This window comes from Ewingella sp. C233 (genome assembly GCF_055407225.1).
This window is the reverse complement of the sequence record NZ_JBUZRI010000003.1, coordinates 1-57,450: the sequence shown is the minus strand read 5'-3', so window position 1 is coordinate 57,450 and position 57,450 is coordinate 1. Positions and strand designations below refer to the sequence as shown.

Here is a 57,450-nt window from a genome sequence, read left to right as displayed (position 1 = left end):
GCGGTCAGGAATAATCTTTAGTTATTGATGACGCGCAAAATAGAACGGGACGCTTAAAGCGTCCCGTTATTGTTTATGGCTCGAAAATTAGCGGTTCAGAGTTCCGTCAGCAGAATTTTGGAACGGCGCTGATAGTTATACATTTCCTGTTTCTGAACCGGCAGAACATCAACTTCGGCCGGTTTGAACCCGCGCTCCTGGAACCAGTGAATGCTGCGTGTGGTGAGCACGAACAGGCGATCCAGCCCCATCTGCTTGGCCTGACTGGCAACACGTTTTAGCAACATTTCACCGCGAGATGAACTGCGATAATCCGGATGAACCGCCACGCAGGCCATTTCGCCAATGCGTTCTTCGGGGAACGGATAGAGTGCGGCGCAGGCGATGGTCAGGTTGTCGCGTTCAATAATCGTAAATTTGTCGATCTCCATCTCCAGCTGTTCGCGTGAACGGCGAACCAGAATGCCCTGCTGCTCGAGAGGGCGGATCAGTTCGAGTATGCCACCAATGTCATTGATGGTGGCGCGGCGCACCTGCTCGGCGCTCTCCATCACGATCTGTGTACCGATACCGTCACGGGAAAACAGTTCCTGAACCAGTGCACCATCTTCCTGATAGCTGATGAGGTGGCTGCGGCGCACGCCGCTGCGGCAGGCTTTGACGGCGCCACGCAGGAAACGCACAGTACCTGACTGATAGTCACCGCTGGCTTCCATGGTCTCGATACGCACCTGAGCATCATTGGGGAACAGCTCTGAGATGATCTTATCGTCTTCATCAATCACGCCCTGTGACGAGCAGAAGCCGATCATTTTCTCCGCTTTCAGTTTAATCGCCAGCTGCGTGGCGACCTCTTCGGAGGTGAGATTGAAGCTCTCGCCGGTGACGGATACCGCAACCGGGCCCAACAATACAATGGCATTGCTGTCGAGCTGGCGGTGGATGGCTTCTTCATCAATGCGGCGGATACGGCCGGTGTGGCAGTAATCAATACCATCATCAACGCCCAGAGGCTGAGCAATGATGAAGTTGCCGCTGACCACATTAATGTGCGCGCCCTGAAGTGGCGTATTATTCAGGCTCATCGACAAGCGAGCGGTGATATCGAGCTGCAACAGACCGGCGGCTTGCTTCACCAGTTCCAGGGTTCGGGCATCGGTGACGCGGGTATTTTTATGGTAGAGGGGCTCATAATTATGCTCCGCAAGATTTTCATCGATTTGCGGACGGGCGCCATAAACCACGACCAGGCGGATCCCCAGACTATGCAGCAGGCCGATATCGTTGACGATGTTGGTAAAGTTCTCATGTTCAATGGCTTCACCACCCAGCATGACAACAAACGTTTTGCCACGGTGCGCATTGATGTAGGGAACGGAGTGGCGAAACCCCTGGACCAGTTCAGTACTTCGTTCCTTCACGGCAAAACCTCATTTGAATTTTTATTCGTAATTTCTGTATTTTTATTCTTTTATGTCGGTGTGGCAAGTAAGAAATCTCTGTTTTTGTTCTTACTCCTTCAACGCCTCATCTACAGCACTGAAAAATCTGCCGCCGGTTTATGAATGACATGAAGGGATCGATTGGTTAGAATTTTCTGATTGAGCCTGAAAAAGGCCATTTTCCTCTTTTTATACTCTGTTTTGAGCTTTTTTTTGAGCCTTTATATTTTATCTCTGAGACTGCATGACTGACGAAAATCACAATTTTGGCCGAAGACGGCTTTTACAAAGCGTGGCCGCGACATGGATGTTAAGCGTCAGCCGGGTCGGTTTCGCCGCCAGTTCACAGGTCGTGGCGGTGCGCGTGTGGCCCGCCACTTCCTATACCCGCCTTACGCTGGAATCCAGCACTCCGTTGAAATACAAACAGTTCCTTCTCACTAATCCCCATCGCGTCGTGATTGATATCGAAGGCGTGCATCTCAACAGCGTGCTCAAGGGACTGGATAAGCAGATCCAGCAAAGTGATCCTTTTATTAAGCAGGCGAGAGTGGGGCAGTTTGACCCGAAAACCGTGCGTCTGGTGATGGAGCTCAAACAGCCGATTAATCCGCATGTATTCACTCTCAAACCAGTCGCAGGCATTCACAACCGGTTGGTGGTCGATCTCTATCCGGCGGAAGGCGCAGCGAGTACGGATGATGATCCGTTGCTGGCACTGCTGGAAGATTACAATAAAGGCGATGTGGCCCGCACGTTGCCACCGGAAACGGCCAAAGACGGCAAGGCTGGGCGCGAAAGACCGCTGGTGATCATGCTTGATCCGGGGCATGGCGGGGAAGATCCGGGCGCGATTGGTAAATATAAGACACGTGAAAAAGACATCGTGCTGCAAATTGCCCGCAAATTACAAAAGCTCATTCAGCGCGAGCCGAATATGAAAGTGCATATGACGCGCAACGAAGATGTGTTTATTCCGTTGAAAGTGCGGGTGGCCAAAGCGCGGAAATTACATGCGGATCTGTTTGTTTCTATTCATGCAGATGCTTTTACCAGCCGCGCTGCACGGGGATCTTCAGTGTTTGCTCTCTCAACCAAAGGCGCGACCAGCTCCGCAGCCCGGTTTTTAGCACAAACTCAGAATGAATCTGACCAGATTGGCGGGGTCGGCAAAAGTGGAGACCGTTATCTCGACCACACGATGTTTGATCTGGTACAGACCGCGACCATCAACGACAGTCTCAAATTTGGTAAAGAAGTGCTGTCACGCATGGGCAAGATAAATCATCTGCATAAAAACAAAGTGGATCAGGCCGGGTTTGCCGTGCTGAAAGCACCTGATATTCCGTCCATTCTGGTCGAGACGGCGTTTATCAGTAATGTAGAAGAGGAGCGCAAACTGAAAACCAGTCACTTTCAGCAGAAAGTAGCCGAGTCGATACTGGCAGGCATTAAGGCTTATTTCGCTCAGGGCGGAATGTCAGCAAGAGGGTAATGAGTAGATGGGGCTGGTTTCCAAAACGGGGGCTGGCCTTTAGAAACTCAATTTTGCAGACACTGGAAACAAAAAAACACCCGTTAAGGTGTCTGATGTGCTTTTACTGCTTGTTTGTAGTTGGTTGCGGGGGCCGGATTTGAACCGACGACCTTCGGGTTATGAGCCCGACGAGCTACCAGGCTGCTCCACCCCGCGTCCGTCACTACAATATACTGCTTACTTTTTACTACCCATCCATACTGCTGTTGGTTGCGGAGGCCGGATTTGAACCGACGACCTTCGGGTTATGAGCCCGACGAGCTACCAGGCTGCTCCACCCCGCGTCCGTCACTACAGTACTGCTTTCATCGGTAAGTCTTTCATTCCAATCGTACTTTTAATTCAGTATCGAATTGGTTGCGGGGGCCGGATTTGAACCGACGACCTTCGGGTTATGAGCCCGACGAGCTACCAGGCTGCTCCACCCCGCGTCCGATGAGGGCGAACTATACGCTGCATGAGAATTCGTGCAACCCTTTTTTCGAAATTAATGTGATAAACCACCCGGTTACTTGCTTTTCATACAGTATGCTGTTTTTTTCAACGAGTTTGACGGAATCCATTATTTTCGTTGATGCCAATTCCCTTCTTATAGCCCGTTTGTTATCGTTTTGGCGGTAGTCTCCCCCGAAAGCAAGAGAGCGCGGTAATAATGAAAGGACGTTGGAGTAAATATCTGCTGAGTGGTCTGGTCATCGCAGTATTGGCAGGTTGTTCGTCACGACCTACCGATCGCGGTCAGCAGTATAAAGATGGTCGACTGGACAATGCGCTTGAGTACGTTAATGAGCCGAATGCCACAGGCAAACCGGTTAACGCCAAAGATTACGCTAATCAGGTTTCGCAGGTGCAATACAAATCCTCCGCCCTGTATGGTAAAAATAATTCCACTTATGACGCGGTACAGCAGTGGCTCCGTTCTGGCGCGGACACTCGTACACTGAGTCAGTACGGTATTAGCGCCTACCAGATGGAAGGGGCGGACAATTTTGGTAACGTGCAGCTTACTGGCTACTACACGCCAGTGTTGCAAGCCCGTTATACCCGACAGGGCGAATTCCAATATCCTTTATACCGGATGCCACCAAAACGTGGCCGCCTGCCGGATCGCGCCTCTATCTACTCTGGCGCATTGAGTGATAATTATGTGGTGGCGTGGACCAATTCCCTGATGGATAACTTCATGATGGAAGTGCAGGGCAGTGGCTATGTCGATTACGGCGATGGCCGCCCGCTCACGTTCTTCGGTTATTCCGGTAAAAACGGCCACGCTTACCGCAGTATCGGCAAGGTGCTTATCGACCGCGGTGAAGTCGCGCGTGAGAACATGTCGATGCAGGCGATCCGCCAATGGGCAGATTCACATAGCCCGGCGGAAGTGCGTGAACTGTTAGAGCAGAACCCGTCTTTCGTGTTCTTCAAGCCAGAGCCTTTCGCCCCTGTGCGAGGCGCGAGCGGTATTCCGCTGATTGCTAAGGCTTCAGTAGCGTCTGACCGTTCACTGATCCCGGCAGGCACGACCTTGCTGGCCGAAGTGCCTGAGCTGGATAATAGAGGTAAGTTCACCGGTAAATATCATATGCGTCTGATGGTAGCGCTGGACGTTGGTGGTGCAATTAAAGGACAGCATTTTGATATGTACCAGGGGATTGGCCCTGACGCCGGGCACTCTGCCGGTTTCTACAATCATTATGGACGTGTGTGGGTGTTAAAGTCTGCGCAAAACGGTAAGCCACTGTTCACTGCCTACAATGCGGCAAGCGGGACATCTTCAGGCACGACTTCTGCTCTGGCTCCCGCCGCGACCAGCAACAGCGGATCTTTTCTGTTGAAATAATATAATTGCGGTAAAATGCTTCACTCAAGGCAGCCTGCGGGCTGCTTTGTTATTTCGACTATGCACGATTACATTGAATTTATTAGCAAGTACAGAGGTTAACCCGTCATGACAGCAGTTTACTCCGATGCCTATCAACAGCGTTTTGGCGGTACCGCACGCCTTTATGGTCAGCAGGCGCTGGCGCTGTTCTCGCAGGCGCACGTCTGCGTTATCGGCATCGGCGGCGTAGGTTCCTGGGCGGCGGAAGCATTGGCGCGCACCGGAATTGGCGCTATTACGCTGATTGATATGGATGATGTCTGTGTCACGAACACCAACCGGCAAATTCATGCTTTGCGGGAAAGTGTCGGACAGGCGAAAACCGAAGTCATGGCGCAGCGTATTCTGGCGATTAATCCGGAGTGTAATGTCACCTGCATTGACGATTTTATTACCCCGGACAATGTGGCTGAAATGCTCAATCACAATTTCAGCTATGTGATTGATGCCATCGACAGCGTACGGCCAAAAGCCGCGTTGCTGGCGTATTGCCGTCGTTACAAGATCCCGGTGGTGACCACGGGTGGTGCTGGCGGGCAGATTGACCCGACGCAAATTGCGGTCGTGGATCTGGCGAAGACTATTCAGGATCCGCTGGCAGCAAAATTGCGTGAGCGCTTGAAAAGCGATTTCGGCGTGGTGAAAAACAGTAAAGGTAAGCTGGGAATTGACTGTGTATTTTCCAGTGAACCACTGATGTATCCACAGGCTGATGGTTCGGTTTGCGCCTCGCGCGCCACAGCGGAAGGTCCAAAACGTATGGATTGTGCTACGGGCTTTGGCGCGGCCACGATGGTTACTGCCACCTTTGGCTTCGTAGCTGTCTCACATGTACTGAAGAAGATGATGGCGAAAGCACAGCGGCAGCAAACCGCTGCCTGATTTCAGATGAGTTATAGCTCCCGGCGTGCCAGTTGCTTGATGCCGGCTGCCAAGGCGGCCAGCCCGCTGGCGCGGCTGGTGCTGAGTTGTTCGCGCAAACCCAGCGTATCAAACAGCGCCAGAGGGTCTTCTGACAGTATCGCCTGCGGCGTTTTACCTTCCACTTTCGTGAGTAAAACCGCCAGTAACCCTTTGACGATGCGGCCTTCGCTGTCGCCATAAAAATGCATCCCGCCATTTTCCTGCCGTTGCGCCCCCAGCCATACCCGGTTCTCACAGCCTGACAGCTCGGTTTCCGGCGTTTTCAAACTGTTGTCCAGAGCAGGAACTTTTTTAGCCAGCAGGATCAACTGACGGTAGCGATCTTCCCACTGACGAAGGCTAGAAAAGTTATCAATCAGTGATTGTTCGGTGATTTCATGTCCAAAAGGATGAGGCGCTAACATAAGATTTCTCTGTGTGACGGAGCGTTAATCGGCCAGAAGTTCTAAGGCGAATTTCACCGCTTTTACCAGACGATAGACATCATCTGCTGTGTTATACGGCGCGAAAGAGACACGCAATGTACCACTGACGCCCATTGCCTCCATCAGCGGTTGAGCACAATGCTGCCCGGCGCGTAACGCGATGCCTTGTCCGGCAAGTAACGTTACAATATCGCTGTGATGCGCGCCTGCGATATCAAAAGCCAGTATGGAAGCATTCTGACACCGGAAACTGCGAAAACCCGGCAACTGGGCCAGTTGCTGTTCGGCCAGCGCTGCCAGATGTTGGGCGTATCTTTCACCTGCGGCTCTATCCGTTGCTTCAAGCCATTCAAGGGCAGCATCCAGCCCAATGACTCCGGCGATGTTTGGCGTGCCTGCTTCAAAACGATAAGGCACTTCCTGCGGGGTAAAGTCTTTCATGGAAGCCTGCGTCAGCATTTTTCCACCACCCTGCCAGGCGGGCATCGCCTCAAGCAGCGCCATTTTGCCATAAAGCACGCCAATGCCCGTCGGGCCATAGAGTTTATGCGCGGAAAAAGCATAGAAATCGATATCCAGCGCCTGCACATCTGCGGGGCAATGGACGACGCCCTGTGCGCCATCCACCAAGACGGGTGTGCCATTGGCATGGGCCAGCGCAATGGCGCGCGGCAGGTCCGGCATACCGCCGGTCACATTCGACATCTGAGTGAGAGCCAGCAGCCGCGTTCTCTCATTAAGCAGCGAGGGTAACAGGCTCAGATCGGGTGAAAACTGTGCATCCAGCGGCAGGGTGATCACTTTTGACTGACAACGCTCCGCTACCATCAGCCACGGGATCAGATTGGCATGGTGCTCAGCCTGACTGACGATGATTTCATCACCCGGTTGCAGCTGTGTTGACAGATAGCTTTGCGCAACCAGATTTATGGATTCGGTCGTTCCACGGGTCCAGACGATATTTTCTGCCCGCGGAGCGTTGATCAGTTTAGCCACGCGCGCGCGCGCCTTCTCATATCTTTCGGTTAAAGATTGCGCTGCCTGATACTGACTGCGGTGAACGGTGGCACCCTCCTGTGAGTAAAACTCAAGAGTTGCATCAATCACTTTCTTGGGCTTCAGCGCCGTCGCTGCGCTATCAAGATAGCTTTGCTCCTGCGTAAGTGCAGGAAATTGCAGTCGAAAACTGGCGAAGTCAAAATCAGTCATATGCGTTCAGCTCGGTTGGAAAAGCAGGCAAACATGAAATTTTCCCTTATCGGCAGGCAAGATATATTCATTTTAGGAATGGTTACCGTGGAAATATATCAGAAGCTTGTTATGCTGAATTACGAAGACCAGAAGAATTAGCCAGATCCATTATCTGGCAATCAAAGCATTTTAATCTACAAGGAGTCTATGATGAAGAAGATCGCCGCCGTAGTTTCAGCTGTACTGCTGACCTGTACTCTTGCTGCGTGTTCAAGCAACTATGTCATGCACACTAATGATGGACGCACGATCGTTGCTGAAGGTAAGCCAAGCACAGACAGTGATACCGGTATGATCAGTTATACCGATGCGTATGGCAATAAACAGCAGATCAATAAATCTGAAGTTAAAGAGATGGCTAAAGGTAACTAATCCTTAAGCCGCGACTTCCCTTGCGGGAAGCGCTCTTTACTAGCATTAACAAAACCGGCCATCTTGCGATGCTGCCGGTTTTGTCACAGTATGAGAACCTGTTTTGCCCAAAAATTTGTTACAGTCCAGTAAACAATGTGACAGGCAAAAAAAAGCACCGCAAAATGCGGTGCTAAAAAATCACTTTGGACAGACAGGGTAATGTACAGGAAGTGAAAAGTTTGTAGCATTCAAGCTACGTGTCCGGATTGCCGGACAATGCAAACACAACATCACAACCACAAGCCAAAAGCATTTCAGCATCCTCATACCAAACTACTTTTCGTTCCGGCCCAGGAAGTGGCGCCACTATAGGTTTTTGCCTGTACATCCTCAACGGACAATTTATAATGTCTCGGATTAAAAAAACTAATAGTAAAACCCACGGCTAAGCACTTTGCTCGCCGGCGAATAATAAGTATCCATTCCATGTCAAAACGTTTACCCCCTCTTAATTCCCTGCGCGTTTTTGACGCCGCAGCGCGCCACCTTAGTTTTACTAAAGCGGCTGAGGAACTTTTTGTCACACAGGCGGCAGTAAGCCACCAGATTAAGTCACTTGAGGACTTTTTAGGCCTCAAGTTGTTTCGCCGGCGTAACCGTTCTCTGTTACTGACCGAAGAAGGTCAGAGTTATTATTTGGATATCAAAGAGATATTCTCTTCGCTCAATGAAGCCACGCGTAAGCTGCAGGCGCGAAGTGCCAAAGGTGCGCTGACCGTCAGTTTGCCGCCAAGCTTTGCCATTCAGTGGCTGGTGCCGAGACTTTCTGGCTTTAACTCAGCTTATCCGGGGATCGACGTGCGTATCCAGGCGGTGGACCGGGAAGAAGATAAACTGGCTGACGATGTAGATGTGGCGATTTTCCATGGTCGCGGTAACTGGCCCGGCCTGCGTGCCGAACGTTTATATGCCGAATATTTGTTGCCGGTCTGTTCACCTTCATTGCTGATGGGTGATAAGCCGCTGAAAGTGCCTGAGGATTTAGCCAACCATACTTTGTTGCACGATGCGTCCCGCCGTGACTGGCTGGCTTATACCAAGCAGCTGGGTTTACAGCATATCAATGTGCAGCAGGGACCGATTTTCAGCCACAGTGCGATGGTGGTTCAGGCTGCCGTTCACGGACAGGGTGTGGCGTTGGCGAACAATGTTATGGCACAAACTGAGATTGAAGCGGGGCGGCTGGTCTGTCCGTTCAACGAAGTCTTGATCAGTAAAAATGCTTTTTATCTGGTTTGTCATGACAGTCAGGCAGAACTGGGTAAAATAGCCGCCTTTCGTCAGTGGATCCTTGCCCGCGCAGCCAGCGAGCAGGAGAAGCTGCGCTTTCGTTACGATCAGGCCTGAGCCTGATAAACGTTTCGTCGATTATATTGCTGGCCTGCCCTCTACGGGTGGTCCATCAATCAACAACGATAATAGGTAATACCCCATGACCAGTCGTTCAATGTTGATCTTCGCCGCCATCAGCGGCTTTATCTATGTTGCCTTTGGCGCTTTCGGTGCCCACGTACTGAAAAATTCCCTGGGTCAGGCTGAATTGGCCTGGATCCAAACCGGTTTAACCTACCAGAGCGTGCATACACTGGCGATCCTGGTGCTGGGCGTGGCGATGCAACGTCAGCGCAATGTATGGTTTTACTGGAGCAGCGCCTGTTTGGCGCTTGGCACGGTGTTATTTAGCGGCAGCCTTTACTGTCTGGCGCTGTCGCACCTCAGACTGTTTGTATTTATTACGCCGGTGGGTGGGATCTTCTTCCTGATCGGCTGGATATTGATGTTGACCGGCGCTTTGCGTCTGAACAAAAAGGCAGAACGCCATGAATAAAGTTGCTCTCTATTGCCGCTCGGGTTTTGAAAAAGAGTGTGCTGCAGAAATTACGGCCAAAGCCGCGAAGATGGAAATCTTCGGTTTTGCCCGCGTCAAAGAAGACAGCGGTTATGTGCTGTTTGAGTGTTACCAGCCTGAAGACGCTGATCGTCTGGCGAAAGAGATCCCTTTCCGTGAGCTGATTTTTGCCCGTCAGCTGATTGTCGTCGGTGAGTTGCTGAAAGATTTACCTCCGGAAGACCGCGTATCGCCGATTGTGGGCATGCTGCACGGTGTGATAACCAACGGCGGCGAACTGCGCGTCGAAATGCCGGACACTAACGAAAGCAAAGAGCTGACCAAGTTCTGCCGTAAGCTGACTGTTCCGCTGCGTTCTGCCATGCGTGAGCAACGGATCCTCGGCAAGCGTGAAAATCCGCTGCGCCCCGTGGTGCATGTGTTCTTTATCGCGTCCGGTTGCTGCTATGTGGGCTATTCGTACAGCAATAACAACTCGAAATTCTATATGGGCATTCCGCGTCTCAAGTTCCCGTCAGAGGCACCAAGCCGTTCGACGCTGAAGCTGGAAGAGGCGTTCCACGTGTTTATTCCTGCCGATGAGTGGGAAGAGCGTCTGGCGAGTGGCATGTATGCGGTGGATCTGGGCGCATGTCCGGGGGGCTGGACCTATCAGCTGGTACAACGCAGCATGATGGTGACTGCGATTGATAACGGCCCTATGGCTCCGAGCCTGATGAACACAGGACAGGTTATTCACCTGCGCGAAGACGGTTTCCGCTACAAATCGACCAGTACTAAAAACTACTGGCTGGTCTGTGACATCGTAGAGAAGCCAGCGAAAGTGGCGGCGTTAATGTGCGATTGGCTGGTCAACGGCTGGTGCCGCGAAGCGATTTTTAACCTGAAATTGCCAATGAAAAAGCGTTATGAGGAAGTGACGAATATTCTTGAGCGCATCAGAGAGCGTCTGGAAGAAAATAATATTCACGCTGAGATTTTTGCCAAGCAGCTTTATCACGACCGTGAAGAAGTTACCGTTCACGTGCGTCGCTTCTGGGCCACTGTCGGCGGGCGTCGCGACGAGCGTTAATCGCGTCGTGATCTGACTTTTCTTCAGGTAAAAGTAAAAACGCCGGTGCTGTCAAAGCCCGGCGTTTTTTATTGCCCCATAACTATTAAGGCAGCCGCAATTGTTGCAGGTTTCCGCTGAGGGGAAGATCGGTTTGCAGCGTTGAAACCCGCTTGCAGGCATAAGCCAGATCCCGGTGCTCAGCTAATTTAGCCTGCCACTTTTCGAGTACAGCTTCCAGATTTTCATACAGTGCATCCAGCGTTCCAGCCTCAGTCAGAAGTGTCACTGCCGTTTTCGGGCCAATGCCCGGCACTCCCGGGATTTTACTGCTGCTGATCCCCGCCAGCCCCCAGTAATCCGTTAGTTGTTGCGGCAACACGCCAAAGGTATCGCGTACAAAAGGCATATCCAGCCAGCGTTTTTGGAAGTAATCACGAATTTGTACGTTGGGTGCCAGTAACTGACAGTAGCCTTTATCGGTCGATACGATCGTTACCTGATGTCCGCTACCTGCGACTTTGGCGGTCAGCGTCGCCGCCAGATCGTCGGCTTCACTGCCTGGCGAGTGCCAGCAAGCGACACCAAGCGCGACAAAACCCTCTTTCAGGCTCGCCATTTCAGCAAATAGATTGTCGGGCATCGGTGAGCGCCCGGCTTTGTAGTCGGGCAGGCATTGATGACGCCAACTGTTGTCGCGGTCATCTTCGTCAAATACCGCGACGGCATGGGTTGGCTGAACGTGTTGGATCAACTGTCCGACGGCATTCTGGCATGACAGCAAGCAGGGTGAGCCTTGAACAGCATGAATGCGGCGGATGAGATTCAGAGCGTCAATAATGAGCAGATGTATAGGCATGGTGAGGTCGCTTCCATCAATAAACAGGGCGACATTTGCGTCGCCCTGTATCAAGCCTTTCAGAGATCACGTAGCCTGATTATCAGGCACATATTTCATAACAAGGAATGTAGGCGCTGCCCGGCAATTTCATGCGGTGCTGGGCGACAAATCCCTGCAACAGGCTGTCCATTTTCTTCATTAACGCCGGGTCGCCGTGCAGCTTAAATCGCCCGTGTTTTTCGATTTCCTGGATACCAAACTCTTTCACGTTACCGGCCACAATACCTGAGAAGGCGCGGCGCAGGGCAGCAGCTAACTCTTCCGGCGGTTGGTCAGGGTAAAGGTTCAGTGCGGCCATATTGTCGTGGTTTGGCTCAAACGGCATCTGCAGATCTGGAGCGATGCGGATAGACCAGTTGAAGCTGTACGCATCTCCGCTGTTGCGGCGGTTCTCTTTCACCAGCGGCATTGCGCGTTTCATCTGACGGGCGACTTCGGTCGGGTCATCAATGATGATGGTGTAATGCTTGCGGGCTTCTTCGCCAAGGGTGTCTTTAATGAAGGCGTCGAGAACGGTGAAGTAATCAGCGCTCTCTTTCGGGCCGGTCAGGATCAGTGGCAGAACCTGATCGCTGTTCTCCGGATTCATCAAAATCCCCAGCAGGTAGAGCAACTCTTCTGCGGTACCCACGCCACCCGGGAAGATAATGATCCCGTGAGCGATGCGGACAAAGGCTTCAAGGCGTTTTTCAATATCCGGCATGATGATCAGTTCATTCACCAGCGGATTTGGCGGTTCGGCCGCGATGATGGAAGGTTCAGTCATGCCAATGAAACGGCCGAGTTTGTAGCGCTGCTGCGCATGGCCCACCGCGGCACCTTTCATCGGGGCTTCCATCGCTCCTGGGCCACAACCGGTACAGATGTTCAGTTCACGCAGGCCCAGCTGACTGCCAACGTTACGGGCATACTGATATTCCACTTCATTAATGGAATGGCCACCCCAACACACGACCATATTCGGATCTTCATCCAGATGCAGTGCGCGGGCGTTACGCAGAATGGAGAAGACCATATTGGTCAGGTGCGCCGAGTTTTCACTATTGAAATTCTCAAAGCGGCTGTTACTGGAGATTTGCGCATTAACAAACAAAATGTCACGCAGCACGGCAAACAAATTAGCCTGCAAAGAGCGGATAATACGGCCATCGACGAAGGCATCTTCCGGCGGATTAACCAGTTCAAGTTTCACACCACGTTCACGTCGTAACACATTGATGTCAAAGCTTTCGTAGCGGTCGAGCAGCTCTTTGCTGCTGTCTGTCTGGCTACCACTGTTGAGCACGGCTAATGAGCAGTTACGAAACAGGCGGTATAAGTCACTGCTCGCGGTGCGCTTGAGCATGTCAACTTCCAACTGCGACAACAGATCCATTGAGCCAAGCGGGCTGATATGTGTAATCAAAGTTGCTCCTTTACACCCATTGGGCGACGTTTATTCCTGCCGGCGAAAGGCTGCACATGATTTTTGGGATCGCGCTTTTTGCGGTGTGCCGGATCCTGTTGGCAGAAATAATTGATTGATTTTGAAGGTATCTCTGCCGAGGCTGATGCCCGGCAGTGTCGCTTCTGAATTAACAGTAACCCTGTCCTGTCGCTTTTACCAACCGTTGCTGACTGTTAGCTCAGTTCTTGAGCAACGTCTCGCATTATTGCCTGACAAGTCTTGCCGTTGCAGGTGTAAACGGGACGTTGGATCGCCATGGATTGATATCCAGACCACCGCGGCGGGTATAGCGGGCGTAGACGGCCAGCGCCTGAGGCGCGCAGAATGTCAGGATGTCATTAAAGATACGCTCGACGCATTGTTCGTGGAATTCATTATGGTTACGGAAAGAGACCAGATAACGCAGCAGTGCTTCGCGATCTATTTTCGGACCACGGTACTGGATTTGCACCGAGCCCCAGTCTGGCTGGTGCGTGATCAAGCAGTTGGATTTCAGCAGGTGACTCACTAGCGACTCTTCTACTGTTTCATCTCCATCACCTGCGGCATCAGCCAGATAGTCAGTACTGAATTCATAGTTTTCGATTTCGATGTCTTGATCGTCGATGCATTCGCCGTCAAAACGGCCAATTGCGCTGCCTTCTACGTCCTTTAAGCGGCTCAGGCTGACGGTCACATCCCCTTTGGCACAGTGGCTGAGGTCACGCGTCAGCGTGGACAGAACGCTTTCCCAGTTGTCGAATTTGGTTTGATTGAAGCTGTTGAGGTAGAGCTTGAAGCTTTTTGATTCGATCAGATTGATGCTGTCTGCAGTCAGGCTGATTTCACCCACGGCTACCTGGGGCAGACCTTTGGCATTGAGCCAGGAGAGTTCATAGAGCGTCCAGATATCTGCGCCATGAAAGGGCAGCGCGTCTGGATAAAGGCCCAATGGTTCGCGGTTCATACTGCGCGGAACGGCCTGTAATAAGGAGGCGTCATACTGATCGCGGTACGGCGTCGGTTTGCCCAATGTCAGTTGAGAGAGGGCCGGGTTATCCTGATATGAGGACATGCTGTCACCTTGGTCTAAGTTCTGGGTACAATAGCGTTTGAGAAGTCATTATCGCCTTAGTTTAACTTAGCCTGGTCTGAAGATGAGAGATTTTATGGAGTCGGATGTTTCCGTCGCGTTGCGCGAATTTACCCAACGGTATGTGGATCTGTGGCAGCGGGAGACCGGTTTTCCGCCTTCGAGTGAGGAGTTGCTGGGCGTTGAGTCTCCCTGCGTGGTGAAAAGCAGCGAAACGGCTGTCTACTGGCTGACCCAGACTTTCAGCCCGACGCAGTCGCTGGAGAATGTCGAGTGCGCACTGGAACTTCAGCTTCGTCCTGAGGCCCACGATTTCTACACCACCCAGTTTGCGGGGGATATGTGCGCCAAATGGGAAGATAACGCGCTGACATTACTGCAAGTCTGGAGCCCGGAAGATTTCACCCGCCTGCAGGAGAATTTGATTGGCCATCTGGTCACTCAAAAACGTCTTAAGCTAACGCCCACGATTTTTCTGGCGACGACCGATTCAGAAATGAATATGATTTCGCTGTGTAATGTGACAGGGGAAGTCATATTGGAACAATTTGGCAGTAAGAAGCGAACTCTTCTCTCGTCATCGCTGCCAGAATTCCTTAGAATGCTCTCCCCGGATTTTCTCCGCTGATTTATCGTTCCCTCACCGTTCTGCTTTAGCTCACATTCGTGTGAGAGATCTCTCACACGGCCTGTAGGAGATCTCGTTTAATCTTTGTCGTCATTACCCTGGTAAAGTTAATTATCTTTTTTAAAACAACTTGTTATGTTGAATGCCACGTTTGTGAGGCTTACAGGATGAGAGTTTGGCTTACAGCCTGTCTTGTCCCGCGGGCCGAAATCGACGATTCTAAGTGGGTCGAAGGATGACATGAAACGGAACATTAGGATGATGGCTGTTTCATAAAGTAGGGGAAAGGCTCAGGAAGAGTCAGGACGGCATCGGAGCATGCCAGGATGTTTCAGGACGAAACAAGGGACACCTCCAGGACGGAGATTGAGAGCTCGTAAAGGATAACGGGTGGGTCAGGAAGACTAAAGGAAATATGTCAGGAAGACATTAGGACGAAACGTCAGGATGAAAGTAGGACGATGCAATGGATGGCAGGTTAGGATAACCGCGGGAAAAGTTTTCAGGGATTGAGCAGGGAGCACTTAGGTAGCTGGATTGCTATAAAACGAACGGGGGGCACTGTGCAAACAGTGCCCCCAACTTTTTGTCTGCATTTTATGATCAGGCGTCATGTACGGTCAGCCTGAGTATCAACGGCTCCTCAGGCAAGTTCCTCCTTCCGCCATTTTCTGCTTTTAACCAATCGCACCCAATGCATCTTCTTTGCCCTGCTTTTTAGGCAGCAGGAAGAGGGTCGCGTAGATATCCAGCAGGTAAATCGCCGCCAGAAGGGTTAATGCCGCGGTAAACGACACCTGCGAGACCAGCATTCCGATCACCAGCGGGCCAAAGCCACCCACACCGCGCCCGATATTGAACAGAATATTTTGCGCCGTGGCCCTGACGTTGACCGGATAGGTGTCCGAAATCAAACCACCGTAGCCTCCAATCATTCCATTGACGAACATTCCCATCACTGCGCCAGCAAACAGCATGGCGGTCGGGTCTTTCAACTGGGCATAACAGACCACCATCAGCACTGCGCCGACCTGATAAATCAGGAAAATCCTCCAACGCGGGAAGCGGTCAGCCAGTACACCAAACAGCCAGATACCGAACGTCATACCAATGACAGTTACGGCAGTCCACAGTCCTGACTTGGTCAGCGAGAAACCAAAGTTCTTCGACAGATAACTTGGCATCCAGATCATCAGCCCGTAATAACCAAAGTTTTGTACCGAGCAGAGGATCAGGATCCCGATACTCGCTTTGGTGGTCGGCGCGTCTTTAAACAGCAGTTTTATCCGGCTGAACAGGGATTCATTCGGGCTTTGGCTGGCGTGTTTAACAAATTCTTCGGGTTCGCCCATGGTGCGGCGAATAAGAAAGGAAGCCAGCGCCGGTAGCAGACCGACCAGGAACATTCCGCGCCAGCCAATAACGCCCAACAATAACGGAGTGAGAAACGCTGCGAGTAATACACCAAGCTGCCATCCCATGCCGACATAAGCCGAGGCTCGGTTACGCTTTTCGGCGGGCCATGCTTCAGCAATCAGCGCCATGCCGATCCCAAACTCTCCGCCCAGACCGACTCCCGCCAGCGTGCGGTAGGCCAGCAAATCCCAATAGCCCTGAGCCACAGCGCACAGACCGGTGAACAGTGAAAACATCAGAATCGTGAAGGTCAGGACGCGGATCCTGCCAAAGCGATCGCTGATAGGGCCGAAGATCACACCACCCAGCACGGCACCAATCAGCGTCCAGGTTACCAGGGATCCGCTTTGGGACGAGGTCAGGCCAAGTTCGATGGCGATGGCCGGCAGCATAAAGCCGAGGATCAATAAGTCGAAGCCGTCCATTGCGTAGCCGGTGACGGAAGCGATCATGGCTTTCACCGGTGTCGCATGAGCTTTTTTAGAGTGTTGGGCAGGCATTTTTCGCGTCAAGTTATGTAAAGTGGAATTATTTTGCCCGCTCAGGCGGTTGAGTACCAGTATGAAAAACTGATGGCTGGAATTTAGCGTTATAAGAGGCAAGGCGGGTCAGGAGAAAGTTGGGGCCGGGCAGCTTCAATGCTATGCTTTGCGCCTTTATGCCTGCCGCGCAACAGCCGCGTATGACGAATGCAGAGAGATATTGATGAGTACTGAAAATCAGGTTCGCCAGATATTACAGGATATCGAACAGGTCATGCGTGATCTGAAACTGTGGCACGCTATGCCACCGGAGGCTGAGGCTTTTGACAGCGTGGAACCTTTCTCTGTCGATACCATGTCCGCAGAGCAATGGCTGCAATGGGTGTTAATTCCGCGTATGTACGCACTGCTGGCCGCCGATTCTGCACTGCCGACCCGTTTTGCGATCACTCCCTATTTTGAAGTGGCAATGCCTGATTCGGCCCGTTTACTGGCCGCACTGCAGCGTCTCGATGATTTGCTGAATATAGAAGACTGACATGCTGGAAATTTTGTATCAGGACGAACATCTTATTGCGGTGAATAAACCTCCCGGAATGTTGGTCCATCGTAGTTGGCTGGACAGTCGCGAAACGGTTTTTGTTATGCAAACTTTGCGTGACCAGATTGGCCAGCATGTCTTTACGGTACATCGGCTGGATAAACCGACCTCCGGCGTTTTACTGCTGGCGTTGTCGAGCGATGTGGCGCGTCTGATGTCGCAGCAGCTTGAAAATCATCAAATGACCAAGGTGTATCACGCCGTGGTACGCGGATATGTGCCTGAAGACGGCACGGTCGATTACGCGCTGACGGAAGAACAAGACAAAATTGCTGATAAATTCGCGAGCGTTGATAAAGCGCCGCAGCCTGCGGTGAGCCATTATCGTGTGCTGGCGAAGGTTGAAATGCCCGTTGCCGTCGGCCCCTACGACACCGCCCGCTACAGTCTGGTGGAGCTCAAACCTGAGACAGGACGTAAGCATCAGCTTCGCCGCCATATGTCTCATCTCCGCCATCCGATTTTGGGAGACAGCCGCCACGGCGATCTCAAACAAAATCGCGGTATGGTCGAGCATTTTTCCTGCCCTGGCCTGATGCTGCACGCTAGCCATATGCAGCTGCTACATCCGGTGACCGGCGAAATGCTGAGCCTTACGGCAAAGTGGGACGGGCGCTGGCAACATCTGGTACAACAGCTTGGCTGGCTGGGGTGTATTCCTGAGCTAGAAAGGGTTGAGTCTGGCGAAGAGAACGGTCAGCATCAGGATAACTAGTATTTTTCGATAATTTTCAGGACAACAAGGAGTAGAACCATGGCTGAGATTGGTATTTTTGTCGGCACCGTTTACGGTAATGCGCTGCTGGTGGCAGAAGAGGCTGAAACTGTCCTGAAAAAACAGGGGCATCAGGTCAAACTGTTTGAAGAAGGCACGCTGGAAGCCTGGCAATATTATCGCCATCACTTTGCTCTGGTTATCACTTCTACTACCGGTCAGGGGGATTTACCTGACAGCATCGCGCCACTGTTTGTTGCTATCCGCGATACCTTAGGGTATCAGCCGGAACTGCGTTATGGCGTCATTGCGCTGGGTGACAGCAGCTATGATCACTTTTGTGGTGGCGGTCATAAGATGGATGATTTATTGCAGGAGCAGGGCGCATCGCGCATCGGCGATTTGCTGGAAATTGATGCGATGGAAACTGCTGAGCCGGAAACGTTGGCCGTGCCGTGGGTTGAAAAATGGGCACAATTGCTAAAATAGTCGCAGATGAAATAACGGCCGTCATAATCTGACGTGATACGTGGCGAAATAAAAAAAGGTCAGGCTAATCCCCTGACCTTTTTATTTTCGGCTTTCGCAAAAATACGGTGAACTATTAACGACCGCTGGTTAATTTTTCCAGATCGGATTCGATCTCGGTAATTTTATTCGCCACAACGGATTCCAGATGACGAAGGTCATCAAGGATTTTGCGTTTCAGATCCACTTCAACCTGATCGCGCTGACAGATTTGATCCAGCTCATCAATCACATAACGCAGGTTAGGGCTAATTTCGTGAATTTCTTTATAACCCTGACCGGCATTATCGGCCACGATAGTTTTGCGCTGGCGCGGATATTTGAATTTCACGCTTTTAGCAAAAAACTCGCCTTTGTCTTTGCGGAAGTAAATTTTCAGGATGTCGTTATTGGCCTCCTGACGCAGGCTATAACGATCGATATCGTCGGGATTATTAATACCCAAGCTTTTCAGGTTGTCATACATAGCGGCACCTTTTAGTTTTTACGGAGTGTTATCATGATGAACCGAACGGCGGTCAGATTCGTTGATTAATGACACAGTTTACCGCTCTACAGTTATAAAAATGGCGGATTAATTAACCCGCCAGATTCATTTTAGTCGATGGAGCGTAATAACTCATTAAGACCGGTTTTGCCCAGTGTTTTGGCATCCACTTTCTTAACGATCACAGCGCAGTACAGGCTGTATTTGCCATCTTTGGAAGGCAGGTTGCCGGAAACCACCACAGAACCCGCAGGTACGCGGCCGTAATGCACTTCACCAGTTTCGCGGTCATAAATTTTGGTGCTCTGGCCTATGTAAACACCCATGGAGATCACTGAGCCTTCTTCTACAATCACGCCTTCAACGATTTCAGAACGCGCGCCGATAAAGCAGTTATCTTCGATAATGGTTGGGTTTGCCTGCAACGGCTCCAGCACGCCACCGATGCCAACACCGCCGGACAGATGGACGTTTTTACCGATTTGCGCACATGAACCCACGGTGGCCCAGGTATCCACCATGGTGCCTTCATCAACGTAGGCGCCGATGTTGACATAAGAAGGCATCAGCACGGTATTACGCGCAATGAATGCGCCTTTACGTACGGCGGCAGGAGGCACCACGCGGAAACCTTCGCGCTGGAAACGGGCTTCGTCATAGTCAGCGAATTTCATCGGTACTTTGTCGTAGAAGCGGTTTTCAGCGCCATCCATGAGCTGGTTGTCGTTGATTCTGAAAGAGAGCAGTACCGCCTTCTTGAGCCACTGATGCGTTACCCACTCGCCATTGATCTTTTCGGCAACGCGCAGCTCGCCGCTGTCGATCTTATTAATGACCTGGTTAACTGCGTCGCGCGTTACGCTGTCAGCGTTTGCCGGAGTGATCTCTGCACGGCGCTCGAAGGCCTGCTCAATAACGGTTTGAAGTTGCTGCATCCTGTTCTCTTTCCTGATAGTGATGTTTAAAAAGTCAGTGTTCTTTGTATCACATTTTTTCGTTAGGGTTGAGCGCCTCTGTTAAGCGGCGCCGTATTTCATGGCGTGTCTTTTTATCCAGCGCACGGCGTTCGCCATTAGCCAGAATGAATAAATCCTCTACGCGCTCGCCTATGGTGGAGATGCGTGCACCATGCAGCGACAGTCCCAAATCAGAAAACACTTCCCCCACGCGTGCCAGTAAACCGGGTTGATCGAGCGCGACCAGTTCCATATAGCTGCGCCGGTCGGTGTGCGTCGGTAGGAAGCTGACTTCGGTCGGCACGCTGAAATGGCGCAGTTTTGGCGATGGTCTGCGGGCGCGTGGCGGCTGGTAGGGTTGGGTCATCGACTGTTCCAGCGCGAAGCGAATCGCCTCGTGGCGATCCTGCGCCAGTGGGCTGCCGTCCGGTTCCAGCACGATGAAGGTATCCATCGCCATGCCATCACGGTTGGTAAAAATTTGCGCGTCATGAATGCTCAGATTGCGGCGATCCAGTTCGCCGGCGACCGTGGCAAACAGGTAAGGGCGGTCCGGGCTCCAGATAAAGATCTCCGTACCGCCGCGCGTTGCCTGACGGCTGACCAGTACCAGCGGTTTGGTTGAATCATGTTCAAGCAGATGGCGGGCATGCCAGGCGAGCTGATTAGGCGAATGGCGCAGGAAGTAGTCCGCCCGGCAACGGCTCCAGATGCGGTGCAGCGACTCTTCATCAATATTGTCCATGCGCAGCAGGGCCAGCGCCTGAAGACGATGATGGCGGACGCGTTCGCGCAGGTCAGGCGTATTCTGCATTCCGCGACGCAGCTGTTTTTCCGTGGCGAAATAGAGCTCGCGTATCAGGCTCTGCTTCCAACTGTTCCATAACGTTTCATTGGTGGCGCAGATATCGGCCACGGTCAGGCTTACGAGATAACGCAGGCGGTTTTCGCTCTGCACTTCAGCGGCAAACTGCTGAATTTCATTCGGGTCCTGAATATCACGACGCTGGGCAGTCACTGACATCAGCAGGTGACAGCGCACCAGCCAGGCAACCAACTGCGTTTCGCGGGAGTTCAGGCCATGCAGTTCAGCAAACTCCAACACGTCCTGCGCGCCCAGAATCGAGTGGTCCCCACCGCGTCCCTTGGCGATATCGTGGAACAGGGCGGCCATCAGCAGCAGTTCCGGTTGCGGCAGGCGTGGGTAAAGTTCGACGCACAGGGGATGGCGCGGGCGCGTGGCTTCGTCGGCAAAGCTTTCCAGCTTTTGCAGGACGCGGATTGTGTGTTCATCAACGGTATAGGCGTGGAACAAATCAAACTGCATCTGCCCGACAATCAGCCCCCACTGCGGCATATAAGCCCATAACACGCTGTGGCGGTGCATCGGCACCAGCGCACGGGAGACGGCGCCCGGATGACGTAAAATCGCCATGAATATATCGCGCGCTTCAGGGATCATGCACAGCGGCGTTTTCAGATGTCGGCGTGCATGACGCAGCAGACGAACCGTCGTGGAGTAGATACCTTTAATTTCGCGGTGACGCACCATCAGGTAAAACATGCTGATAATGGTTTCCGGGCGACGGCTGAAAAGTGTTTCGTCGCGCAGATCGATCAGGTCACCACGTAACTGGAAATGTTCGTCCAGAGGACGCGGCTTTTCATTCGGGCCGATTGCCAGAATAGCTTCATCAAATAGTTGCAACAGCATCTGATTGAGCTCGCCAACCCGGCGCGTCATGCGGTAGAAGTCTTTCATCATGCGTTCTACCGGCTCGTTGCCTTCGCCCTGATATTGCAGGAGCTGGGCGACATTGAGCTGCCGGTCAAACAGCAGACGGTTGTCATAACGCGACAGAACCAGATGCAGGGCGAAGCGGATGCGCCACAGAAAACTCTGGCACTCAATCAGTTCATTGCGCTCAGCTTTGGTCAGGAAACCAAAGGCCACCATTTCGTCCAGCGACGTGGCGCCGAAATGGCGGCGGGCCACCCATAAAATGGTGTGGATATCGCGCAGGCCACCGGGGCTGCTTTTGATGTCGGGTTCGAGGTTGTAGCTGGTGCCGTGATAACGTTGATGGCGTTCGTTCTGTTCATCAATCTTGGCGCGAAAGAAGGTCGGAGAAGGCCAGAAGCCATCGCTGAAGACATGCTTTTGCATATTAAGGAACAGGGCGACGTCGCCGCAAATTAACCGCGATTCAATCAGGTTGGTGGCCACCGTCAGATCGGCCAGGCCTTCTAGCAAGCACTCTTCGAGGGTGCGGACGCTGTGACCGACTTCCAACTTTAAATCCCACAGCAGGGTGATCAGTTCACCGATGCGCTGAGCCTGTTCGTCATTGAGGTGCTGCTGGCTGAGCACCAGCACGTCGATATCGGAAAGCGGGTGTAATTCACCGCGTCCGTAGCCGCCAACGGCCACCATGGCGGTTTCCGCAATATCGTCAAATCCGTAAAAGGTCCACAACCGCTGTAACAGCCGGTCAATAAACAGCGAGCGGGCATCGACCAGCTCTTCGGCACGTTGCCCGGCATTAAAGGCATCGGCCAGCCAGAGCTGAAATTGTTCCATATGCTGTTTGAGACTCTGACGGTTGAGATCGTCGTCAGGGTAGGTCGTCGGGGAAGCGGGCTGCGGCGTTAACGCCTGAGGAAGCTCCGGCGTTAACGGAGATTGCGGGCTCTTTTCAGAGGGGAAATGTTCAATCATATGTGCGAAGCCCATTCCTAGAGTAAGAGACAAAAAAGCCGGCTTTCGCCGGCTTGATCACCAGATTCACCCCTGTGGAAGAGCGGGTTACTGCTGGTCGTGCGTAATAATATTCGGGATGGTGTCATCCTTACGCAGCGTCATAATTTCACAACCGTTATCGGTTACCACAATAGTATGCTCGTACTGAGCCGACAAGCTGCGATCTTTAGTTTTTACCGTCCAGCCATCTTTCATGGTGCGGATGCGGTAATCGCCCGCGTTCACCATAGGCTCAATAGTGAACGCCATACCGGCTTGCAGCACAACGCCGCCGTCATCGGCATCGTAGTGCAGAACTTGCGGCTCTTCGTGGAAGACTTCGCCAATACCATGACCGCAATATTCGCGCACCACGGAGAAGTTTTCCGCTTCGACAAATTTCTGGATCTCTTTGCCCAACGTGCGCAGACGGATACCCGGTTTCACCATCTTCAGCGCCAGGTAAAGGCTTTCCTGTGTGATGCGACACAGGCGCTCGCCCAGAATGGTCGGTTTACCTGCGATGAACATTTTGGACGTATCACCGTGGAAGCCATCTTTAATGACGGTCACATCGATATTCACGATGTCCCCGTCTTTAAGGATCTTGTCGTCGCTTGGAATGCCGTGACACACGACTTCATTAACGGAGATACAGACTGATTTTGGAAAACCGTGATAATCCAGACACGCCGAAATCGCCTGCTGTTTATTGTTGATGTGATCAGCGCAGATACGGTCCAGTTCACCGGTGCTTACGCCAGGTTTGACATGAGGCTCAATGATTTCCAGCACTTCAGCCGCCAGACGGCCAGCCACGCGCATTTTTTCGATGTCTTGAGGTGTTTTTATTGAAATTGCCATGAATAATCCTGCGGGTATCCTGTTTTGACGCCTTTCTTTCTGCTGCAACGTCGTCAATAATTAGCTTAGACTTATGGTATCAGCCCTGATAATACCTGCCAAATTTTCATTTCCCATGCAGCAAACTTCCTAACAAAAGTTGCTCTGCAGCCGTGAATTATGGTATAAAGCGCGCCGGCAATCCGCTATGACCGTGAGGAAATATTGTGATTAAAGCCGAACACTCATATGTGTACTTATTGTTTATCGTAAGTAATAACACACACGTATCGACACATACACCGGGGTGCTCTGGGATTCGTTCTGCAGGGTCGGTGTTATGGGATACGTGGAGGCATAACCCCAACATCTACTATTAGAGGTTTTATCATGGCAACTGTTTCCATGCGCGACATGCTCAAGGCCGGTGTACACTTCGGTCACCAGACCCGTTACTGGAACCCGAAAATGAAGCCATTCATCTTCGGTTCACGCAACAAGGTTCACATCATCAACCTTGAGAAGACTGTTCCAATGTTCAACGAAGCTCTGGCTGAGTTGCAGAAGATCTCCTCCCGTAAAGGAAAGATCCTGTTCGTTGGTACTAAACGCGCTGCAAGCGAAGCGGTAAAAGAAGCTGCACATAACTGCGACCAGTTCTTCGTGAACCATCGCTGGTTGGGCGGCATGCTGACTAACTGGAAAACCGTTCGTCAGTCCATCAAACGTTTGAAAGATCTGGAAATCCAGTCTCAAGACGGCACTTTCGAAAAGCTGACCAAGAAAGAAGCGCTGATGCGCACTCGTGAGCTTGCGAAGCTGGAAAATAGCCTGGGTGGTATCAAGGATATGGGTGGTCTTCCTGATGCTCTGTTCGTAGTCGACGCTGATCACGAACACATTGCAATCAAAGAAGCTAACAACCTGGGTATCCCGGTATTCTCCATTGTTGATACCAACTCCGATCCGGATGGCGTTGACTTTGTTATCCCTGGTAACGATGACGCAATCCGTGCAGTAAATCTGTACCTGAGCGCTGTTGCTGCCACTGTCCGTGAAGGCCGTTCGCAAGATCTGGCTGTTCAGGCAGAAGAAAGCTTCGTAGAAGCTGAATAATAAGGCAAGCTCAGCAGAGCCCTTATTAACCAGGTATTGAAATATGTTGGTTAGGGGGCCTTTATTGGCCCCCTTTGCTTATCTTAAATGCGAGAAATATCTCACCGCAAAAAGCCTTTTTGCACTGAGATAATCGAGGAAAATACAATGGCTGATATTACCGCTGCCCTGGTAAAAGAACTGCGCGAACGTACTGGCGCTGGCATGATGGATTGTAAGAAATCGCTGGTAGAAGCTGATGGCGACATCGAGCTGGCGATTGAGAATATGCGTAAATCTGGAGCGATCAAAGCGGCTAAAAAAGCAGGCAACGTAGCTGCTGACGGCGTGATCAAAACTAAGATTGAAGGCAACTACGGCTTAATTCTGGAAGTTAACTGCCAGACCGATTTCGTTGCTAAAGATGCTGGTTTCCAGGCATTTGCTGACAAAGTGTTGGACGCTGCTTTTGCAGGCAAAATCACTGACGTTGAAGTTCTGAAAACACAGTTCGAAGAAGAGCGTGTTGCACTGGTTGCTAAAATCGGTGAGAACATCAATATCCGTCGCATCTCTTCCCTGGAAGGTGATGTGTTGGGTAGCTACCTGCACGGCGCGCGTATCGGTGTTCTGATTGCTGCTAAAGGCGCTGACGAAGAGCTGGTTAAGCAGATTGCTATGCACGTTGCTGCAAGCAAGCCTGAATTCGTTAAGCCTGAAGATGTGTCTGCTGAAGTGGTAGAAAAAGAGTACCAGGTTCAGTTGGACATCGCGATGCAGTCTGGCAAGCCGAAAGAAATCGCAGAGAAAATGGTTGAAGGCCGCATGAAGAAATTCACCGGCGAAGTTTCTCTGACAGGTCAGCCTTTCGTTATCGACCCAAGCAAGACCGTTGGCCAGGTTCTGAAAGAGCACGGCGCTGACGTTATCAACTTCATCCGCTTCGAAGTGGGCGAAGGCATCGCGAAAGTTGAAACTGACTTTGCTGCTGAAGTTGCAGCGATGACTAAACAGTCATAATCCGCATCTGATGCATTATAAAATGGAACCGCTGCATGTTGGCGGTTCCGTTTTATCCAGTCCCAAATTCCAATTACATTGTGCGCTGTCTTTTTCGCTATCTGTTTATGACAACACGCTATGATGTAAAGATTGATTCCCATTACGACACACTGCTTCTAGGACATACACCATGGCTACCAATGCGAAACCCGTTTATCAGCGTATCCTGCTAAAACTCAGTGGCGAAGCCCTGCAGGGCAGTGAAGGTTTTGGTATCGACGCGAGCGTTTTGGATCGCATGGCTCAGGAAGTTAAAGAGCTGGTCGAACTGGGCATTCAGGTCGGCGTTGTCATTGGCGGCGGGAACTTGTTCCGCGGTGCGGGTCTGGCGCAAGCCGGGATGAACCGTGTTGTGGGCGACCACATGGGTATGCTGGCCACGGTAATGAACGGTCTGGCAATGCGGGATGCATTACACCGTGCCTATGTGAACGCTCGCCTGATGTCTGCAATTCCGCTTAACGGCGTGTGCGATAATTACAGCTGGGCTGAAGCCATTAGCTTGCTGCGCCACAACCGGGTCGTAATTTTCTCTGCCGGTACCGGTAATCCCTTCTTTACTACCGATTCAGCAGCGTGTCTGCGCGGTATTGAGATTGAAGCCGATGTAGTGCTGAAGGCCACAAAAGTGGATGGCGTCTATTCTGCCGATCCGGTGAAAAATCCGGAAGCGACACTGTACGAAGAACTGACTTATCAGGAAGTCTTGGAGCAGGAATTGAAAGTGATGGATCTGGCCGCCTTTACACTGGCACGCGACCATAACTTGCCGATCCGCGTCTTCAATATGAATAAACCTGGCGCATTGCGCCGTGTGGTGATGGGCGAAAATGAAGGCACGTTGATCACTAACGGCAACGGCACTGTCTGATAATTCGCTTAACCTGTAAGTTCAGACAGCAGTTTCGCCAGCCTCGGCTGGCATGAGTATTCACGGACTATACTGATGTTATGGTCTGCCAGGTAACCAGCTTTAAAGGGTTCTTAACGTGATTAACGACATTAAAAAAGATGCTGAAACCCGTATGGGAAAATGCGTCGAAGCATTCAAAAACCATATCAGCAAAATCCGCACCGGGCGTGCATCGCCGGGTATTCTTGACGGTATCATGGTCGATTACTACGGTTCTGCAACACCACTGCGTCAGTTAGCTCAGGTAACGGTAGAAGACTCCCGTACCCTGGCTATCTCAGTGTTCGATCGTACTATCAGCGCAGCCGTTGAAAAAGCGATCATGAAATCTGATTTGGGCCTTAATCCAATGTCTGCTGGCACTGTGATTCGTGTGCCACTTCCAGCGTTAACGGAAGAGCGCCGTAAAGATCTGATTAAATTGGTTCGTGCTGAAGCTGAGCAAGGCCGCGTTTCTGTGCGTAACGTACGCCGCGATGCTAACGATAAAACCAAAGTGTTGCTGAAAGATAAAGAAATTAGCGAAGATGAAGATCGTAACTCTCAAGACGCTATTCAGAAGATGACCGATGTCTTCATCAAAGATATCGACGTCGCATTAATTGAGAAAGAAAAAGAGTTAATGGATTTCTAAATCCTGTTTCGATCCCTTCCAAGCGCCGCAATTGCGGCGCTTTATTTTTTAGTAAGGTCCCACTTCTGACATCTGTTGTTAAATCTCATAGACAAGCCGTTAAAGAGGTTTCAGACTGATGCACTTTCCGAATTTACACTCGTTTTACCGGGCATTTTCATGAAACAACTGACTATCCTTGGCTCGACAGGGTCTGTCGGCACCAGCACCCTTGCGGTTGTTCGCGCTAACCCTGATGCATTCAACGTCACTGCACTGGTTGCGGGCAGTAATGTTGAAGTTCTGGCGCAGCAATGTATCGAATTCCACCCACGTTTTGCCTCTATGGCGAATGAAGATTGCGCCAAAGCATTACGTATCATTCTGACAGAGCGTGGAGTCAATACTGAGGTCTTGTCTGGCGTTCAGGCCGCTTGCGATCTTGCTGCACTCGAAGGTGTTGATCAGGTGATGTCGGCCATTGTTGGCGCAGCGGGTTTATTGCCAACGCTGGCGGCAGTCCGTAGCGGAAAACAGATCCTGCTCGCTAACAAAGAGTCCCTGATCACCTGTGGCCGCATCTTTATGGATGCCGTCCGTCAGAGTGGCAGTCAGCTTTTGCCCATCGATAGCGAACACAACGCCATCTTCCAGAGTCTACCTGAGCGAATTCAGCAGCAATTAGGCTATGCCTCACTGGAAGAAAATGGAGTCTCACGTATTATTCTTACTGGTTCTGGTGGCCCATTCCGTGAATTGCCACTGGTCGATTTCGCCCGTGTGACGCCCGATCAGGCCTGCGCACATCCTAACTGGTCAATGGGACGTAAGATTTCTGTCGATTCCGCCACAATGATGAATAAAGGTCTCGAGTATATTGAAGCCCGATGGTTATTTAATGCTTCCGCGGAACAGATGGAAGTGATCGTTCATCCGCAGTCGGTTATTCACTCTATGGTGCGTTACCGGGATGGCAGCGTGCTGGCACAGTTGGGCTCACCGGATATGCGTACCCCAATCGCTCATGCCATGGCTTATCCACAGCGTGTTGAGGCGGGTGTTGAGGCTCTGGACTTCTGCCGTATTGGTGCGTTGACGTTCACTGAGCCGGACCACGGTCGTTATCCATGCCTGCATCTGGCCATTGAAGCCAGCCGGACCGGGCAAGCTGCAACTACTGCACTGAATGCGGCAAATGAAGTGTCAGTGGCCGCGTTCCTTAGCGGGCATATTGGCTTTACGGATATTGCCTGCGTCAACCGCGAGGTGATGGAGCAGTCGGTAGCGAAAGAGCCGAGCTCCGTGGAAGAAGTGCTTGAAATTGATCGTATTGCGAGGGGCGTGGCGCGAGAAAAGCTACAGGCCTTTGCGGTGTGATGCATTGCAGTTATCTTTGCGGCAATTTGTTCGCATCACATTGAAATGATATAGTCTGCGCCACCTGACGACGTCTTCAGGACTTATCCCTGAATGTGTTTATCTGAAGTCGCGATAAATGGTCAGGATGAGCCGTGCCTGATCCGGAGACACGGCTTTTTTGCGCGTTTAATTGCGCCAGTCGGTCAGTGAATGTCGTTGTGTTCTGACAAAGGAAATGAGTACGCGTTATGTCCCTCGAAAATCAACAGATGTCTGACTCGTTTTGCGCCAAGCCGCGTCATGTTGCCATTATTATGGACGGCAACGGCCGATGGGCGAAACTTCAGGGGAAAATGAGGGTCTTTGGTCATAAAGCGGGAGTGAAATCCGTGCGCAAAGCCGTCAGTTTTGCTGCCAATCATCAGCTTGATGCTCTCACGCTTTATGCCTTTAGTAGTGAAAACTGGAACCGTCCGGCCCAGGAAGTTTCGGCATTAATGGAGCTGTTCGTGCGTGCACTGGACAGCGAAGTGAAAAGCCTGCACAAACATAACGTCAGGTTACGGATAATAGGTGATGTCAGTCGTTTCAGTTCACGTCTGCAGGAAAGGATCCGTCGTTCAGAAACACTTACAGAAAATAACGATGGCCTTACGCTTAACATCGCTGCTAATTATGGCGGACGATGGGATATTATTCAGGGTGTTAAAAAACTGGCCTGTCAGGTCGAAGCCGGTACTTTACAGCCTGAACAAATAACAGAAGAGGCATTAAATGCCGCTGTCTGTATGAGCGAACTGGCACCCGTCGATTTGGTGATCAGAACCGGTGGGGAACATCGCATCAGTAACTTTCTGTTGTGGCAAATTGCCTATGCTGAACTTTACTTTACCGATGTCCTCTGGCCTGATTTTGATGAAAACATCTTTGAAGGTGCGCTAAATGCTTTTGCACAACGCGAGCGTCGCTTCGGGGGGACTACACCTATTGGCGCCAATGCGTCCTAGGGAGAACTTTTGCTGAAGTATCGCATTATCACAGCTTTAATCTTAATCCCGATTGTTATTGCGGCGCTGTTCTTATTACCGCCGTTGGGGTTTGCCATTGTAACTTTGGCTGTTTGTATGCTGGCTGCATGGGAATGGGGGCAGTTGTCTGGCTTCTCATCGCGTTCACAACGCGTGTGGCTGGCCATTCTTTGCGGATTTTTACTCATCGCAATGATGTTGAGTCTGCCGGCTTATCGTCAGTCGGTTCGCCTGCCCCAGGTTGAGAGCGCACTTTGGGCTTCGCTGGTGTGGTGGATCGCCGCATTTTTGCTGGTGGTGACCTATCCTGTATCGGCTGCACTGTGGCGAAATTCACGCGTATTACGCTTAGTTTTCGGTTTGTTGACCATCGTCCCATTCTTTTGGGGTATGGTGGCGCTACGCCAGTACGGATATGCTGAAAATCACCACATCGGTGCGTGGTGGTTGTTGTATGTCATGCTCTTAGTGTGGGGAGCTGACTCCGGCGCTTACTTGTTTGGTAAGCTTTTCGGTAAACATAAGCTGGCGCCAAAAGTATCCCCGGGTAAAACTTGGGAAGGATTAATTGGCGGTCTTCTGACTTCAGCCCTGATATCATGGCTTTTTGGCCGTTATGTACCACTGAATGTTGTGCCCGCCACACTGCTTATTTGTTCGGTGATTGCAGCACTTGCTTCGGTACTGGGTGACCTGACCGAAAGTATGTTTAAGCGCGAAGCGGGCATAAAAGATAGCGGGAGCTTGATCCCCGGTCACGGCGGGATACTGGATCGTATTGATAGCCTGACTGCTGCAGTCCCTGTATTCGCGTGTTTAATGTTGTTGGTGTTTTAACCGTCTGAGACGGGACGTCTTCTAAGGAATAGTTGCGAATATGATGAACATGCTCTGGAATCTGGCCGCCTTTATCGTTGCATTGGGGGTACTCATCACCGTGCACGAATTTGGTCATTTCTGGGTTGCTCGTCGTTGCGGTGTTCGTGTTGAGCGCTTTGCCGTGGGGTTTGGACGTGCAATATGGAAACGTACGGACCGCAAGGGTACGGAGTATGTTCTCGCCATCATCCCACTCGGCGGGTATGTCAAAATGCTCGACGAACGTGTTGAGACCGTTCCTGCAGAACTTCGCCATCTGACCTTTAACAGCAAGTCTGTCTGGCAGCGGGCTGCGATCATTAGCGCGGGCCCAATCGCAAACTTCATTTTTGCTGTATTCGCCTACTGGCTGGTCTTCATTATCGGCGTTCCTTCAGTGCGTCCTGTGGTGGGCGAAATTACACCGCAATCTATTGCTGCACAATCCAAAATTTCCCCAGGAATGGAACTTAAGTCAATCGACGGTATCGAAACGCCTGATTGGGATTCGGTTCGTTTGTCTTTAATGGGCGAGATTGGAAACAATCAAACGACGTTAGGTGTCTCACAGTTTGGGTCATCTGAGGTGATTGAAAAAACGCTGGATTTACATCAGTGGCAGTTTGACCCTGAAAAGCAGGACCCGGTGGTCGCATTGGGTATTATTCCTCGCGGTCCACAGATAGAATCAGTGCTTGCGGAAGTACAAAAGGATTCCGCCGCCCAGAAAGCAGGTTTGCAAGCTGGGGACAGGATCGTTAAAGTCGATGGTCAAGTTTTGGCAAATTGGCGTGCGTTTGCCATGCAAGTCCGCGACAACCCGGGTAAGTCCATCGCGCTGGATATTGAGCGCGCGGGTTCCCCCGTCAGCCTTACGCTGATACCGGACACCAGGTCGGTAGGCAAGGGAGTAGAGCAGGGCTTTGCGGGGGTAGTACCAAAAGTAATACCGCTGCCTGACGAGTACAGAATTATCCGTCAGTATGGGCCGTTTGTTGCGTTGTATGAGGCCGGGGATAAAACCTGGCAACTGATGAAACTGACGGTCAACATGCTGGGCAAATTAATAACGGGTGATGTAAAGCTGAACAATCTGAGTGGCCCAATCTCTATCGCACAGGGCGCAGGAATGTCAGCAGAATATGGTTTAGTCTATTACCTGATGTTTTTGGCACTTATCAGTGTCAATCTGGGGATCGTGAACCTTTTTCCATTACCCGTGTTAGATGGTGGACACCTGGTATTTCTGGCTATAGAAAAACTAAAGGGTGGGCCAGTTTCCGAGCGAGTTCAAAACTTCAGTTACCGTATTGGCGCAGTACTGCTGGTGATGGTAATGGGGCTTGCACTTTTCAATGATTTCTCCCGTCTTTAAGGCTGGGGATTAGGTTAGGAAGAACGCATAACAACGATGGCGATCAAAAAGTTGCTCATAGCGTCGCTGCTGTTTGGCAGCGCCACCGTATACGGTGCAGACGGTTTCGTAGTGAAAGATATTCATTTCGAAGGCCTGCAGCGAGTTGCCGTCGGTGCGGCGTTACTCAATATGCCGGTTCGCGTAGGTGATACCATCACTGACGACGACATCAGTAATACCATTCGTGCATTGTTTGCCACTGGCAACTTTGAGGACGTTCGCGTTCTGCGTGATGGTAATACCCTGATTGTTCAGGTCAAAGAGCGCCCTACAATCGCCAGCATCACTTTCTCCGGCAATAAGTCGGTAAAAGATGACATGCTAAAAGAAAACCTGGAAGCCTCTGGCGTCCGGGTTGGCGAAGCGCTGGACCGGACCACACTCACCAGCATTGAAAAAGGTCTTGAAGATTTCTATTACAGCGTCGGTAAATACAGCGCCTCGGTGAAAGCCGTTGTCACGCCTTTACCGCGTAACCGCGTCGACCTGAAGCTAGTATTCACCGAAGGTGTCTCGGCTAAAATTCAGCAGATCAACATCGTGGGTAACCACGCCTTCAGTACCGACGAATTAATTTCACGCTTCCAGTTACGTGATGAAGTGCCTTGGTGGAACGTGGTTGGCGATCGTAAATATCAGAAACAGAAACTGGCGGGTGATCTTGAAACCCTGCGCAGCTTCTATCTGGATCGCGGTTATGCACGTTTCAACATTGATTCGACTCAGGTCAGCCTGACGCCGGATAAGAAAGGCATTTATATCACCCTCAACATTACCGAAGGCGATCAGTACAAGCTTTCCGGTGTTGAAGTGAATGGCAGCATGGCCGGGCACTCAGCAGAAGTTGAAAGCCTGACTAAAATTGATAAAGGTGAGCTTTATAACGGCGCGAAAGTGACCAAGATGGAAAACGACATCAAGCAAATGCTGGGTCGTTACGGTTACGCTTATCCGCGCGTTCAAACTCAGCCTGAAATTAATGATGCCGATAAAACCGTTAAGCTGCATGTCAGCGTAGATGCCGGTAACCGGTACTATGTTCGTCATGTACGTTTTGAAGGTAACGACACCAGTAAAGACAGCGTTCTGCGTCGCGAAATGCGTCAGATGGAAGGTGCCTGGTTAGGCAATGATCTGGTCGACAAAGGCAAAGAACGTCTTAACCGTCTGGGCTATTTCGATACCGTTGACGTTGATACACAACGTGTTCCTGGAACGCCAGATCAGGTAGACGTGGTCTACAAAGTGAAAGAACGTAACACTGGTACTTTCAACTTTGGTGTGGGCTACGGTACTGAGAGTGGCATCAGTTTCCAGGCGGGTGTCCAGCAGGACAACTGGTTGGGTACGGGTAACTCGGTAGGTATCAGCGGTACTAAAAACGATTATCAGACCTATGCTGAATTCACGATCACAGACCCGTACTTCACCGTTGATGGTGTGAGTCTGGGCGGTCGCGTGTTCTACAATGACTTTAAAGCGGATAACGCCGATCTGTCAGACTATACCAACAAGAGCTATGGTGTAGGTGGAACACTGGGCTTCCCGATCAACGAGACAAACTCGTTGCGTCTGGGTCTGGATTACGTGCATAACGACCTGTCCAATATGGAACCTCAGGTCAGTATGTTCAGATACTTGAACTCAGTCGGGATTAATCCTCCTGTTACTGTGGGCACAGATACGACTTCTGACGCTGACTTTAGTGCGAATGACTTCTTCGCTAACCTGGGTTGGGGCTATAACAATCTCGACCGTGGTTACTTCCCAACGTCGGGGACTAAAGCCAGCCTGAACGGTAAAGTGACGGTTCCGGGTTCTGATAACGAGTATTACAAGATAACGTTCGACTCAACCAGCTATATGCCATTGAGTGAGAGCCGTAATTGGGTACTGATGGGGCGTGCGCGTGCAGGTTACGCGGATGGCTTAGGCGGTAAAGAAGTGCCGTTCTACGACAACTTCTATGCCGGTGGTTCAAGCAGTGTCCGTGGTTTCCAGTCGAATACTATCGGTCCTAAAGCTGCATATTATAACTGTGCCGCAGGGGCGACCTCTTATAGCAACTGTCCGGTTAATAATTCGGACGATGCTGTGGGCGGTAACGCCATGGCTATTTTGAGTGCTGAACTGATCGTTCCTACTCCGTTCATCAGCGAGAAATATGCCAACTCTGTACGTACTTCCGTGTTTGTTGATGGCGGTACCGTATGGGATACCTCTTGGAAGAACACAGCAGAAACCGAAGCAGCTGGCGTGCCTGATTACAGTAAACCAGACAACTTCCGTGTTTCTTCAGGTCTTGCGCTGCAGTGGATGTCTCCACTGGGACCACTGGTCTTCTCTTACGCACAACCGATTAAGAAATACGACGGTGATAAAGCGGAACAGTTCCAATTTAACATCGGTAAAACGTGGTAATGCGTTTGATTTAAGCCTTTACGCAGAAGTCGCAAAGGTTTGAGTTCTTCCTCAACTCACGGGTGAATAGCCCGTGAGTTGTTATGTAACTCATTCTTATTGTGTAATTATCGTGCCAGATGGCACAAACGGGTGATGGAAGGAGTTTATAGTGAAAAAGTGGTTATATGCCGCCGGCCTCGGTTTAGTTATGGCTTCTTCAGCAAGCGTACAAGCTGCTGACAAAATTGCTGTTGTTAACGTACAAAGCATTTTCCAACAAATGCCAGCACGTGATGCTGTAGCAAAACAGTTGGAAAATGAGTTCAAAGGTCGTGCAACTCAGCTGCAATCTCAAGAGCGTGATCTGCAAACTAAAATGCAGAAACTGCAACGTGATGGCTCAACCATGAAAGCCAGCGATCGCAGCAAACTCGAAAAAGAAGTGATGGCTCAACGCGAAGATTTCTCTACAAAAGCTCAGGCTTTTGAACAAGATAACCGTCGTCGCCAGGCTGAAGAACGTAATAAAATCCTGAGCCGTATTCAGGATGCTGTTAAAGCTGTTGCCAGCAAACAAGGTTACGATGTTGTAATCGATGCTAACGCTGTGGCTTATGCTAACAGTGACAAAGACATCACTGCTGATGTGCTGAAACAGGTTAAATAAACATGTCTTCAATTCGACTGGCTGATCTCGCACAGCAGTTGGATGCACAATTGCACGGTGATGGCGATCTCGCCATCACCGGCATTGCTTCAATGCATTCCGCACACTCTGAGCAAATCACGTTTTTATCAAACAGCCGTTACCGTGAACAGTTAGCTACCTGCGCCGCAGCGGCTGTAGTGTTGACGGAAGCGGATCTGCCATTTTGCCAAACAGCGGCATTAGTGGTTAAAAACCCTTACCTGACATACGCACGTATGGCGCAGTTGCTCGACACCACGCCAGCCCCTGCTCAGGACATCGCCGCGAGTGCGACCATTTCTGACAGCGCAACGTTAGGGAAGAATGTCTCGGTAGGTGCTAACGCCGTGATCGAGTCTGGCGTAGTTCTCGGCGATAACGTCGTTATCGGCGCTGGCTGCTTCATCGGCAAGAATGCAAAATTAGGTGCAGGAACCCGTATCTGGGCGAATGTGTCTATCTATCATAACGTTGAAATAGGCGAAGCTTGCCTCGTTCAGTCTGGCACCGTGATTGGAGCCGATGGCTTTGGTTATGCCAACGATCGTGGTAACTGGATTAAAATCCCTCAGCTGGGCACGGTCTTAATTGGTGACCGCGTTGAAATTGGCGCCTGTACGACAATTGACCGTGGTGCGCTTGACGACACCATTATTGGTAACGGTGTCATCATCGATAACCAATGTCAGATTGCGCATAACGTCGTGATTGGAGACAATACTGCGGTTGCAGGCGGCGTTATTATGGCCGGTAGTCTGAAAATTGGACGTTACTGCCAGATAGGCGGAGCCAGTGTTATCAACGGCCACATGGAAATTTGTGATAAGGCCGTGGTGACAGGAATGGGAATGGTGATGCGACCAATCACTGAACCTGGGGTATACTCCTCCGGTATTCCTTTACAGCCGAATAAAGTGTGGCGTAAAACCGCTGCGTTGGTAATGAATATCGATGAGATGAATAAGCGCTTGAAAGCTGTCGAGCGTAAAATCGAAGAAGACTAAGTTACCGACTACTGTGTTGCTGGAGCCTGGCTATGAGTGCCAAATCCGGCGGCACATGTTTCTATTTGCGGCCTGCCTAATGATCCTCTTTGAGGATCAAGCAGGCCGTGTTATTGATGCCATCAGTTTTTAGACAGGAAGAGTATTTTGACAACTGACACTCATACTCTGCGTATTGAAGAGATATTGGATCTGCTGCCACACCGTTATCCGTTCTTACTGGTTGACCGCGTGTTGGATTTCGAAAAAGGGAAGTTTTTACGCGCAGTGAAAAACGTTTCTTTTAACGAACCGTTCTTCCAGGGCCATTTCCCGGGTAAACCTATTTTCCCAGGCGTGTTGATTCTTGAAGCGATGGCGCAGGCCACCGGTATCTTAGCGTTCAAAAGCGTAGGTAAATTAGAACCCGGTGAGCTGTACTATTTTGCAGCAATTGATGACGCGCGTTTTAAACGTCCGGTATTGCCGGGTGACCAGATGATTCTTGAAGTTGAATTTATTAAAGAGCGTCGCGGTGTTGCTCGTTTCAAAGGTGTCGCAAAAGTAGATGGTGAGATTGCTTGCGAGGCAACCATGATGTGCGCCCGTCGCCGGGAGGCTTAATACGTGATAGACAAAACCGCCTTTATTCATCCAAGCGCTATTGTTGAAGACGGTGCCATTATCGGTGCCGGTGTTCATATCGGGCCTTTTTGTTATGTCGGTTCCCAGGTGGAAATCGGTGAAGGGACTGAGCTTAAATCACACGTTGTTCTCAATGGCGTGACCAAAATTGGTCGCGACAACCGCATTTTCCAGTTCGTTTCCATTGGTGAAATTAACCAGGATCTGAAATATGCAGGTGAACCAACACGCGTTGAAGTCGGCGATCGCAACAATATTCGTGAGAGCGTGACCATTCATCGTGGTACCGTTCAGGGCGGTGGCTTGACCAAGGTAGGCAACGATAACCTCTTAATGGTTAACGCACATATTGCCCACGATTGTGTCATTGGAAATCGTTGTATTCTGGCCAATAACGCGACGTTGGGCGGTCATGTTGAGATTGACGATCACGCTATCATCGGCGGTATGACCGCAGTACATCAGTTCTGTATTATTGGTGCTCACGTGATGGTCGGTGGCTGTTCTGGTGTTGCTCAGGACGTTCCACCGTTCGTTATTGCTCAGGGTAACCACGCTACGCCATTCGGTATTAATATCGAAGGGTTAAAACGTCGCGGTTTCGACAAGCCTTCACTGCATGCTATCCGTAACGCTTACAAAATTTTGTACCGTAGCGGGAAAACGTTGGAAGAAGCCTTACCGGAAATCGCCGAAATTGCCGCAGAGTTCCCTGCAGTGAAACCTTTCAGTGATTTCTTTGCCCGTTCTACACGCGGCATCATCCGCTGACAGACGGGTCATTCGGTAAATTTTCCATTCGGCGAATAAGCGGTAAAAAATGCAAAAGCCTTTTCTGACAATCGGCCTGGTGGCTGGTGAAACATCTGGGGATATTCTTGGTGCAGGTCTAATCCGCGCACTGAAGAAGCACCATCCTGACGCCCGCTTCGTCGGCGTCGCCGGCCCGCTGATGCAGGCTGAGGGATGTGAAGCCTGGTACGAAATGGAAGAATTGGCTGTCATGGGCGTGGTAGAAGTTCTGGAACGTTTGCCACGCCTGTTGAAAATCCGCAAAGACCTTACCCAGCGATTCACTGCTTTAAAGCCCGATGTCTTTGTCGGCATTGATGCGCCGGACTTCAATATCACCCTTGAAGGCCGTCTCAAACAGCGTGGGATCCGCACCATCCATTACGTCAGCCCTTCAGTCTGGGCATGGCGACAAAAGCGTGTTTTCAAAATTGGAAAAGCCACCGATATGGTGCTGGCATTTCTGCCTTTTGAAAAAGCGTTTTACGATAAATTTAACGTACCCTGTCGTTTTATCGGCCATACGATGGCTGACTCCATGCCATTGCAGCCCGACAAACAGGTAGCGCGAACCGCACTAGGCATTCCTGCTAATGTACATTGTCTGGCTTTATTGCCGGGCAGCCGTCATGCGGAAGTGGAAATGCTCAGCGCAGATTTCCTCAAAACAGCGTTACAACTGCGTCAGACCTATCCGGATCTGCATATCGTGGTTCCGCTGGTGAACGCCAAGCGGCGCGAGCAGTTCGAGCGAATTAAGGCCGACATTGCCCCTGATTTACCGGCGCATCTCCTCGACGGGCAGGCGCGTAATGCGATGATAGCCAGTGATGCCGCGTTGCTGGCCTCTGGTACCGCCGCACTGGAGTGCATGCTGGCAAAATGCCCGATGGTGGTGGGGTATCGTATGAAACCCTTTACCTACTGGATTGCGGAACGTCTGGTGAAAACGCCGTATGTTTCCTTACCGAATTTGCTCGCCGGGCGCGAAATTGTCACCGAACTGCTGCAAACCGAATGCGTGCCGGAAAAATTATCCGCCGCATTGTTGCCTTTGTTAGCCGGCGGCGAAAAAAGTCGGGAGTTGCAAAACACCTTCCTGGCGTTGCATGAAAGCATTCGTTGCGATGCTGACGAGCAAGCCGCTCAGGCCGTGATGGAACTGGCAAAACGATGAGCGATATTTTTGTATATCCGCAGGCGCTATGCATCGCGGGTGTGGATGAGGTCGGTCGTGGACCTCTGGTAGGCGCTGTCGTGACCGCCGCGGTGATCCTCGATCCTATACGTCCTATCGCCGGTCTGGCTGATTCCAAAAAGCTCAGTGAAAAGCGCCGTGAAGCGTTGTATATCGAAATTAAAGAAAAAGCACTGGCCTGGAGTTTAGGGCGCGCAGAGCCTCATGAAATCGATGAACTGAATATTTTGCATGCCACGATGCTGGCGATGCAAAGGGCGGTGGCCGGTCTTGGTATCACGCCTGATATGGTATTAATTGATGGCAACCGTTGCCCGAAACTGCCGATGGCCTCTCAGGCTGTGGTCAAGGGCGACAGTAAAGTCGCTGAAATCAGTGCTGCCTCCATTTTAGCTAAAGTGACACGCGATCGTGAGATGGTTGAGCTGGATCTTCAGTTCCCAGCATACGGTTTTGCTCAGCATAAAGGCTATCCGACACCTGTTCATCTCGAAAGTCTGGCGAGACTGGGTGCCACATCGCATCATCGGCGCAGTTTCGCCCCAGTCAGACGCGCACTGAATCTGGCTTAGCTGGCGCCTATTAGCACCAGCCACAGTAGTTTGTCATTCCGACATTCGTTCATTCATTCATTCATTACTCATTTCTGGACTCTGGATATGGCCGAACCTCGTTTTATTCATCTTCGTGTACACAGTGACTACTCCATGGTGGATGGATTAGCCAAGGTCGGTCCGTTGGTGAAATGCGCGGCATCACTCGGTATGCCAGCCCTGGGGATCACCGACTTTACAAACCTTTGCGGGCTGGTGAAGTTCTACGGTTCAGCCCACGGCGCGGGGATCAAGCCAATCATCGGTGCGGATTTCAACGTACAAAGTGAGATCCTCGGCGATGAACTGGCGCAACTGACTGTGCTGGCGATGAATAATCAGGGCTATCAGAATCTGACGTTGCTCATATCCAGGGCTTACCAGCGAGGCTATGGTGCCGCAGGGCCGATCATTGACCGTGACTGGTTGGCTGAGCTTAACGAAGGCCTGATCCTGCTTTCAGGGGCTAAAATGGGGGATGTCGGTAAATTCCTCATGCGCGGTAATCAGCCTCAGGTTGAACAGTGTCTGGAGTTCTATCAGCAATATTTCGCTGACCGCTATTATCTTGAACTGATCCGTACGGGGCGTCCTGAAGAAGAGAACTACCTTCACGCCGCAGTGGCTCTGGCTGCCGAGCGCGACCTGCCGGTGGTTGCCACCAATGACGTGCGTTTTCTGGTGCAGGGCGATTTCGATGCCCACGAAATTCGTGTCGCCATCCATGATGGTTTCACCCTCGACGATCCCAAACGCCCGCGAAACTACACGCCTCAGCAGTACATGCGCAATGAAGACGAGATGTGCGAACTGTTCGAAGACATCCCGGAAGCGCTGCTCAACAGCGTAGAGATCGCCAAGCGTTGTAACGTGACTATCCGCCTTGGCGAATATTTCCTGCCGCAGTTCCCTACCGGGGATATGAGCACGGAAGATTTCCTGGTGGCCAAATCGCAGGAAGGGCTGGAAGAGCGTCTGGAATTTTTGTTCCCGGATCCGGAACAGCGTTTGGAAAAACGACCTGAATACGATGACCGTCTTCAGTTAGAACTGGGCGTTATCAACCAGATGGGCTTCCCAGGCTACTTCCTGATCGTGATGGAGTTCATTCAGTGGTCCAAAGATAATGACGTACCGGTCGGGCCGGGGCGTGGTTCCGGTGCCGGTTCTCTGGTGGCTTACGCGCTGAAAATCACCGATCTCGATCCGCTGGAGTTTGACCTGCTTTTCGAACGTTTCCTCAATCCGGAACGTGTCTCCATGCCCGACTTTGACGTCGACTTCTGCATGGAAAAACGCGATCTGGTGATTGATCACGTCGCCGAAATGTATGGGCGTGAAGCGGTTTCGCAGATCATTACTTTCGGTACGATGGCGGCAAAAGCGGTTATCCGCGACGTTGGCCGTGTACTGGGGCACCCTTACGGCTTCGTCGATCGTATTTCAAAACTGGTGCCACCCGATCCGGGCATGACGCTGGAAAAAGCCTTCGCAGCCGAACCTCAGTTGCCTGAAATCTACGAAGCAGATGAAGAAGTGCGCGCGCTGATCGATATGGCCCGTAAGCTCGAGGGTGTCACCCGTAACGCCGGTAAACATGCCGGTGGGGTGGTGATCGCGCCGACCAAAATCACCGACTTCGCGCCGCTTTACTGCGACGCTGAAGGCAACCACCCGGTGACTCAGTTCGACAAAAATGACGTGGAATATGCTGGACTGGTGAAGTTTGACTTCCTCGGTCTGCGCACGCTGACCATCATCGACTGGGCGCTGGGCATGATTAACGCCCGGCGTGCTAAAACTGGTCTCGAACCGATTGATATCGCCGCTATCCCGCTCGAAGACAAGAAAAGCTTCGACATGTTGCAGCGGTCTGAAACGACTGCGGTATTCCAGCTTGAATCCCGCGGTATGAAGGATTTGATCAAACGTCTGAAGCCTGACTGCTTCGAAGATATGATCGCCCTGGTGGCGCTGTTCCGCCCCGGCCCCTTACAGTCTGGCATGGTAGATAACTTCATCGACCGTAAGCATGGCCGTGAAGAGCTTTCCTACCCTGATATTCAGTGGCAGCATGAATCCCTGAAACCGGTACTTGAGCCGACGTATGGCATCATCTTGTATCAGGAACAGGTTATGCAGATTGCTCAGGTGCTGGCCGGATACTCGCTGGGCGGTGCGGACATGTTACGTCGTGCTATGGGTAAGAAAAACCCGGTCGAAATGGCCAAGCAGCGTGGCGGCTTTGAAGACGGTGCGAAATCACGGGGTATCGACGGCGAACTGGCGGTTAAGATCTTCGATCTGGTAGAGAAATTTGCGGGTTACGGTTTTAACAAATCGCACTCGGCGGCTTACGCCTTGGTTTCGTATCAGACACTGTGGTTGAAAGCGCACTACCCGGCAGAATTTATGGCAGCTGTTATGACCGCTGATATGGATAACACCGAAAAAGTGGTGGGTTTGGTTGATGAATGTTGGCGTATGGGCTTAAAAATCCTGCCGCCAGACATCAACAGCGGCTTGTACCATTTCCACGTCAATGATGAAGGTGAAATCGTCTACGGCATTGGCGCGATTAAAGGGGTAGGCGAAGGTCCGATCGAAGCGATCATCGAAGCGCGTAACGAAGGTGGCTATTTCAAAGAGCTATTTGATTTATGCGCGCGCGCTGATGTCAAAAAGCTGAATAAACGTATCCTCGAAAAACTGATCATGTCCGGCGCATTTGACCGTTTGGGGCCACACCGTGCGGCCCTGATGAGTTCGTTGCCGGATGCGCTGAAAGCCGCCGATCAGCATGCAAAAGCAGAAGCGATTGGTCAGGTCGATATGTTCGGCGTGCTGGCCGAAGCGCCGGAGCAGGTCGAAAAATCTTACGCCAACGTCACGCGCTGGCCAGAGCAAACGGTGCTGGACGGTGAACGAGAAACCCTCGGGCTCTATCTGACAGGGCATCCGATCACCCAGTATCTGAAAGAAATTGAACGCTACGGTGGCGGCCAGCGTTTGAAAGATATGCACCCGACCGATCGGGGAAAAATGACTATTGCTGTGGGATTGGTTATTGCGGCAAGAGTGATGGTAACTAAGCGGGGGAACCGCATTGGTATCTGTACACTGGACGATCGTTCAGGGCGACTTGAAGTGATGCTGTTCACCGAGGCTTTGGAAAAATTCCAGCATTTATTGGAAAAAGACCGTATCCTTATCGCGACAGGACAGGTCAGCTTTGATGACTTCAGCGGCGGCCTTAAAATGATGGCCCGGGATGTTATGGACATCAGTGAAGCTCGTGAAAAATATGCTCGCGGTCTTGCTATCTCGCTGACTGACAGGCAAATTGATGACCAGCTTTTGAACCGTCTCCGCCAATCGTTGGAACCACATCGATCGGGGACGATACCAGTACATCTGTACTACCAAAGAGAAAATGCGCGTGCCCGGCTACGATTCGGTGCGTCATGGCGTGTCACGCCAACCGATAAACTGTTGCTGGATCTGCGGACACTTGTAGGTACCGAGCAGGTGGAACTGGAATTTGACTAAAATAGGAATGCTATGAGTCTGAATTTTCTTGATTTTGAACAGCCGATTGCGGAGCTGGAAGCGAAAATTGACTCGCTGACTGCAGTCAGCCGTCAAGACGAAAAATTGGATATTAATCTGGACGAGGAAGTTGAGCGCCTGCGTGAGAAAAGCGTTGAACTGACTCGTAAGATTTTCTCTGATCTGGGTGCCTGGCAGATTGCCCAACTGGCACGCCATCCGCGTCGCCCTTACACCCTGGATTACATCAAACATATCTTTACCGATTTTGATGAGCTGGCCGGTGATCGCGCTTATGCGGATGACAAAGCAATTGTTGGTGGTATCGCGCGTTTAGGCGAGCGTGCTGTGATGATCATTGGTCATCAGAAAGGCCGTGAAACCAAAGAAAAAATCCGCCGTAACTTCGGTATGCCTGCGCCTGAAGGCTATCGTAAAGCGCTGCGTTTGATGGAAATGGCTGAGCGTTTCAAGCTGCCAATCATTACCTTCATCGACACACCGGGTGCTTATCCGGGCGTTGGCGCTGAAGAGCGCGGTCAGTCTGAGGCTATCGCACGCAATCTGCGTGAAATGTCCCGTCTGAACGTGCCGGTAATCTGCACCGTGATCGGTGAAGGCGGCTCTGGTGGCGCATTAGCCATTGGCGTTGGCGACAAAGTTAACATGCTGCAATACAGCACCTACTCAGTGATTTCACCGGAAGGTTGTGCGTCTATCCTGTGGAAAAGCGCCGATAAAGCGCCGCTGGCTGCGGAAGCGATGGGGATTGTTGCCCCTCGTCTGAAAGAACTGAAATTGATTGACTCGGTTATCCCTGAACCTCTGGGTGGCGCGCATCGTGACGTTCCTGCCATGGCCGCCTCACTGCGTGCGCAGCTGGAAGCCGATCTCAGCGATCTGGATGTGCTGAATAATGAAGAACTGCGCAACCGTCGTTATCAGCGTCTGATGACTTACGGTTATTGCTGAGTTTCATTCCGGCATTAAAAAACTCTGAAAGGCCGTGCTTGCACGGCCTTTTTTATTAGAAGGATTTGTCAGATGAATATTATCGCCATCATGTGCCCGGAAGCCGCCTACTATAAAGATGAGCCAATTCGCGAACTGGATCTGGCACTGACGAACCTTGGCTTTAAAACCGTTTACCCGCGGGATAACGCCGATCTACTCAAACTCATTGAAACGAATGCCCGTATCTGTGGTGCGATTTTCGACTGGGATCAGCACAGTGAAGAGCTGTGTACCGAAATCAATGAGCTGAACGAATACCTGCCGTTATATGGGTTCATCAATACCCACTCTTCGCTGGATGTCAGCGTGAACGACATGCGTATGGTGCTCTATTTCTTCGAGTATGCCCTGAATGCGGCCGACGATATCGCCAAACGTATCCGGCAGTACACCGATGAGTACATCGACACCATCATGCCACCGCTGACCAAAGCGCTGTTTCGCTATGTGGAGGAGGGGAAATATACCTTTTGTACGCCCGGCCATATGGCAGGAACGGCCTTTTTAAAAAGCCCGGTCGGTACGCTTTTCTATGATTTCTTTGGCGCGAAAACCCTGAAGGCCGATGTATCGATTTCGGTCACCGAACTGGGTTCGCTGCTGGACCACACCGGCCCGCATCTTGAGGCAGAAGAGTATATCGCGCGTACTTTTGGTGCCGAGCAGAGTTATATCGTCACCAATGGCACCTCGACCGCCAACAAGATTGTGGGTATGTATGCGGCACCGGCGGGAAGCACGGTACTGATTGACCGCAACTGCCACAAATCTTTGGCACATCTGATGATGATGACCAACGTTGTGCCGATTTACCTGCGCCCAAACCGTAACGCTTACGGCATTTTGGGCGGTATTCCGCAACACGAATTTACCCGAGAAAGTATCGAGGCGAAAGTTTCCCAAACGCAAAATGCCACCTGGCCGGTGCATGCGGTGATCACCAATTCGACTTACGACGGTCTGCTCTACAACACAGATTTCATCAAGCAAACGCTGGATGTGCCCTCCATTCACTTTGATTCTGCCTGGGTGCCGTATACCAATTTTCATCCTATTTATGCAGGTAAAAGCGGCATGAGTGGTGAGCGTGTGGCGGGGAAAGTGATTTATGAAACACAGTCCACCCACAAATTACTGGCGGCGTTTTCACAGGCCTCGATGATCCACATTAAAGGTGAGTATGACGAGAGCACCTTTAATGAGGCCTATATGATGCATACCACCACATCGCCAAACTATGGGATTGTGGCATCGGCGGAGACCGCAGCGGCCATGCTGCGTGGAAACCCTGGTCGCCGCCTGATCAACCGCTCCGTTGAACGTGCGCTGCATTTTCGTAAAGAGATCCAGCGCCTGCGTGAGGAGACGGAAGGCTGGTTCTACGATATCTGGCAGCCGGAAGAGATCGACGATGCTGAGTGCTGGCCACTGAATCCGGATCAAAACTGGCACGGCTTTGCCAACGCGGATACCGACCATATGTATCTGGATCCTATCAAGGTGACGATTCTGACGCCGGGTATGGACGAACAAGGGCGACTCGAAGCCGAGGGCATTCCGGCCGCGCTGGTGGCGAAATTCCTGGATGAACGGGGCGTGGTGGTTGAGAAAACCGGGCCTTACAATTTGCTGTTCTTATTCAGTATCGGTATCGACAAAACCAAAGCCATGAGCCTGATGCGCGGTCTGACGGATTTCAAGCGTGCTTACGACCTGAATTTACGCGTGAAGAACATGCTGCCGGATCTCTACGCTGAAGATCCAGATTTTTACCGGCATATGCGTATTCAGGATCTGGCGCAGGGGATCCATAAGCTTATCCGGAAACACGATCTGCCGAGTTTGATGATCCGGGCATTCGATGTGCTGCCTGAAATGATCATGACACCTTACGATATGTTCCAGCATCAGGTGCGCGGTCATATCGAAGAGTGCGAAATTGACGATCTTATCGGCAGAGTGGCCGCGAATATGATCCTGCCTTATCCGCCAGGTGTACCGGTCGTTATGCCGGGCGAGATGATCACGCAGGAAAGCCGCGCAGTGCTCGATTTTCTGATCATGCTCTGCTCAATTGGCGAACACTATCCGGGCTTTGAAACCGATATCCATGGTGCCAAACTGACGGAAGATGGGCGCTACTTAGTGAAAGTGCTCAAACTGCCCGCCGAATAAACGCCTTACCCGCAGGGGATTAGCGTTGAATTCAGTGCGTGGCTGCGGGCAACTGTTTTATCAGAATTGACAGGATTTTCTTATGCTTAACTTACGTCAGGTTCATCATATTGCGGTTATTGTTTCAGACTATGCCCGCAGCAAAGCCTTCTATTGTGATGTGCTGGGGTTCACTCTGATGGACGAGTTTTATCGTGAAGAGCGTGATTCATGGAAGGCCGATTTGGCTCTGAACGGGCATTACACGATTGAGTTGTTCAGTTTCCCCCATCCTCCGGCGCGCACGAGCCGTCCTGAAGCCTGTGGTTTGCGCCATCTGGCCTTCAGCGTCGATGATATCGATCTGGCGATCAGCGGCCTGGTCAGCGCTGGGGTGTCGTGTGAACCGGTGCGGATTGACCCTTACACCTCCAGACGTTTTACCTTCTTCAGCGATCCCGATGGCCTGCCATTGGAACTTTACGAAATCGGCTGAGGCATCATGAACAAAGCTCTTTCTGAAAATAGCGTGCTCACCCATCTCGCCTCACAAATTGGCGATGAGCGAAAGTTTTGTGTCGCCTTCAGTGGCGGGCTGGATTCCACCGTGCTGTTGGCGGCGCTTGCCCAGCTGCGGGCGGGGCCATGCCCTGACCTCTCTCTGCGCGCTATTCATGTTCACCATGGCCTAAGTGATTTTGCCGACGACTGGGTGGCTCATGCACAGGCCTTTTGCCAGCAGTTACAAGTACCGTTACAGGTGGTGTATGTCTCTCTCGATGCCAGACAAGAGGGGATCGAGGCGGCGGCCAGGGCGGCACGATATCAGGCTTTTGCTGATCATCTGGATTGCGGTGAGACACTGCTTACCGCGCAACACCTTGATGACCAGTGCGAAACGTTTCTGCTGGCACTGAAACGGGGAAGCGGCCCGGCGGGACTTTCGGCTATGGCGGCGCATTCGCAGCAAAAGGGTTATCCGCTGCTGCGGCCTTTTCTGCCACTTTCCCGCCAGCAACTGGAACAGTTCGCGACTGACTCAGAGCTGCAATGGATCGAAGATGACAGCAATGAGAACTCAAGATTTGACCGTAATTTCCTACGGCTGAATGTATTACCCGCGCTTTATGAGCGCTGGCCGCATTTTCCTCAGGCGGTTTCACGCAGCGCTGCACTTTGCGCAGAACAGGAATCGCTCCTGGATGAACTGCTGAGTGAATCCTTGCAGATGCTGACCGACGGTAATGGCAGCCTGAATATCACAGCCATGACGTCGATGTCCGTACAGCGGCGTCAGGCGCTATTGCGCCGCTGGCTGGCGGAGCAGGGAGCGCGTATGCCGTCCCGCGATCAGCTGCAACGGATTTGGGATGAGGTGGCCCTGAGCCGTGAAGATGCCGCGCCTCAGTTACAACTCAATCACCTGAGCGTGCGACGTTTCCGGCAGCGCCTTTATGTCTTGCCGCCGATGGTATCGTTACAGGATATCGTTTTACCCTGGGATACCCGCTCACCGCTGGTACTTCCCGACGGTCTCGGTCATCTTCAGATTAGCGATGCCTCGACGCGAAGCACCGGAAATATTCGTCTTCCCCGCGATGATGAGCGTGTCAGTGTACGCTTTCAGGCAAAAGGCATGATTGAAAAAGCTGGGCGCCAACATACCAGACACAGTAAAAAACTGTGGCAGGAACTCAACGTCCCGCCGTGGCAGCGTGAACGAATACCACTGATTTATTACAATGAACAGCTGATGGCCGCGCCGGGGTTATTTATCACCCGTCTGGCAGTCGCGGACACCGGTACACCGGCATGGCAGGTTATCTGGTGCCCTTCAGTGGATAAAAAAGAGCATTAATGGTGGATTTTAAGGCGGGTTATCCTGCTTCAGGAGCAGCAATGCGTTTTGTAATCAGTGTGGCTTTATTGTTAGGCATGATCAGTACGCCGGTTCTGGCAGAAGGGAGTATCGCTCAGGGGCAGTCAAAAGCTGCCAGTTGTGTGGCCTGCCATGGAGCCAGCGGCAAGGCGGCTAACCCCATCTATCCGAATCTTGCAGGTCAAAACGAGGCATATCTGGAACTGGCGATGTATGCCTACAAAAAAGGAGAGCGCAGCGCAGGGCAGGCGGGAGTGATGCAGGCATTTACGTCTTCACTGTCCGATGAGGATATCAGTGATTTGGCCGCTTATTACGCCAGTCTGACGCCGCTGAAGTAATTCGGCCTTAAACTATCAGCTTTCACAAATGCAAACGGGCAATCCTGAGATTGCCCGTGAAGTGGATACTGCCGATCGTTTGGTACTACTCGATACTGACAACCACGATACCATGTTGGGGATGTTTATAACTTTCAATATGGTCGAGGCGCAGGTCACGCATTTCGTCATTGATCTCGACGACTAAATATTCGACCTTTTTGCGCATTAACAACTCGCAGGCTTTTCCTTCAACGATTTCTCCGCTACGCAACGTTAACGTTAAAACCACATCATTGTCGCAGGCGAGCTCAAGATTATCGTAGTCATCACAATTGATGGGTTGGTACACATCATTCATCGACATAATCGCTCACCAATAAGTTAGCAGCAGCATAAGCCGCTTGTTCCCGGATAGAAGACGGAAGTTCGGCATTCGCCGCCACATCGTCCAATGCTTTCAACACACAGCCCAGCGCATCGGGCACATAGCCAAGATCACCGCTGGCAATCTCCGCATATTTACGACGTACAGACTCACAGTACTGTTGCATAGGTTCTCCTTAAAAGCATATCCCGCTGGGGTAATTATCGTATTGAAAGCCCAGAAAGATAAACTCTCAGTATTAAACGACTATAGCACAGGCAAGGTCCAGTTATTAGCAAGCTGATACAGGTTTCTCGTTGGCGCAGAGGGAGTTAATCCGCCCGACGGCGGCGTTAAACTGGCCGCCATACCCTGCTTTCAAGTACACTGTGCGTCCATTATCAAGAGGTTTCCAATGGCGTTAAAAGCGACGATCTACAAAGCGGCAATCAATATTGCAGATATGGACCGCAATTTTTACTACGATGCCAACCTGACGCTGGCGCAACACCCTTCAGAAACCGAACAGCGCATGATGCTGCGTTTACTGGCCTGGATTTGCCATGCCGATGAGCGCCTGAGTTTTACCCGCGGGTTGAGTGCAGAAGATGAACCTGAAATCTGGCGCAAAAACGATCACGGCGGCATTGAATTATGGGTGGAACTGGGGCTGCCGGACGAAAAACGTCTGAAGAAGGCCTGTAACCAGTCACGCCATGTGGTGTTGTATGTCTACAGTGAGCGGGCGGCAAAAGTCTGGTGGCCGTCGGTTCAGAGTAAAGCCTACAGTTTCGGAAATCTGACGGTACGTTTCATTGATGACGAGATGTTGGCGCAGCTCACCGCTTTTGCTTCTCGCAACATGGTTTTGCAGGCTACGCTGCAGGATGGAACTATTTGGCTTTCTGATGCTCAGAATAATTTGGAAATCCAATTTTCTGAATGGAAAGAGTCTGATGGGAAAGAAGCGGGACAATAAGTGTGTTAATCCTTTCCGGTAAACTCGACATTCCTGACAATGAAATTGAATTAACCGCTATCCGTGCGCAGGGCGCGGGTGGTCAGAACGTCAACAAAACCTCGACGGCAATTCATTTGCGCTTTGACATTAAAGCCTCAAGCCTGCCTGATTATTATAAAGAGCGTTTGCTGGCGTTTAATCACCATTCGATAACGGCGGATGGGCTGGTGGTCATCAAAGCTCAGGAGTACCGCAGTCAGGAGCAAAATCGTGAAGCGGCTATCGCGCGTTTAAGCAGCCTGATTGCTCAGGCGATGGTGGTGGAAAAACCACGGCGTGCGACCAAACCTACCAAAGGATCAAAAATCCGCCGCGTGGAAGGGAAAGTGCGAAAAGGGGCGACAAAGGCATTGCGCGGCAAGATCCGCCCGTCTTAATGAGCTGAACTGTGGCAGCGGAAAATGTCCTTTGCCACAATGAGACAAAACGCAGAGGGAAGAGACTGTGAAAAAAGTAATTATAGCAGCGGTACTGGCGCTCGGCGCATTGTCACTGTTCGGCTGCCATACGTCTGCCATGAATCGTGAGGCGCCGCTGCAGGCTATGCAGCAAAGTTTTAGCGGCATTGTTCCTTGTGCTGATTGTAGCGGAATAGAAACGTCGCTCTTCCTGCAACAGGATGGGACTTATGTCCTGAAGGAAACCTATCTGGGAGCCAAAGACGGTGACCTGACGTTCGCCAGTTACGGTAGCTGGGCCCGCACGGCGGATAAATTAGTCCTCACGGACAGCAAAGGTGGGAAACGTTATTTCCACCCGCAAGGCGATAATCTGACCATGCTTGATAGCACGGGCTCTCCGATTATTTCGCAATTTAATTATATGCTGAAACCTGCGGTGCAGGATATGCCTAAAACTCCAATGACTCTTTCCGGCATGGTGCAGTACAGCGCTGATGTGGCCTCTTTCACCGATTGTGCGACGGGAAAAGTATTCCCGCTGTCAGGGAGTAACACCCTTGAGCAAGGCTATCTTGCTACGCGTAAAAAGCCACAGGAGCTGGTGTTTGTTTCAATGGATGGTCACTTTACCGTTGAATCATCAACGGGCGAAGGACAAAACCAAAAGTCGCTGGTGGCTGACAGCAACGTGAAATTTGATGCCAGCAAAGCTTGTCCATGATGGGCTGATGCCATTCCGGATATAAAAAAACGCCCGTGATTAAACGGGCGTTTTTTATTGGACCAGCCTCAGAACCAGAGGATCAGCGTGGGATCTGGCTCAGCAGATGTTCAATAATATCGCTTTGTTTGATCATCAACTTTTCACCGGTACGGCGGTTTTTGTATTCCAGCTCTTGCGCGTCCAGGTTACGATCGCCAATCACGACCTGATGCGGTACACCGATCAGTTCCATATCCGCAAACATCACGCCCGGACGCTCTTTGCGATCGTCGAGGATCACATCGATGCCTTTGTCACGCAGAGTCTGATAAAGCTCTTCGGCGACGTCTTTCACGCGGAATGACTTGTGCATGTTCATCGGCAGGATAGCGACCTGGAAAGGTGCAATCGCGTCTGGCCAGATAATACCGCGATCATCGTGATTCTGCTCAATCGCTGCGGCGACTACGCGGCTCACGCCAATGCCGTAACAACCCATTGTCATCAGCTGGTTACGTCCATCTTCGCCTTGTACTGTGGCATTCATGGCTTCTGAATACTTGGTGCCCAGCTGGAAGATATGTCCGACTTCAATACCGCGTTTGATGAGCAGAGTACCCTGACCATCCGGGCTGATATCACCTTCAACCACGTTACGAATATCAGCAACCTGTGGCAACGGCAAATCGCGCTCCCAGTTGATGCCGAAATGATGTTGACCATCAATGTTGGCACCGGCACTGAAATCACTCATGACGGCGACTGTACGGTCAGCAACGATTGGCATCGGCAGATTCACCGGACCCAGTGAACCCGGACCCGCGTTAACGATGGCGCGGATTTCGGCTTCGGTCGCGAAGGTCAGTGGAGAAGCCACGTGTGGCAGCTTTTCGGCTTTCACTTCATTCAGCTCGTGATCGCCACGCACCAGCAGGGCAATCAGTTTGTGACCGCTCTCTTCGGTGGCGTGAACCATCAGCGTTTTAACGGTTTTGCCGACCGGTACCTGGAATTGTTCAACCAGTTCGGCAATCGTCTTGGCATTTGGCGTCGCAATCTGACGCAGTTCTTCAGTGGCAGCCGCGCGTGGTGTCGCTGGGGCTACGGCTTCAGCTTTCTCAATGTTCGCCGCGTAGTCAGATTCGGTGGAGAAGATGATGTCATCTTCACCGCTTGAGGCTAATACCTGGAATTCATGCGATGCGCTACCGCCGATCGAGCCGGTATCTGCATCAACAGCGCGGAAATTCAGACCCATGCGGTTGAAGATCTTGCTGTAAGCGGCATACATGGCGTCGTAGGTTTCCTGTAAGGATTCCTGCGTCGTATGGAATGAATAGGCATCTTTCATGATGAACTCACGAGAGCGCATTACACCAAAACGCGGACGAACTTCATCGCGGAATTTAGTTTGGATCTGGAAGAAATTCAGCGGCAACTGTTTGTAGGAGCTGATTTCGCCACGGATCAGGTCGGTGATCACTTCTTCATGCGTTGGGCCAAGCACAAAGGCGCGCTCGCCGCGATCCACAAAACGCAGTAATTCCGGACCATACTGCTCCCAGCGGCCGCTCTCCTGCCATAAGTCCGCGGGTTGAACCACCGGCATGGAGACTTCGATAGCGCAAGCGTTGTTCATCTCTTCGCGGACGATGTTTTCGACTTTACGCAGAACGCGCAAACCGGTCGGCAGCCAGGTATACAGGCCTGATGCCAGTTTGCGGATCATCCCGGCGCGAAGCATCAACTGATGGCTGATCACTTCGGCGTCGGCTGGCGTCTCTTTCAGTGTGGAGAGCAGATATTGAGTTGTACGCATGTTGTGTTGATTCCGTTAGCACTGCTAATTGCAATCGGGCTGCCATCGGGCAGCCAAAGCGTGAAAAGTTTCTTAGTTTACCAGCGACTGAGGGCTGTCAAAAGAGAAGGGATGGAAAATTAGTTTTTGTCGAGGGACCAGACCTGATTTTGCTCGCCGACAACGCGCCAGCGGACATTGAATTCCAACAGATTTACCGCGTAATCCCGTTCTAATTCCTCGCCTTTACGATAGGCGGGACGGGGATCCTGACCCAGAACTTGTGTAATAAAACGGCGCAAATTCGGATGCTTTGACACATTAGCCGCTAATTGCTGCTCGGCTTGTGCAGTAAATTCCACGGCCATATCTGCTGGTGGCGCAGATTGCGCAAAGCCTGCTCTGGCTTCAGGATGACTTTCGGCAAAGGGCAGATAGGGTTTGATGTCCACAACCGGCGTGCCATCGACCAGATCAAGACTGCCCAACTCCAGAATAACGCTCTGGCCCTGACAACGAATGCCCTTCAGTTCGATCAATGACATCCCCAGCGGATTTGGCCGGAAGGTCGAACGGGTGGCGAATACGCCAGTCCGGATATTTCCGCCCAAGCGGGGAGGGCGCACAGTAGGGCGCCATCCGCCGTCCATGGTCTGGTGAAAAATAAACATCACCCAGATATGGCTGAACTCCTCAAGGCCGCGCACTGCTTCAGGCTGGTTGTAAGGAGAGTGCAGATGCAGCTCTCCCCCTCCGTCTTCAATCAAGCCGGGCTGGCGGGGGACAGCAAACTTCTCTTTATAGGGAGAGTGAATAGTCCCTATTTGAGCGAAGGAAAATGAGGTCATTTAAAGGTAACGTTCAGCGCTGAGCCCTGACAAACGGCCTGTTGATGGCAGCCGGGGACGCCACTGAGGATCTGACACTGGTGTAACAATACGGCATTGGCTTTCATGTAAGACGCGCGCGTCAACATTCTTTTGCGGGCCGTTGCCAGACTTGGTGGCGCGTCTTGTGTGTCTGCCTGACAGGATTCACCTGATACTTCACCCAGGTCACGGAACGGTGTTCCTACCAGCGCTTCCGCATCTTTGTACAGCTTGACCGGTGCCGGACGAACAGCGACGGGTTTTGGTTTTACAGGTTTAATTTCTACCGGAGTTGGCTGTTCAGGAGTGGGTGGCTGCGTTTTTTGAGTCGCGGAACATCCAGCTAGCAAGAGAGCTAACAAACAGAGAGGTAAAGCACGCATGGTATATCCTCTGCTTTTTACTATGTTAGGGGGAAAGAATGTGGGTTATTGAAGCAAGGTATTGATGAAATAACAAGGCGGGCATAAGCCCGCCTTGTTATTTTTATAAAGTGAGTAGACTTACCAGCCTTTCACTGCACCGCCGTTGAAGATTTTATTCGCTGCTGCATTTACTTCGTCAGACTGGTAGGCCTGAACGAATTTCTTAACATTCTCAGCGTCTTTGTTATCTTCACGCGCGACCAGCAGGTTCACATAAGGTGAATCTTTGTCTTCCACGAAGATACCGTCTTTCTCTGGGGTCAGACCAATCTGGCTTGCATAAGTGGTGTTGATCACCGCCAGTGCAATCTTGTTGTCATCCAGTGAACGTGGCAGCTGTGGTGCTTCCAGCTCAACCAGTTTCAGGTTTTTAGGGTTCTCAGTCACATCAAGAACGGTTGGCAGCAGGCCAACGCCATCTTTCAATTTGATCAAACCTTGTTTTTGCAGCAGCAGTAAAGAACGTCCCAGGTTAGTCGGGTCATTCGGCAGTGCAATCTGATCGCCTTCTTTCAGCTCATCAGTCGATTTGATTTTCTTTGAGTATCCAGCGATTGGGTAGACAAACGTGTTGCCTACAGAAACCAGTTTGTAACCACGATCTTTGATTTGCTGATCCAGATAAGGCTTGTGCTGGAAGGCGTTAAGGTCGATATCGCCTTTGCTCAGTGCTTCGTTCGGCAAAACATAGTCGTTAAAGGTGACGAGCTCAACATCCAGACCATATTTCTCTTTAGCGACTTTCTGTGCCACTTCAGCAACCTGCTGTTCAGAACCCACGATCACACCCACTTTAATATGGTTTGGATCTTGTTCTTTAGGACCGCATCCAACCAGAGCCAGCGTTCCCAGAAGCGCGCCGACAACCGCGATGGATTTAAATTTAGTAGACATATCCTTTCCTCTATAAGCGGAGATAAATTAATCGCAATGTTTAAGGTACAGCCGTTATTGCCTTACTTATGGGTTACCGCTTTAACGATGCGGTCTCCACAGAACTGAATCAGGTAAACCAGTACCACTAACATGACTAATACAGTATTCATTACTGTGGCGTCATAACCGATATAACCGTACTGATAACCGATCTGACCTAAACCGCCCGCGCCAACTGCGCCGCCCATAGCCGAGTAGCCTACCAGCGTGATCAGCGTGATCGTCGCGGCATTGACCAAACCCGGTAATGCTTCTGGCAAGAGTACCTTGCGGATAATTTGCATCGGTGTTGCACCCATTGCGCGTGCCGACTCGACTAAACCACTTGGAATTTCCAACAGCGCATTTTCAACCATGCGGGCAATAAAAGGTGCTGCGCCAACGGTTAAGGGAACAATAGCAGCCTGTAAACCAATCGAGGTACCGACAATCAGGCGGGTGAACGGAATCATCCATACCAGCAAAATAATGAACGGAATAGAGCGGAAAATATTCACGACCGCTGACATTACGCGGTAAACTTTTTTATTCTCCGCAATCTGGTCTGGGCGGGTGACATATAAAAGCACACCGAACGGTAAACCCAGTACAAAGCCGAAAAAACCAGAGGTCAGCGTCATTATTACGGTTTCCCAGATGCCCCGTCCCATTAACCACATCATTGCCTCAGACATAACCGAGTACCTCTACTTTCACTTGATTTTCATGCAGGAATTGAATGGCTGCCTGCGTAGCGGCTTCTTCGCCATGCATCTCTGTCAGCATAATGCCGAATTTGACACCACCGGCGTAATCCATCTGAGCGCTGATAATATTGTTATTAATGTTGAAGCGGCGAACGACTTCAGACAACAACGGTGCATCAACCGATTGGCCCGTGAACTCCAGGCGCAATAAAGGCACGCGGCCTGCCTTGGGTTCAGCAATTAACCGATCCGCATAGTCATCGGGGATATCAAGATGCAATGTGGATTGAATGAACTGCTGAGCCAGTGGCGTTTTAGGATGCGAGAACATTTCGCTGACTTTATCTTTCTCAATCAATTGACCGTCGCTTATCACCGCGACCTGATCACAAATGCGTTTTACGACATCCATTTCGTGGGTGATCAATAAAATTGTCAGTCCCAGGCGCCGGTTAATATCTTTCAGTAATTCAAGAATAGAACGAGTTGTTGCCGGATCCAGCGCGCTGGTGGCTTCATCACAAAGCAGAACTTTTGGATTGCTGGCTAAAGCGCGTGCGATCGCCACGCGCTGTTTTTGGCCGCCCGAAAGATTGGCTGGGTAAGCGTCATGCTTATCTTCCAGACCAACAAGCTTCAGCAACTCAGCAACACGCTTTTTTATTGCTCCGGATGAGAGATTGTCGAGTTCCAAAGGCAAAGCGATATTACCGAACACCGTGCGGGAAGAGAGCAAGTTAAAGTGTTGGAAAATCATGCCAATCTGTCGGCGTGCACGTGTCAGCTCTTTTGCAGAAAACGCCATTAAATCCTGGCCGTCGACGATGACTTGTCCTTCGGTCGGTCGCTCCAGCAAATTGACACAACGGATCAGCGTACTTTTACCTGCGCCGGAAGAACCTATCACGCCATAAATCTGCCCGGCAGGGACGTGAAGACTCACGTCAGAGAGCGCGACGATAGAGCGCGAACCCTGCTGAAACACTTTGGTGATGTTAGAAAGTTTAATCATATTCTTCTTATTCTATCTTTGGGACCGTGACTCAATGAAAGTGACTCTATGGCATAAGCCATATGTATGACGTGGATGCTAAGGCGTCTAGACGTCTAAGTCAACTGGGATAGCATTCTCTCTCAGCCTTAAAACATGCGATACTACCTACATTAACTCGCCATCAGGAGCCAAGACGTGGCACAGACTGTTCCAGCAATTTTTCTAGATAGAGACGGTACCCTTAATGTTGATCACGGGTATGTTCATGAAATCGACGATTTCCAATTTATTGAAGGTGCAATAGAAGCCTGCCTGCAATTAAAGGAAATGGGCTTTGCCTTAGTATTGGTGACCAACCAGTCAGGTATCGCGCGTGGCAAATTTACGGAAGCACAATTTCTCCGCTTAACTGAATGGATGGATTGGTCTCTCGCCGATCGTGGTGTGGATCTGGATGGCATCTATTTTTGCCCTCATCATCCTGAAGGTACGGTAGAAGCTTTTACTCAGGTATGTGAATGTCGCAAGCCAATGCCAGGTATGTTCCTTACTGCAAAAGAAGAACTGAACATCGATATGGCCGCTTCCTATATGGTAGGCGATAAAATTGAAGACATGCAGGCAGCTGGGGCTGCGGGCGTGGGTCACAAGATATTGGTGAAAAGCGGTAAGTCTGTTACTGCCGAAGGTGAAGCTTTGGCCGATGGCGTACTCGCAAGCCTTGCCGAGCTGCCTTCTTTCATTAAAAAAGCCGCTAAATAAGGCTTTGTGAGTAAAAAACAGGCAAACGAAATAAAACTGTATTTATTCGCTTGCCATTCTGGCCCAGCCCCCTATAATGCCGCTCCATCGACAGGGAACAACGTGAACAACATCACGAAGTAGCCGGGTCGGAAAAGATTTAAAACAGCGGCAACCGGATGAAATAAACGGTTGACACTGAATGAGGAAAGCGTAATATACGCCACCTCGAGTTGCCAAGCGAAAGCGTGTAACTCACTGCTCTTTAACAATTTATCAGACAATCTGTGTGGGCACTCACAAGACGATATCAGCCACCTCGGTGGCAAAAAAATATCAAGTCTTAAAGAGTGACCAA

56 protein-coding genes and 3 tRNA genes (1 of these 59 only partly in view) are annotated in these 57,450 nt (G+C 51.2%); 37 read left to right on the top strand and 22 right to left on the bottom strand.

What is annotated here, in order from left to right; translation table 11 throughout:
* Positions 1-14 carry the final stretch of an exodeoxyribonuclease V subunit alpha gene (gene recD, locus ACZRKO_RS15540; protein WP_463738168.1) on the top strand. It extends 1,867 nt beyond the left edge of the window, so 14 of the gene's 1,881 nt are visible here — the last part of the coding sequence; its start codon lies off the left edge, out of view; it ends in the stop codon at positions 12-14.
* Between the two features lie 81 nt (positions 15-95).
* Here the strand turns inward: recD and argA are convergent, their stop codons facing one another.
* On the bottom strand, positions 96-1,421 hold the full coding sequence (gene argA, locus ACZRKO_RS15535; protein ID WP_463738167.1) for an amino-acid N-acetyltransferase: 1,326 nt from the start codon (positions 1,419-1,421) through the stop codon (positions 96-98).
* Between the two features lie 265 nt (positions 1,422-1,686).
* On the opposite strand from argA, the gene amiC reads away from it, so the two are divergent.
* Positions 1,687-2,937 (top strand): N-acetylmuramoyl-L-alanine amidase AmiC, encoded by a 1,251-nt coding sequence (amiC, locus tag ACZRKO_RS15530; RefSeq protein WP_463738166.1) that lies wholly within the window; start codon positions 1,687-1,689, stop codon positions 2,935-2,937.
* Positions 2,938-3,058: 121 nt separating this feature from the next.
* Here amiC and ACZRKO_RS15525 read toward each other — a convergent pair.
* The 3 genes from ACZRKO_RS15525 to ACZRKO_RS15515 all read right to left on the bottom strand — a co-directional run bounded on the left by ACZRKO_RS15525 (position 3,059) and on the right by ACZRKO_RS15515 (position 3,410).
* A tRNA-Met gene (locus ACZRKO_RS15525) sits at positions 3,059-3,135 on the bottom strand.
* Positions 3,136-3,186: 51 nt separating this feature from the next.
* Positions 3,187-3,263: transfer RNA gene (locus ACZRKO_RS15520), tRNA-Met, on the bottom strand.
* 70 nt (positions 3,264-3,333) lie between these two features.
* Positions 3,334-3,410, bottom strand: a tRNA-Met gene (locus ACZRKO_RS15515).
* Between the two features lie 221 nt (positions 3,411-3,631).
* Here ACZRKO_RS15515 and mltA point away from each other — a divergent pair.
* A complete protein-coding gene (gene mltA / locus ACZRKO_RS15510) occupies positions 3,632-4,816 on the top strand; it encodes a murein transglycosylase A (protein WP_463738165.1) in 1,185 nt (394 codons plus the stop codon).
* Positions 4,817-4,924: 108 nt separating this feature from the next.
* Positions 4,925-5,740, top strand: coding sequence for a tRNA cyclic N6-threonylcarbamoyladenosine(37) synthase TcdA (gene tcdA, locus ACZRKO_RS15505; RefSeq protein ID WP_463738164.1), 816 nt, complete (start codon positions 4,925-4,927; stop codon positions 5,738-5,740).
* A gap of 11 nt (positions 5,741-5,751) precedes the next feature.
* On the opposite strand, the gene csdE is transcribed toward tcdA, so the two are convergent.
* Together csdE and csdA are read right to left on the bottom strand one after the other, a co-directional pair.
* The gene (csdE, locus tag ACZRKO_RS15500; protein ID WP_463738163.1) at positions 5,752-6,186 is read right to left on the bottom strand and encodes a cysteine desulfurase sulfur acceptor subunit CsdE; all 435 of its coding nucleotides are present in this window, start codon (positions 6,184-6,186) and stop codon (positions 5,752-5,754) included.
* Between the two features lie 24 nt (positions 6,187-6,210).
* Entirely contained in the window at positions 6,211-7,416 is a 1,206-nt protein-coding gene (gene csdA / locus ACZRKO_RS15495) for a cysteine desulfurase CsdA (protein WP_463738162.1), read from the bottom strand.
* Positions 7,417-7,608: 192 nt separating this feature from the next.
* On the opposite strand from csdA, the gene ACZRKO_RS15490 reads away from it, so the two are divergent.
* The 4 genes from ACZRKO_RS15490 to rlmM all read left to right on the top strand — a co-directional run bounded on the left by ACZRKO_RS15490 (position 7,609) and on the right by rlmM (position 10,793).
* Positions 7,609-7,830, top strand: a complete 222-nt coding sequence (locus ACZRKO_RS15490; protein ID WP_463738512.1) for a YgdI/YgdR family lipoprotein — start codon at positions 7,609-7,611, stop codon at positions 7,828-7,830.
* A 468-nt stretch (positions 7,831-8,298) separates the two neighbouring features.
* Positions 8,299-9,219: a transcriptional regulator GcvA gene (locus ACZRKO_RS15485; RefSeq protein WP_463738161.1), complete on the top strand. Its 921-nt coding sequence runs from the start codon at positions 8,299-8,301 to the stop codon at positions 9,217-9,219.
* Between the two features lie 85 nt (positions 9,220-9,304).
* Entirely contained in the window at positions 9,305-9,700 is a 396-nt protein-coding gene (locus ACZRKO_RS15480; protein WP_463738160.1) for a DUF423 domain-containing protein, read from the top strand.
* Positions 9,693-10,793, top strand: a complete 1,101-nt coding sequence (gene rlmM, locus ACZRKO_RS15475; RefSeq protein ID WP_463738159.1) for a 23S rRNA (cytidine(2498)-2'-O)-methyltransferase RlmM — start codon at positions 9,693-9,695, stop codon at positions 10,791-10,793. The genes ACZRKO_RS15480 and rlmM overlap by 8 nt, the downstream gene beginning before the upstream one ends.
* A gap of 85 nt (positions 10,794-10,878) precedes the next feature.
* Here the strand turns inward: rlmM and xni are convergent, their stop codons facing one another.
* From xni to queF, 3 genes are all read right to left on the bottom strand, one after another.
* The gene (xni, locus tag ACZRKO_RS15470; protein ID WP_463738158.1) at positions 10,879-11,631 is read right to left on the bottom strand and encodes a flap endonuclease Xni; all 753 of its coding nucleotides are present in this window, start codon (positions 11,629-11,631) and stop codon (positions 10,879-10,881) included.
* 82 nt (positions 11,632-11,713) lie between these two features.
* Entirely contained in the window at positions 11,714-13,078 is a 1,365-nt protein-coding gene (gene ppnN, locus ACZRKO_RS15465; protein ID WP_463738157.1) for a nucleotide 5'-monophosphate nucleosidase PpnN, read from the bottom strand.
* Positions 13,079-13,322: 244 nt separating this feature from the next.
* Positions 13,323-14,174 carry an NADPH-dependent 7-cyano-7-deazaguanine reductase QueF gene (gene queF, locus ACZRKO_RS15460; protein ID WP_463738156.1) on the bottom strand — a complete coding sequence of 284 codons (852 nt, stop codon included), beginning with the start codon at positions 14,172-14,174 and terminating at the stop codon, positions 13,323-13,325.
* Positions 14,175-14,268: 94 nt separating this feature from the next.
* Here queF and syd point away from each other — a divergent pair, with 94 nt between their 5' ends.
* The gene (gene syd, locus ACZRKO_RS15455; RefSeq protein WP_463738155.1) at positions 14,269-14,820 is read left to right on the top strand and encodes a SecY-interacting protein; all 552 of its coding nucleotides are present in this window, start codon (positions 14,269-14,271) and stop codon (positions 14,818-14,820) included.
* Between the two features lie 677 nt (positions 14,821-15,497).
* Here syd and ACZRKO_RS15450 read toward each other — a convergent pair.
* Positions 15,498-16,736 (bottom strand): MFS transporter, encoded by a 1,239-nt coding sequence (locus ACZRKO_RS15450; protein ID WP_463738154.1) that lies wholly within the window; start codon positions 16,734-16,736, stop codon positions 15,498-15,500.
* A 205-nt stretch (positions 16,737-16,941) separates the two neighbouring features.
* Between ACZRKO_RS15450 and ACZRKO_RS15445 the strand changes: the two genes are divergently transcribed.
* Genes ACZRKO_RS15445 through ACZRKO_RS15435 form a run of 3 tightly spaced genes read left to right on the top strand, consistent with a single transcriptional unit; the run spans position 16,942 to position 18,523 of the window.
* Positions 16,942-17,256: a YqcC family protein gene (locus ACZRKO_RS15445; RefSeq protein ID WP_463738153.1), complete on the top strand. Its 315-nt coding sequence runs from the start codon at positions 16,942-16,944 to the stop codon at positions 17,254-17,256.
* A 1-nt stretch (position 17,257) separates the two neighbouring features.
* A complete protein-coding gene (gene truC / locus ACZRKO_RS15440) occupies positions 17,258-18,034 on the top strand; it encodes a tRNA pseudouridine(65) synthase TruC (protein ID WP_463738152.1) in 777 nt (258 codons plus the stop codon).
* Positions 18,035-18,073: 39 nt separating this feature from the next.
* Positions 18,074-18,523, top strand: coding sequence for a flavodoxin (locus ACZRKO_RS15435; protein ID WP_463738151.1), 450 nt, complete (start codon positions 18,074-18,076; stop codon positions 18,521-18,523).
* 115 nt (positions 18,524-18,638) lie between these two features.
* On the opposite strand, the gene ACZRKO_RS15430 is transcribed toward ACZRKO_RS15435, so the two are convergent.
* The 4 genes from ACZRKO_RS15430 to map form a co-directional block, all read right to left on the bottom strand.
* On the bottom strand, positions 18,639-19,028 hold the full coding sequence (locus ACZRKO_RS15430; protein WP_463738150.1) for a DUF3461 family protein: 390 nt from the start codon (positions 19,026-19,028) through the stop codon (positions 18,639-18,641).
* Between the two features lie 131 nt (positions 19,029-19,159).
* The gene (dapD, locus tag ACZRKO_RS15425; RefSeq protein ID WP_463738149.1) at positions 19,160-19,984 is read right to left on the bottom strand and encodes a 2,3,4,5-tetrahydropyridine-2,6-dicarboxylate N-succinyltransferase; all 825 of its coding nucleotides are present in this window, start codon (positions 19,982-19,984) and stop codon (positions 19,160-19,162) included.
* Between the two features lie 49 nt (positions 19,985-20,033).
* On the bottom strand, positions 20,034-22,724 hold the full coding sequence (glnD, locus tag ACZRKO_RS15420) for a bifunctional uridylyltransferase/uridylyl-removing protein GlnD (RefSeq protein WP_463738148.1): 2,691 nt from the start codon (positions 22,722-22,724) through the stop codon (positions 20,034-20,036).
* 87 nt (positions 22,725-22,811) lie between these two features.
* Complete coding sequence (gene map, locus ACZRKO_RS15415; RefSeq protein WP_463738147.1) at positions 22,812-23,609, bottom strand: type I methionyl aminopeptidase; 798 nt, start codon at positions 23,607-23,609, stop codon at positions 22,812-22,814.
* A 369-nt stretch (positions 23,610-23,978) separates the two neighbouring features.
* Here map and rpsB point away from each other — a divergent pair, with 369 nt between their 5' ends.
* From rpsB to ACZRKO_RS15310, 21 genes are all read left to right on the top strand, one after another.
* Positions 23,979-24,704, top strand: coding sequence for a 30S ribosomal protein S2 (rpsB, locus tag ACZRKO_RS15410; protein WP_188475279.1), 726 nt, complete (start codon positions 23,979-23,981; stop codon positions 24,702-24,704).
* Positions 24,705-24,851: 147 nt separating this feature from the next.
* Positions 24,852-25,703 (top strand): translation elongation factor Ts, encoded by an 852-nt coding sequence (tsf, locus tag ACZRKO_RS15405; RefSeq protein ID WP_463738146.1) that lies wholly within the window; start codon positions 24,852-24,854, stop codon positions 25,701-25,703.
* 172 nt (positions 25,704-25,875) lie between these two features.
* On the top strand, positions 25,876-26,616 hold the full coding sequence (gene pyrH, locus ACZRKO_RS15400) for a UMP kinase (RefSeq protein ID WP_463738145.1): 741 nt from the start codon (positions 25,876-25,878) through the stop codon (positions 26,614-26,616).
* Positions 26,617-26,734: 118 nt separating this feature from the next.
* Complete coding sequence (gene frr / locus ACZRKO_RS15395) at positions 26,735-27,292, top strand: ribosome recycling factor (protein WP_463738144.1); 558 nt, start codon at positions 26,735-26,737, stop codon at positions 27,290-27,292.
* 159 nt (positions 27,293-27,451) lie between these two features.
* Positions 27,452-28,648 (top strand): 1-deoxy-D-xylulose-5-phosphate reductoisomerase, encoded by a 1,197-nt coding sequence (gene ispC, locus ACZRKO_RS15390; RefSeq protein WP_463738143.1) that lies wholly within the window; start codon positions 27,452-27,454, stop codon positions 28,646-28,648.
* Between the two features lie 230 nt (positions 28,649-28,878).
* Positions 28,879-29,637: a (2E,6E)-farnesyl-diphosphate-specific ditrans,polycis-undecaprenyl-diphosphate synthase gene (gene ispU, locus ACZRKO_RS15385; protein ID WP_463738142.1), complete on the top strand. Its 759-nt coding sequence runs from the start codon at positions 28,879-28,881 to the stop codon at positions 29,635-29,637.
* Between the two features lie 9 nt (positions 29,638-29,646).
* A complete protein-coding gene (gene cdsA, locus ACZRKO_RS15380) occupies positions 29,647-30,495 on the top strand; it encodes a phosphatidate cytidylyltransferase (protein WP_463738141.1) in 849 nt (282 codons plus the stop codon).
* A 40-nt stretch (positions 30,496-30,535) separates the two neighbouring features.
* A complete protein-coding gene (rseP, locus tag ACZRKO_RS15375) occupies positions 30,536-31,891 on the top strand; it encodes a sigma E protease regulator RseP (RefSeq protein ID WP_463738140.1) in 1,356 nt (451 codons plus the stop codon).
* 36 nt (positions 31,892-31,927) lie between these two features.
* Positions 31,928-34,354 (top strand): outer membrane protein assembly factor BamA, encoded by a 2,427-nt coding sequence (bamA, locus tag ACZRKO_RS15370; protein WP_463738139.1) that lies wholly within the window; start codon positions 31,928-31,930, stop codon positions 34,352-34,354.
* 151 nt (positions 34,355-34,505) lie between these two features.
* A complete protein-coding gene (gene skp, locus ACZRKO_RS15365; RefSeq protein WP_463738138.1) occupies positions 34,506-35,003 on the top strand; it encodes a molecular chaperone Skp in 498 nt (165 codons plus the stop codon).
* Between the two features lie 2 nt (positions 35,004-35,005).
* Entirely contained in the window at positions 35,006-36,028 is a 1,023-nt protein-coding gene (lpxD, locus tag ACZRKO_RS15360) for a UDP-3-O-(3-hydroxymyristoyl)glucosamine N-acyltransferase (RefSeq protein WP_463738137.1), read from the top strand.
* A 147-nt stretch (positions 36,029-36,175) separates the two neighbouring features.
* On the top strand, positions 36,176-36,631 hold the full coding sequence (fabZ, locus tag ACZRKO_RS15355) for a 3-hydroxyacyl-ACP dehydratase FabZ (RefSeq protein ID WP_463738136.1): 456 nt from the start codon (positions 36,176-36,178) through the stop codon (positions 36,629-36,631).
* Between the two features lie 3 nt (positions 36,632-36,634).
* Entirely contained in the window at positions 36,635-37,423 is a 789-nt protein-coding gene (gene lpxA / locus ACZRKO_RS15350) for an acyl-ACP--UDP-N-acetylglucosamine O-acyltransferase (RefSeq protein ID WP_463738135.1), read from the top strand.
* 49 nt (positions 37,424-37,472) lie between these two features.
* Positions 37,473-38,621, top strand: coding sequence for a lipid-A-disaccharide synthase (gene lpxB / locus ACZRKO_RS15345; RefSeq protein ID WP_463738134.1), 1,149 nt, complete (start codon positions 37,473-37,475; stop codon positions 38,619-38,621).
* On the top strand, positions 38,618-39,214 hold the full coding sequence (gene rnhB, locus ACZRKO_RS15340; protein WP_463738133.1) for a ribonuclease HII: 597 nt from the start codon (positions 38,618-38,620) through the stop codon (positions 39,212-39,214). Before lpxB ends, rnhB begins: the two co-directional genes overlap by 4 nt.
* Before the next feature lie 87 nt (positions 39,215-39,301).
* A complete protein-coding gene (dnaE, locus tag ACZRKO_RS15335) occupies positions 39,302-42,784 on the top strand; it encodes a DNA polymerase III subunit alpha (protein WP_463738132.1) in 3,483 nt (1,160 codons plus the stop codon).
* A gap of 12 nt (positions 42,785-42,796) precedes the next feature.
* Positions 42,797-43,756 carry an acetyl-CoA carboxylase carboxyl transferase subunit alpha gene (gene accA, locus ACZRKO_RS15330; protein WP_463738131.1) on the top strand — a complete coding sequence of 320 codons (960 nt, stop codon included), beginning with the start codon at positions 42,797-42,799 and terminating at the stop codon, positions 43,754-43,756.
* A 72-nt stretch (positions 43,757-43,828) separates the two neighbouring features.
* The gene (locus ACZRKO_RS15325) at positions 43,829-45,973 is read left to right on the top strand and encodes a lysine decarboxylase LdcC (protein ID WP_463738130.1); all 2,145 of its coding nucleotides are present in this window, start codon (positions 43,829-43,831) and stop codon (positions 45,971-45,973) included.
* Between the two features lie 82 nt (positions 45,974-46,055).
* A complete protein-coding gene (locus tag ACZRKO_RS15320) occupies positions 46,056-46,448 on the top strand; it encodes a VOC family protein (RefSeq protein WP_463738129.1) in 393 nt (130 codons plus the stop codon).
* 6 nt (positions 46,449-46,454) lie between these two features.
* On the top strand, positions 46,455-47,810 hold the full coding sequence (gene tilS, locus ACZRKO_RS15315) for a tRNA lysidine(34) synthetase TilS (RefSeq protein ID WP_463738128.1): 1,356 nt from the start codon (positions 46,455-46,457) through the stop codon (positions 47,808-47,810).
* Positions 47,811-47,851: 41 nt separating this feature from the next.
* Complete coding sequence (locus ACZRKO_RS15310) at positions 47,852-48,172, top strand: c-type cytochrome (protein ID WP_463738127.1); 321 nt, start codon at positions 47,852-47,854, stop codon at positions 48,170-48,172.
* Positions 48,173-48,257: 85 nt separating this feature from the next.
* On the opposite strand, the gene rof is transcribed toward ACZRKO_RS15310, so the two are convergent.
* Both rof and ACZRKO_RS15300 read right to left on the bottom strand, forming a co-directional pair.
* Complete coding sequence (gene rof, locus ACZRKO_RS15305) at positions 48,258-48,518, bottom strand: Rho-binding antiterminator (RefSeq protein WP_463738126.1); 261 nt, start codon at positions 48,516-48,518, stop codon at positions 48,258-48,260.
* Positions 48,505-48,705 carry a YaeP family protein gene (locus ACZRKO_RS15300; RefSeq protein WP_188475300.1) on the bottom strand — a complete coding sequence of 67 codons (201 nt, stop codon included), beginning with the start codon at positions 48,703-48,705 and terminating at the stop codon, positions 48,505-48,507. The genes rof and ACZRKO_RS15300 overlap by 14 nt, the downstream gene beginning before the upstream one ends.
* A gap of 228 nt (positions 48,706-48,933) precedes the next feature.
* On the opposite strand from ACZRKO_RS15300, the gene ACZRKO_RS15295 reads away from it, so the two are divergent.
* The 3 genes from ACZRKO_RS15295 to nlpE all read left to right on the top strand — a co-directional run bounded on the left by ACZRKO_RS15295 (position 48,934) and on the right by nlpE (position 50,661).
* Entirely contained in the window at positions 48,934-49,497 is a 564-nt protein-coding gene (locus tag ACZRKO_RS15295; RefSeq protein WP_463738125.1) for a YaeQ family protein, read from the top strand.
* A 2-nt stretch (positions 49,498-49,499) separates the two neighbouring features.
* Positions 49,500-49,916, top strand: coding sequence for an alternative ribosome rescue aminoacyl-tRNA hydrolase ArfB (gene arfB, locus ACZRKO_RS15290; protein WP_463738124.1), 417 nt, complete (start codon positions 49,500-49,502; stop codon positions 49,914-49,916).
* Positions 49,917-49,983: 67 nt separating this feature from the next.
* Positions 49,984-50,661 (top strand): envelope stress response activation lipoprotein NlpE, encoded by a 678-nt coding sequence (gene nlpE / locus ACZRKO_RS15285; protein WP_463738123.1) that lies wholly within the window; start codon positions 49,984-49,986, stop codon positions 50,659-50,661.
* Between the two features lie 82 nt (positions 50,662-50,743).
* On the opposite strand, the gene proS is transcribed toward nlpE, so the two are convergent.
* From proS to metN, 6 genes are all read right to left on the bottom strand, one after another.
* Positions 50,744-52,462 carry a proline--tRNA ligase gene (gene proS / locus ACZRKO_RS15280; protein WP_463738122.1) on the bottom strand — a complete coding sequence of 573 codons (1,719 nt, stop codon included), beginning with the start codon at positions 52,460-52,462 and terminating at the stop codon, positions 50,744-50,746.
* A 119-nt stretch (positions 52,463-52,581) separates the two neighbouring features.
* Entirely contained in the window at positions 52,582-53,289 is a 708-nt protein-coding gene (tsaA, locus tag ACZRKO_RS15275) for a tRNA (N6-threonylcarbamoyladenosine(37)-N6)-methyltransferase TrmO (protein ID WP_463738121.1), read from the bottom strand.
* The gene (rcsF, locus tag ACZRKO_RS15270; RefSeq protein ID WP_463738120.1) at positions 53,286-53,693 is read right to left on the bottom strand and encodes an Rcs stress response system protein RcsF; all 408 of its coding nucleotides are present in this window, start codon (positions 53,691-53,693) and stop codon (positions 53,286-53,288) included. Before rcsF ends, tsaA begins: the two co-directional genes overlap by 4 nt.
* A 120-nt stretch (positions 53,694-53,813) precedes the next feature.
* A complete protein-coding gene (locus ACZRKO_RS15265; protein ID WP_463738119.1) occupies positions 53,814-54,629 on the bottom strand; it encodes a MetQ/NlpA family lipoprotein in 816 nt (271 codons plus the stop codon).
* Positions 54,630-54,691: 62 nt separating this feature from the next.
* Positions 54,692-55,345 (bottom strand): methionine ABC transporter permease MetI, encoded by a 654-nt coding sequence (locus tag ACZRKO_RS15260; protein ID WP_463738118.1) that lies wholly within the window; start codon positions 55,343-55,345, stop codon positions 54,692-54,694.
* Positions 55,338-56,369 (bottom strand): methionine ABC transporter ATP-binding protein MetN, encoded by a 1,032-nt coding sequence (gene metN, locus ACZRKO_RS15255; RefSeq protein ID WP_463738117.1) that lies wholly within the window; start codon positions 56,367-56,369, stop codon positions 55,338-55,340. The genes ACZRKO_RS15260 and metN overlap by 8 nt, the downstream gene beginning before the upstream one ends.
* A 177-nt stretch (positions 56,370-56,546) precedes the next feature.
* On the opposite strand from metN, the gene gmhB reads away from it, so the two are divergent.
* Entirely contained in the window at positions 56,547-57,113 is a 567-nt protein-coding gene (gene gmhB, locus ACZRKO_RS15250; protein ID WP_463738116.1) for a D-glycero-beta-D-manno-heptose 1,7-bisphosphate 7-phosphatase, read from the top strand.
* Positions 57,114-57,450 lie beyond the last annotated feature (337 nt).

What these genes read in the sequence shown, in the direction of transcription:
- tcdA (WP_463738164.1), top strand. Translation starts at nt 4,925, where the DNA reads ATGACAGCAGTTTACTCCGATGCCTATCAACAGCGTTTTGGCGGTACC.
- dnaE (WP_463738132.1), top strand. Translation starts at nt 39,302, where the DNA reads ATGGCCGAACCTCGTTTTATTCATCTTCGTGTACACAGTGACTACTCC.
- ACZRKO_RS15310 (WP_463738127.1), top strand. Translation starts at nt 47,852, where the DNA reads ATGCGTTTTGTAATCAGTGTGGCTTTATTGTTAGGCATGATCAGTACG.
- truC (WP_463738152.1), top strand. Translation starts at nt 17,258, where the DNA reads ATGCTGGAAATTTTGTATCAGGACGAACATCTTATTGCGGTGAATAAA.
- rpsB (WP_188475279.1), top strand. Translation starts at nt 23,979, where the DNA reads ATGGCAACTGTTTCCATGCGCGACATGCTCAAGGCCGGTGTACACTTC.
- tsf (WP_463738146.1), top strand. Translation starts at nt 24,852, where the DNA reads ATGGCTGATATTACCGCTGCCCTGGTAAAAGAACTGCGCGAACGTACT.
- ACZRKO_RS15430 (WP_463738150.1), bottom strand. Translation starts at nt 19,028, where the DNA reads ATGTATGACAACCTGAAAAGCTTGGGTATTAATAATCCCGACGATATC.
- rof (WP_463738126.1), bottom strand. Translation starts at nt 48,518, where the DNA reads ATGTCGATGAATGATGTGTACCAACCCATCAATTGTGATGACTACGAT.
- csdA (WP_463738162.1), bottom strand. Translation starts at nt 7,416, where the DNA reads ATGACTGATTTTGACTTCGCCAGTTTTCGACTGCAATTTCCTGCACTT.
- amiC (WP_463738166.1), top strand. Translation starts at nt 1,687, where the DNA reads ATGACTGACGAAAATCACAATTTTGGCCGAAGACGGCTTTTACAAAGC.
- tilS (WP_463738128.1), top strand. Translation starts at nt 46,455, where the DNA reads ATGAACAAAGCTCTTTCTGAAAATAGCGTGCTCACCCATCTCGCCTCA.
- bamA (WP_463738139.1), top strand. Translation starts at nt 31,928, where the DNA reads ATGGCGATCAAAAAGTTGCTCATAGCGTCGCTGCTGTTTGGCAGCGCC.
- rlmM (WP_463738159.1), top strand. Translation starts at nt 9,693, where the DNA reads ATGAATAAAGTTGCTCTCTATTGCCGCTCGGGTTTTGAAAAAGAGTGT.
- ACZRKO_RS15300 (WP_188475300.1), bottom strand. Translation starts at nt 48,705, where the DNA reads ATGCAACAGTACTGTGAGTCTGTACGTCGTAAATATGCGGAGATTGCC.
- ACZRKO_RS15320 (WP_463738129.1), top strand. Translation starts at nt 46,056, where the DNA reads ATGCTTAACTTACGTCAGGTTCATCATATTGCGGTTATTGTTTCAGAC.
- ACZRKO_RS15480 (WP_463738160.1), top strand. Translation starts at nt 9,305, where the DNA reads ATGACCAGTCGTTCAATGTTGATCTTCGCCGCCATCAGCGGCTTTATC.
- rseP (WP_463738140.1), top strand. Translation starts at nt 30,536, where the DNA reads ATGATGAACATGCTCTGGAATCTGGCCGCCTTTATCGTTGCATTGGGG.
- syd (WP_463738155.1), top strand. Translation starts at nt 14,269, where the DNA reads ATGGAGTCGGATGTTTCCGTCGCGTTGCGCGAATTTACCCAACGGTAT.
- glnD (WP_463738148.1), bottom strand. Translation starts at nt 22,724, where the DNA reads ATGATTGAACATTTCCCCTCTGAAAAGAGCCCGCAATCTCCGTTAACG.
- queF (WP_463738156.1), bottom strand. Translation starts at nt 14,174, where the DNA reads ATGTCCTCATATCAGGATAACCCGGCCCTCTCTCAACTGACATTGGGC.
- ACZRKO_RS15435 (WP_463738151.1), top strand. Translation starts at nt 18,074, where the DNA reads ATGGCTGAGATTGGTATTTTTGTCGGCACCGTTTACGGTAATGCGCTG.
- mltA (WP_463738165.1), top strand. Translation starts at nt 3,632, where the DNA reads ATGAAAGGACGTTGGAGTAAATATCTGCTGAGTGGTCTGGTCATCGCA.
- metN (WP_463738117.1), bottom strand. Translation starts at nt 56,369, where the DNA reads ATGATTAAACTTTCTAACATCACCAAAGTGTTTCAGCAGGGTTCGCGC.
- ACZRKO_RS15485 (WP_463738161.1), top strand. Translation starts at nt 8,299, where the DNA reads ATGTCAAAACGTTTACCCCCTCTTAATTCCCTGCGCGTTTTTGACGCC.
- ACZRKO_RS15450 (WP_463738154.1), bottom strand. Translation starts at nt 16,736, where the DNA reads ATGCCTGCCCAACACTCTAAAAAAGCTCATGCGACACCGGTGAAAGCC.
- csdE (WP_463738163.1), bottom strand. Translation starts at nt 6,186, where the DNA reads ATGTTAGCGCCTCATCCTTTTGGACATGAAATCACCGAACAATCACTG.
- tsaA (WP_463738121.1), bottom strand. Translation starts at nt 53,289, where the DNA reads ATGACCTCATTTTCCTTCGCTCAAATAGGGACTATTCACTCTCCCTAT.
- lpxB (WP_463738134.1), top strand. Translation starts at nt 37,473, where the DNA reads ATGCAAAAGCCTTTTCTGACAATCGGCCTGGTGGCTGGTGAAACATCT.
- ACZRKO_RS15260 (WP_463738118.1), bottom strand. Translation starts at nt 55,345, where the DNA reads ATGTCTGAGGCAATGATGTGGTTAATGGGACGGGGCATCTGGGAAACC.
- rnhB (WP_463738133.1), top strand. Translation starts at nt 38,618, where the DNA reads ATGAGCGATATTTTTGTATATCCGCAGGCGCTATGCATCGCGGGTGTG.
- accA (WP_463738131.1), top strand. Translation starts at nt 42,797, where the DNA reads ATGAGTCTGAATTTTCTTGATTTTGAACAGCCGATTGCGGAGCTGGAA.
- pyrH (WP_463738145.1), top strand. Translation starts at nt 25,876, where the DNA reads ATGGCTACCAATGCGAAACCCGTTTATCAGCGTATCCTGCTAAAACTC.
- dapD (WP_463738149.1), bottom strand. Translation starts at nt 19,984, where the DNA reads ATGCAGCAACTTCAAACCGTTATTGAGCAGGCCTTCGAGCGCCGTGCA.
- xni (WP_463738158.1), bottom strand. Translation starts at nt 11,631, where the DNA reads ATGCCTATACATCTGCTCATTATTGACGCTCTGAATCTCATCCGCCGC.
- proS (WP_463738122.1), bottom strand. Translation starts at nt 52,462, where the DNA reads ATGCGTACAACTCAATATCTGCTCTCCACACTGAAAGAGACGCCAGCC.
- ispU (WP_463738142.1), top strand. Translation starts at nt 28,879, where the DNA reads ATGTCCCTCGAAAATCAACAGATGTCTGACTCGTTTTGCGCCAAGCCG.
- ispC (WP_463738143.1), top strand. Translation starts at nt 27,452, where the DNA reads ATGAAACAACTGACTATCCTTGGCTCGACAGGGTCTGTCGGCACCAGC.
- ACZRKO_RS15490 (WP_463738512.1), top strand. Translation starts at nt 7,609, where the DNA reads ATGAAGAAGATCGCCGCCGTAGTTTCAGCTGTACTGCTGACCTGTACT.
- ACZRKO_RS15295 (WP_463738125.1), top strand. Translation starts at nt 48,934, where the DNA reads ATGGCGTTAAAAGCGACGATCTACAAAGCGGCAATCAATATTGCAGAT.
- rcsF (WP_463738120.1), bottom strand. Translation starts at nt 53,693, where the DNA reads ATGCGTGCTTTACCTCTCTGTTTGTTAGCTCTCTTGCTAGCTGGATGT.
- ACZRKO_RS15265 (WP_463738119.1), bottom strand. Translation starts at nt 54,629, where the DNA reads ATGTCTACTAAATTTAAATCCATCGCGGTTGTCGGCGCGCTTCTGGGA.
- map (WP_463738147.1), bottom strand. Translation starts at nt 23,609, where the DNA reads ATGGCAATTTCAATAAAAACACCTCAAGACATCGAAAAAATGCGCGTG.
- ACZRKO_RS15325 (WP_463738130.1), top strand. Translation starts at nt 43,829, where the DNA reads ATGAATATTATCGCCATCATGTGCCCGGAAGCCGCCTACTATAAAGAT.
- ACZRKO_RS15445 (WP_463738153.1), top strand. Translation starts at nt 16,942, where the DNA reads ATGAGTACTGAAAATCAGGTTCGCCAGATATTACAGGATATCGAACAG.
- lpxD (WP_463738137.1), top strand. Translation starts at nt 35,006, where the DNA reads ATGTCTTCAATTCGACTGGCTGATCTCGCACAGCAGTTGGATGCACAA.